We start from the raw sequence: 56775 nt of genomic DNA, 5'->3' as shown, positions 1-56775 counted from the left end.
CCGGTCTTGCCCGCGGCCGGGCTGTCGAGCGCCTCGGCCTGGGCGAAGCCGCCGGGCTCGATGACGCCGCGCAGGATGTCGCTGACGGCGTCGGCGGTCGAGGCCTTCAGCACCTGGCGGCACTTGGCGGGGTACTGCTTGAGCACGTTGCCGTTGGCGTCCTCGATGGAGGTGACCGGCCGCGAGGCGCAGTGCTGGCCACGCGCGGCGAAGGTCGCGTAGGCCTCGGCCATCTCGAGCGGGCTGACGCTGGCCACGCCGAGCGGGAAGGACGGCACCATCTCGCTGTTCTTGTCGGTCAGCCGCACGCCCATCTTCTTGGCCAGGCGGTAGGGCTGGCACAACCCGGTGCGCTGCGCCAGCTGGATGAAGAAGGTGTTCACCGACAGCTGGGTGCCCTGGTAGAGGTCGAAGGTGCCCGAGCTGGTCGAGTTGCCGACCTCGTAGGTGTCGGTGGACTGGTAGTTCTGCCCGCCGCACACCCCGAACGAGCTCTGGGCGACCTCGATCTGCTCGGGGCTGTTGATCTGGGTGTTGAGCGGGATGCCCTGCTCGATCGCGGCGGCCAGCACGAAGGCCTTGAACGTCGAGCCGGGCTGGAAGCCGCCCGAGTCGCCGTACTTCCGGGGCACCACGTAGTTGAGGTAGGTCTGGCCCGGGCCGTCGCCGACCGGGCGCGACTGGGCGATCGCGCGCACCTGCCCGGTGCCGGGCTCGACCATCGCGAGCCCGCCGATGGCCTGGTCGGTGGGGTTGACGCCCTCGCGGACCGCCGCGTCGGCGGCGTCCTGGTAGTCCTGGTCGAGGGTGGTGCGGATGGTCAGGCCGCCCGACTCGAGCAGCGCGCGCCGCTCCTTCTTGGTCCTGCCCAGCGCCGGGTCGGTGACCAGGTAGCGCAGCACGTAGTCGCAGAAGAACGGGGCGGCGGTGAAGACGCACCCGTCGGAGGTCTTCTGCACCTTCAGGCCCAGGGGCTTGTCCTGGAGCCGGTCGGCGCGCTTCTGCTTGACGACGCCCAGGTCGGCGAGCCGCTCGAGCACCACGTTGCGCCGCTCGGTGGCGCGCTCGGGGTTGTCGACCGGGTCGTAGCCCACGGGGTTGCGCACCAGGCCGGCCAGCAGGGCCGACTGCTGCATGTTGAGCTTGTTGGCGTTGACGCTGAAGAAGTGCTGGGCGGCGGCCTGGATGCCGTAGGCGCCGTCGCCGAAGTAGGCGATGTTGAGGTAGCGCTCGAGGATCCAGTCCTTGGAGTGGCGCTGCTCCATGGCCACGGCGTAGCGCAGCTCCTTGAGCTTGCGCGCGTACGTCGTCGCGGTCGCGGCCTCGCGCTCCTCGTCGGTCTTGGCCTGGATCACCAGCGTCTGCTTGACCAGCTGCTGGGTGATCGAGGACCCGCCCTGGACGTCGCCGCCCTCGGCCTGGTTGGTCACGAAGGCGCGCATCGTGCCCCGCACGTCGAGGGCGCCGTGCTCGTAGTAGCGGGCGTCCTCGATGCCGACGATCGCCTTGACCATCTTGCGCGAGACCTGCGAGAGCGGGACCTCGACGCGGTTCTGGTCGTAGAGGGTGGCCAGGGTGTTGCCGTCGACGTCGAGGATCGTGGTCTTCTGCGCCAGCGCCTCGGTCTCGAGCTCGGCCGGCAGCTGGTCCATGGTGTCGGCGAGGTTGCGCGCGCCGATGCCCACGACGCCCGCGAAGGGGATCGCGAGCCCGGCGACGACCACGCCCAGCACGGCGGAGATCGCGACCATCACGGCGAGGTGGGAGGCGACACGGCTGGCAGGACGAGACGCGGGCATGGCGCCCAGCGTACGGGAGCAGCGCACGGCCGACCCATCGTCGAGCCCGGCACGGTACCTCCCAGGAGCCGCGCCGGGGCGAGAACACGACATCCTTCGTCGTCGCACCCCAGTGAGCCTGACCACATCGGTCTAGTCATTTCGGGCCATGTCCTTTGGGTCGAAATGACCTGTCCCCCAGCGTGTCGTGGCCCTTTACTGAGAGGCAGGGACATGAGAGCGACGTCGGTGCCGGCCCCAGGGGACGCAACGGGGCCCGCCGACGCACGCTCTCGCGACAAGGATGTGGGGACTCGTCATGTGGGTTGAGGACTGGACACCGCGCGCTGCCTGCCGGGCGGCGCAGCCGGATCAGCTGTTCGTTCGCGGAGCGGAGCAGAACAAGGCCAAGCAGGTCTGCCAGGGCTGCCCGGTGCGCACCGAGTGCCTCGCCGAGGCGCTCGACAACCAGATCGAGTGGGGCGTGTGGGGCGGGATGACCGAGCGTGAGCGCCGGGCACTGCTGCGCCGCCGCCCGGCCGCCTCGTGGCGCTCGGTGCTCGAGAACGCACGCACCCGCGGCACGGTCGAGGCCGAGCCGCTGCGCGCTCGCTGATCCTGCCGGCGCCCAGCCGCCGGTCAGCCGCCGATCAGCCGCCGGTGGGGGCGCTGCCCAGCAGGTCGCCGACCCGGCGCAGCCCGTCGAGGTCGTGCACGTCGCCTGCCAGCGCCGGCACGGTCGTCGTCGGCACATCGGGGTGCGCGGCCGCGAAGCGTGCCCGCAGGCCCGCCTCGCGCTGCACCAGCCGCACCCGGTCGGCGTGCAGCCGCAGCAGTCCGGCGCCCAGGTCGTGGCCGCCGCGGGTGCGCAGCCGCTCGGCCGCGGCCATCGCCTCGTCGGCCCCGAGCTCGTCGTACGCCGCCGGGCTGACGCGGTTGACCACCAGCCCCGCCAGCGGCATCGCGTCGCCACGCAGCCGCTCGACGAAGTAGGCGGCCTCGCGCAGCGCGTCGGGCTCGGGGGCCGCGACCACCACGAACGCGGTGCCCTCGGCCTGCAGCAGCGCGTAGGTGCGCTGCGCCCGCTGGCGGAAGCCTCCGAAGACGGTGTCGAGGGCGGCGACGAACGTCTGCAGGTCGGTGAGGACCTGCGCGCCCAGGATCTTGGTCAGCGCGCCGGTCACCAGGCCCAGCCCCGCCGTGACCAGGCGCGCCGGGCCGCGCGCGGGCGCGAGCATCAGGCGGATGAACCTGCCGTCGAGGAAGCTGGAGAGCCGCTCGGGCGCGTCGAGGAAGTCCAGGGCCGAGCGCGAGGGCGGGGTGTCGACCACGATCAGGTCGTAGGTGCCCTCGCGCCGTGCGTCGGTATCGATCTGGCCCAGCTTCTCCATCGCCATGTACTCCTGGGTGCCGGCGAACGAGCTCGACAGGGCGATGTAGAAGGGGTTCTCGAGGATCTGGCGGGCCTTCTCGGGGGTGGCCTGGCTCTCCACCACCTCGTCGAAGGTGCGCTTCATGTCGAGCATCATCGCGTCGAGGCGGCCCGGGCCCTCGACGCCGGCCACGGGGCGAGGGGTGTTGTCGAGCTCCTCGATGCCCATCGACTGCGCGAGGCGGCGGGCCGGGTCGATGGTCAGCACGACCACGCAACGGCCCCGTTCGGCGGCGCGCAGCGCCAGCGCCGCCGACGTGGTGGTCTTGCCCACGCCTCCCGAGCCGGTGCAGACGACGATGCGGGTCGCCGGGTCGTCGATGAGCGCGTCGACGTCGAGGTCGGGCGCCGGCGAGGGGTGGGCGGCGAGCGGGCCGACGCGGGGCCGGGCGCGGTCGCCGCGGCGGGTGCTGGTGGCCTGGGTCATCGGAGCCCCTGTTCGTCGAGGGTGGCCGCGAGGTCGTAGAGGCCGCCGAGGTCGACGCCGCCTGCGAGCCGCGGCAGCTCCACCACCGGCACGTCGAAGTCGGCGACCAGCCGGCGCTGCGCGTCCTCGAGCGCCCGCCGCTCGGCGTGGTCGCGCGCCTCGGCGACCAGCCCGTCGAGCAGGGGGGCGGTGACCTCGACACCGGCGGACTCGAGGTCGCCGCGCAGCTGCGCGCGGTCGAGCCGGCCGGCGAGCGCGTCGGCGAGATCGCCCGTGGCCAGGTCGCGTGGGCGCACCTGGTTGACCACGACGGCCCCGACGGGCAGGCCCGCCTCGCGCAGCTGCGCGATGCCGTCTGCCGTCTCCTGCACCGGCATCTCCTCGAGCACCGTCACCAGGTGCACGGCGGTGCGCGGCGAGCGGAAGAGCGTCATCATCGTGTCCGACTGGGCGCGGATCGGGCCGACCTTGGCCAGCCCCGCCAGCTCGTCGCTGACGTTGAGGAACTGGGTGATCCGGCCGGTGGGCGGGGCGTCGAGCACCACGGCGTCGTACTGCACCGCGCCCTTGTTGCGGCTGTTGCGCTGCACGGCCTCGTAGACCTTGCCGGTGAGCAGGACGTCGCGCACGCCCGGGGCGATGGTGGTGGCGAACTCGATCACGCCGAAGCGGTCGAGCGCCCGCCCGGCCCGGCCGAGCTTGTAGTAGAGCGCGAGGTACTCCAGGAGCGCGGCCTCGGGGTCGATGTGCAGCGCGTGCACGGTGCCGGGCCTGCTGCCGGTGGTGCCGCTCCCGGGGTCGGCCAGGCCGGTGGCGATGCGGCGCTCGGCGTAGGGCAGCGGGTCCACGTCGAACATCCGGGCGATGCCCTGGCGCCCCTCGACCTCGCAGAGGAGCACCTGGCGGCCCTCGGCGGCCAGCGCCAGGGCCAGGGAGGCGGCGACGGTGGACTTGCCGGTGCCGCCCTTGCCCGTCACCACGTGCAGCTGCACCTCGGACCAGTCGGTACGTGTCACGGACGCGAGCCTAGTGCGCGCGCTCGCACCCCGCCGGGTGGTCGCGCACCACCCGCAGGTGTGACGAGCGGGGTGTCCGGGCGGTAACGTGATCGGTTGCTCCCGCGCCGGCCTCGGGGCCCGGCGGCCCCACGAGGGCCCTGCGGTGGGTACGCCCGACCGAGCACGACCGACTCAGCACGACCGACTCAGAGTGATCCCGACCGAGAGGCAGTCATGACGTCCAGCCCACCCACAGACCGACCCGCTCATCCGGACGAGCCGGCCTCCGACGCGCCCGACCGCGCCGAGGGTGCTGCGCGGCGCCGCTTCCCGATGGCCGCACCCCGCGTCTTCATCCCCGCCGCCGTGATCCTGGTGGTCTTCTCCGCGGCCGCCGCGATCTTCCCCACCGGCATGGGTGACCTGCTGCAGAAGGCCAACAACACCGTCGTCATCGACCTCGGCTGGTGGTACGTCCTCGTGGTGACGTCGTTCGTCGCCTTCTCCCTGTGGATGGCCCTCTCGCCGATGGGCTCGATCGTCCTGGGCAAGGACGACGAGGACCCCGAGTTCGGGCTCAAGTCCTGGTTCGCGATGCTCTTCGCGGCCGGCATGGGCATCGGCCTGGTGTTCTGGGGCGTCGCCGAGCCGCTCAACCACGTGGCCACCCCGCCCCCGGGCACCGACGTCGCCGGCGGGCCCGACCAGGTCGCCCGCACCGCGATGGACACCACCTTCCTGCACTGGGGCCTGCACGCCTGGGCCATCTACGTCGTGGTGGGCCTCGCGATCGCCTACGCCGTGCACCGCAAGGGCCGCCCGATCTCGATCCGCTGGGCGCTCGAGCCGCTGCTCGGCAAGCGCATCCTCGGCTTCTGGGGCGACGTCGTCGACGTCGTCGCGATCGTCGGCACCCTCTTCGGTGTCGCCACCTCGCTCGGCTTCGGCGTCAAGCAGGTCGGCGCCGGCCTGAGCTTCCTGGGCGTCGTCGACGAGGCCAGCACCCCGCTGCTGGTCCTGCTGATCGCCGTCATCACCGGCATCGCGCTCGTCTCCGTGGTCACCGGCGTCGACAAGGGCATCCGCTACCTGTCGAACATCAACATGGGCGTCGCGGCCGGCCTGCTGGCCGCCGTGCTGCTGCTCGGCCCGACCGTCTTCCTGCTGAGCGACTTCGTGACCCAGATCGGGTCCTACCTGCAGAACTTCCTCAAGCTCTCCTTCGACGTGCGCCCCTTCCAGGGCGAGGCCGGCCAGAGCTGGCTGTCGGGCTGGACCACCTACTACTGGGGCTGGTGGATGAGCTGGGCGCCGTTCGTCGGCGTCTTCATCGCGCGCATCTCGCGCGGGCGCACCGTGCGCGAGTTCGTGCTCGGCGTGCTGCTGGTGCCGACGATGGTCACCTTCCTGTGGTTCTCGGTGCTCGGTGGCACGGCCATCTGGACCGAGATGTTCGGCGGCGGCGGCCTGATCGGCGAGGAGGGCGTGAGCACCGACCTCGCGCTCTTCCAGATGCTCGACACCCTCCCCCTGGGCACCCTGCTCAGCGTGGTCGCGATCTTCCTGATCGTGGTCTTCTTCGTGACCAGCTCCGACTCGGGCTCCTTCGTGGTCGACATGCTCGCCGAGGGCGGCGACCCGAACCCGCCGGTGTGGAGCCGCGCGTTCTGGGCCGGCATGGAGGGCGTCGTGGCAGCGGTGCTGCTGATGGCCGGCGCCGGCGGACTGGCGGCGCTGCAGACCAGCGCCATCCTGGTCGCGGCCCCGTTCAGCATCATCATGGTGCTGCTGATGATCGCCACCGCCAAGGCGCTGCTCGCCGAGAACCGCGTCATCCAGCGCAAGAAGCGCAAGTGGCTGGCGACGCAGATCGCCGACGAGGTCACCGAGGGGCTGCAGGACAGCGGCACGATCCCGGTGGTCGAGGACTCCTCGACCAGCACCACGCACCGCCGCTGACCCCAGCACCACCCAGCACGACCCAGCACCACCCAGACACGGCCCCGGCCGCGCCCCGCGCGCGGTCGGGGCCGTGTCGTCGTACGACGCCTCCGCGGGGGGCGGTGGCGGCGCTGCCGCGGCGAGTAGGGTGCGGCCCATGACGACGTGGGAATACCAGGTGGCGCCGATTCCGCTCCACAACGAGGCCCTGATGCTCAACAACTTCGGCCAGGACGGCTGGGAGCTGGTGACCATCCAGACCAACGCCCAGGGCGGCCTCGTGGCCTTCCTCAAGCGCCCGGCCCAGGGCTAAGGAGCGGGCTGTGAGCACTCCCGAGGAGCGCCTGGCCGACCTCGGCCACGCGGTGCCCGAGGTGGCCGCCCCGGTGGCGGCGTACGTGCCGGCGGTCCGCTCGGGCGCGCACGTCTTCACCTCCGGCCAGCTGCCGATGCGCAGCGGCGAGCTGATGGCCACCGGCAAGGTCGGCGGCGAGGTCACCGCGGAGGAGGCCTACGAGTGCGCCGTGCAGTGCGCGCTCAACGCCATCGCCGCGGTGCGCGCCGAGGTCGGCGAGCTCTCCCGGGTCGCGCGCGTCGTGAAGGTCGTGTGCTTCGTGGCCTCCACCCCCGACTTCACCGGCCAGCCCGGGGTCGCCAACGGTGTCTCCGAGCTGCTCGGCAAGGTCTTCGGCGAGGCCGGGGTGCACGCCCGCTCGGCCGTCGGGGTGCCGGTCCTCCCGCTCGACTCGCCCGTCGAGGTCGAGCTGGTGGTCGAGGTGGCCGACGCCTGATGCGCATCCCGCTGCCGCCCGTGCCGCTGCCCGACAAGGTCGTGGCCCTGGCCGCGGAGTACGCCGACGGCACCCGCGAGCCGGTCGAGCCGCGCAACGCGGCGACCGTGATCGTGCTGCGCGGCGGCGAGACCGGGCCCGAGGCCTACTACCTGCGCCGCCAGGTCTCGATGGACTTCGCGGCCGGGATGGCGGTCTTCCCCGGCGGCGGCGTCGACCCGCGCGACTTCGACGCGCAGGTGGGCTGGGCCGGGCCCGACCCGGCGGCCTGGGGCGAGCGGCTGGGCTGTGACGAGGAGACCGCCCGGGCGCTGGTCTGCGCGGCGGTGCGCGAGACCTTCGAGGAGTCGGGGGTGCTGCTGGCCGGCGTCTCCGACGGCGACGTCGTGGCCGACACCACGGCCGACGACTGGGAGGCCGACCGGGTCGCCCTGGAGTCGCGCGAGCTGGCGATGACCGACTTCCTCAACCGCCGCGGGCTGGTGCTGCGCACCGACCTGCTGGGCGTCTGGGACGCCTGGCTGACCCCGGTCTTCGAGCCCAGGCGCTACCGCACCTGGTTCTTCGTCGCCGAGCTCCCCGCCGGTCAGGTGACCCGCGACGTCTCCAGCGAGTCGTCGTCGGTGACCTGGCTGCCCGCGCGGGTCGCGGCCGACCAGGCCGACGCCGGCGAGCTGGCGATGATGCCGCCGACCTACCTGACCTCGATGGAGGTCGGCACGTACGCCGACCCGGCCGCGGTGCTGGAGGCGGCCCGGGAGCGCTCGGTGCAGATGTTCACCCCGACCGTGGAGCCGCTGGGGGACGGCTGGACCCTGTCGCTGCCCGACCGGCTGCGCCCGCTCGTCAGCGAGCGGAGGCAGGCGTGAGCACGCCCGTCGTGGGTCCCTCCGGCTGGGCCGGCGGGTCGTTCGGCGAGCGGGCGCGCTGCGTGCTGGCGCCCAACGCCGACCACATGACCCTCGACGGCACCAACACCTGGGTGCTGCGCGAGCCGGGGGCCCGCCGCTCGGTCGTGGTCGACCCGGGTCCCTCGATCCTGGCCCATCTCGACGCGGTGGCCGAGGCGGCCGGCGAGGTGGGGGCGGTGCTGCTGACCCACCACCACCACGACCACTCCGAGGCAGCCAAGGAGTTCGCCGAGCGGATGGGCTGCGGCGTGAGGGCCCTCGACCCGCGCCACCAGCTGGGCTCCGAGGGGCTCGACGACGGTGACGTCGTCGAGGTCGACGGGCTCGAGGTGCGCGTCGTGGGCACCCCCGGCCACACCGCCGACTCGCTGTCCTTCGTGCTGCCCGCCGAGCGGGCGGTGCTGACCGGTGACACCGTGCTGGGCCGCGGCACCACCGTGGTCGCCCACCCCGACGGCGAGCTGGGCGCCTACCTGGGCTCCCTCGGCCGCCTGCGCGCCTTGGCCGAGGCCCAGGAGGTCGCCACCATCTGGCCCGGCCACGGCCCGGTGATCGACGACGCGTTGGGCGCGATCGGCTACTACCAGGACCACCGCCGCGAGCGGCTCGAGCAGGTGCAGGCCGCGGTCGACACGCTGCGCGCCGCCCCGCACCCCGAGGGCATCGCCGTCGACGAGGTGCCGCGGCGCGTCGTCGAGATCGTCTACGCCGACGTCGACCCGGTGCTCTGGGGCGCCGCCGAGCTGTCGGTGCGGGCCCAGCTGGCCTACCTGGCCGAGCGGCGCTGAGCGCGGCGGCGTACGACCGCACGGGCGAGCGCCAGCGCGCCCACGAGCGCCAGCCCGCCGCCGACCCACCACCAGGTGCGGGAGCGTCGCTCCTCGGCGAAGGCGGGCAGCGGGCGCTCCACCGCGGCGGCGCCGTCGGCGAGCAGGTCGGTGGCCACGGTGAGGGCGTGCGCGTCGGGGCCGCTGACGAGCACCGCTTCGAAGGTCGCGCCGCCGGCGGCCAGGGTGAGCACGCCGACCTGCGTCTCGAGGGTGGAGCCGTCCTCGGAGACGTCGACGGCCACGACGACGTGGTCGGGGTCGACCCACTCCAGCACCCGCCAGGTGGCGCCCAGGAGGGCATCGGCGAGGCCGAGGCGCCGTGGTGCGGCGTCGGGGTCCGCACGGCTGGCGGTGACCCAGCTGTACGCGGCCTCGCGGTCGTCCCCCGGCTGGTAGGTGTTGACCAGGTGGCTCACGGCGCTGTCGTCGACGGTGCCGCTGAGCACGACGCCCTCCACGCCCGGCAGGGCGCGGGGCGCCGAGTCGTCGTCGACGGGCAGCAGGCGCGTCGACGCGCCCACCCGCGCGACGGTGCCCTGGTCGTCGATGCCGACGGAGAGCCCGGTTCCTCGGTCGCGGCCGGGCAGCGGCACGGAGCGGGTCGACCCCGGGGCGACGCGGCCGGAGACGGCGGCGTCCCCGAAGGACCTGCCGCTGCCGCGCGGCAGCACCGGCTGCCCCGTCCAGAGCAGCCAGCCGCCGCCGGGTGAGAAGGAGACCGTGCGCACCAGGACGGGGCGCCCTGCGTCCTCCAGGGCCACCTGGCGCACCTCGCCGGTGGTCAGGTCGACGATGCCCAGGCCGGTGCGCAGCGTGGCCCCCACGGGGAGCCCCGAGACGGTGGGGTAGGCCAGCGTGGTGCCGTCGGGCGAGAGCGCCACGGGGTGCACGGTGCCGCTGAGGTCGCGGCCCGCGGCGGCGCCGAAGCGGGGCAGGTCGAGCCCCCGGTACTCGCCGGTGCGCGCGTCCACCGCGACGACCTGCCGGTTGCCCTGCGGGATGTCGGGCACCATCGCGGCCGCCTGGGCCCCCACGGCGAGGTCGTCGGTGGCGCGGACGGCCTGCCGGCCGCTCGGCACCGGCAGGTACGCCGGCAGCGCACCCGCGTCGCCCTCGGCCGGGGCGACCTCGGCCCGGTCGGGCAGCCACGCGAGCGCGCCGGCGACCAGGGCCACCACCGCGGCCACCGCGGCCACGACGGCGAGGGCGTCGCGCCGCACGCTGCGCCGCGCCCGCTCCCAGGTGTCGGCGGGCACCTCGGCCACCGGGGCGCGCTCGGCGATCCGCTCGAGCTCCTCGCGCAGCGGCCGGCTCATCGGGCCACCTCCTTGGCCGCGGGGTGCCCGACGAGCTCGGCGAGCTCGGGGGCCAGGGTGCGGAGGCGGGCCAGCGCCTGGCGGGTCAGCGACTTGGCGGTGCCGGGGCGGATGCCCAGCGCGGCCGCGGTCTGCACCTCGGTGAGGTCCTCGAAGTAGCGCAGCACCAGCACGGTGCGCTGGCGGCTGGTCAGGCGGGCGAGCGCTTCCTCGAGGCTCAGGCGCAGCGCCGGGTCGGAGCGCTCGGCCGCCGGGGCGTCGTACCCGCCGAGCGGCTGCTCGGTGAGGTGGCGCCTCGAGCGCCACCAGGAGATGTTCTGGGTGTAGAGGATGCGCCGCACGTAGGGCTCCGGGTCGCCGGAGAGGCGCGGCCACGCCCGGGCCGCCTTGAAGAGCGCTGTCTGCACGAGGTCCTCCGCCAGGTGGGCGTCCCCCGTCAGGAGGTACGCGGTGCGGGAGAGGGCCGGTGTGCGGGCGCGCACGAACGACTCGAAGTCCATGCCCGGTCCGGACGCCACTGCATCACCCTCTCTCACCCAGGCATACGCGCGAAGGGCCACCCGCGGGGGTCACTCCTCGGCGACGTCTCCGCGAGCCCTGCGCCGGCGGCGTACGACGACCCAGGCCAGGCCGGCGGCGAGGAGCAGGCCCAGCCCGCCCAGGGTGCCGGTGAGCACCCGGCGCTCGTCCGACCAGGGCCAGTCCGGGGCAGGGCGGGAGAGAGTGGGCCGCTGCTCGGTGACCAGGGCGGTGGCCACGCTCAGCGGCCCGATCCCCTCCCGGGCGCCGCCGGCGTAACCGTCGACGGTGCCGACGTCGCGTACCGGCCGGTCGCCGTCCACGGGCACCAGGCTGAGGCGGCCGTCGCCGCCGTCGGTCGGTGTGCGCTGCACCAGGACCGACTCGCCGACCCAGCCCAGGGGGCGCACCGACCAGGTGCCGGCGCCGGGCGCCTGGCCCGACCGGGTCGTCACCTCGTCACGGCCGATGCCCAGCGTCACGAGGTCGTGGCGCGCCTCGGTGCCGACGGCGAGGACGGAGCCGTCGGGCGAGAGCGCCGCAGCGTCAGTGGTCTCCGGGATGCCCGTGCTCCGGCGGGCCGAGCGCCCGCCGTCGGGTCCGTGCACCCGCACGGTGCCGTTCGTCAGCGCGACGGCGGTGCCGTCGTCACCGACGACGACGCTGCTTCCGGCCGGGTCGAGGCGTCGCTGGGTCCCGTCGGGGGCGATGGTCCCGGAGACCCCGCCGCTGCCTCGGAGCGCGGAGGTCGTCCAGTAGGACGTCTCGTACCCGCTCCAGGCCAACCAGGAGCCGTCCGGCGACCACGACACCTGGGTCACGGCCACCCCGGCGCCCCCCTCGAGCGGCAGGTCCCGGGTCACCTCCCCGGTCACCAGGTCCACCACCCGGACGCCCGACGGCACCGCCGTGCCGTCGTCGGTGGCGGGCCAGGCGTACGCGTAGGCCAGCTCGGTGCCGTCGGGGGAGAGCGCGAGGGGTGCTGCCTCGCCCGGCATCCAGGTGACGGTCAGCGGGCTCGCCGTCACCACGTCGGGGAGGTCCAGCAGGTGGTAGTCGCCGTCGGCTGCGTCGACGAGCACCGGCAGCCCGGCCCGGGTGACCCAGGCCGCGGCCGCGGGACCGACGGCCAGGTCGTCGCTGACCTCGTCGCGGGCCCAGGCGCCGCCGTTGCTGAGGTCCGACATCCGCTCCGGCACCGAGTGCAGGTGGTCCGGCAGGCCCGGCCCCGCTGCCCCGCCATCGGCGGGCTGGGGCGCGGAGCGGTCGGTGGCCCGGTCCAGCAGCCCGGGAGTGGCCGCGACCAGGGCGACGACCCCCACGACCGCGGCCGCCCGCAGCGCCAGCGACCGGCGGTGCCGCCGACGGCCGCGCTGCCAGGTGTCGCGCGGCACCTCGGCGGGCGGCACGGTCTCGGCGGCCTGCTCGAGCAGGTCCTTCAGCGGCGGGTGCGGGCTCATGCGGGGTCCTCCACGAGGTCGGCCAGGTCGGGGGCGAGGACCCGCAGGCGCGCGAGCGCGTGGTGGGTGGTCGACTTGACCGTGCCGCGGCTCACCCCGAGGAGGTCGGCCACCTGCGGCTCGGTCAGGTCCTCGAAGAAGCGCAGCACCAGCACGGTGCGCTGGCGGCTGGTCAGCCGACGCAGCGCCTCGACCAGGCTCAGCCGCAGGTCGGGGTCGTGCCCGGCCGCGGCAGCGGCGTCGTACGAGCCCAGGGACTGCTCGCGCACCCCGCGGCGGCGTCGCCAGATCGAGACCTGCTGGGTGTAGAGCGTGCGCCGCACGTAGGCCTCGGGCGAGGTCTCGATGCGGTGCCAGTGCTCGGCGGCCTGGAGCAGCGCGCTCTGGACCAGGTCCTCGGCCAGGTGCGCGTCGCCGGTCAGCAGGTACGCCGTGCGGGTCAGCGCCGGGGTGCGGGCGCGCACGAACGCCTCGAAGGCGTCGTGCTGCTCCTCGCGCCGCTCGCGGCGTGTCCCCATGGCTGCCTCCTCGTCCTCACCTGCTCAGACGCGGCAGAGGTCGGAAAAGGGGGCAGCCGTCGCGGACTTTCTCGAGAAGGTGCCCTCAGCGGGCGCGGCGAGACATCCGCTCGAGGTCCATGATGACCACCGAGCGGGGCTCGAGGCGCAGCCAGCCGCGCGAGGCGAAGTCGGCCAGCGCCTTGTTGACCGTCTCGCGGGAGGCGCCGACCAACTGGGCGAGCTCCTCCTGGGTGAGGTCGTGGTGCACGTGCACGCCGTCGTCGGCGGTGCGGCCGAAGCGGTCGGCGAGGTCGAGCAGCGCCTTGGCCACACGCCCGGGCACGTCGGAGAAGACCAGGTCGGCCACGACGTCGTTGGCCTTGCGCAGTCGCCCGGCGAGCTGGGTGAGCAGGCCGCGGGCCACGACCGGGCGCCCCTCGAGCCAGCGCAGCAGGTCCTCGTGGGACAGCGAGGCGAAGGAGGCGTCGGTGACGGCGGTGACGGTCGCCGAGCGCGGGCCCGGGTCGAAGAGCGAGAGCTCGCCGAACATCTGGCCGGGGCCCAGGATCGCCAGCAGGTTCTCGCGCCCGTCGGCGGAGGTGCGGCCGAGCTTCACCTTGCCCTCGAGCACGATGTAGAGCTTGTCGCCGGAGTCGCCCTCGCGGAACAGGACGTCACCACGGCGCAGCCGGCTCTCGGTCATGGACGTGCGCAGCGCGGAGGCCGCCTCGTCGTCCAGGGCGCTGAAGAGTGGTGCCTGACGCAGTACGTCGTTGTCCACCGGACCTCCTGTAGTGCGTGCGGGTGCTCGAGACTCGACCGCGCAGGGGCGCACGGATGTGGGCAATGCTATCCAGTGGACTTGGTCACAGGCACCATCGCCCCTGTCCGGCGCGGCGGCGACGCTCGCGCCGGGGGCGTCGGTGCCGTCTCGTAGGCTGGCCCGGTGCCCGCCGCCGAGACCCCCACCGCCCTCGTGCGTCGTGCCCGCAAGACCCACCGGGTGCTCGCCGAGACCTACCCCGAGGCCCGCTGCGAGCTCGACTTCGACGACGCCTTCCAGCTGCTCGTGGTGACCGTGCTGTCCGCGCAGACCACCGACCGGCGGGTCAACGCGGTGCGGCCCGCGCTCTTCGCCGCCTACCCCGACGCTCGGGCGATGGCGGGCGCCGACCGGGGCGTGCTCGAGGGGATCGTCGGCCCGCTCGGCTTCTTCCGCGCCAAGACCGAGTCGCTGCTCAAGCTCTCGGCCCACCTGGTCGAGCACCACGACGGCGAGGTCCCGCCCCGGCTGGTCGACCTGGTCAAGCTGCCGGGGGTCGGTCGCAAGACCGCCAACGTGGTGCTCGGCAACGCCTTCGACGTGCCCGGCATCACCGTCGACACCCACTTCGGCCGGCTGGCGCGCCGCCTGGGCTGGACCGAGGAGACCGACCCGGTCAAGGTCGAGCACGCCGTGGGGGCGCTGTTCCCCAAGAAGGACTGGACGATGCTGAGCCACCGGCTGATCTGGCACGGCCGCCGGCGCTGCCACGCCCAGCGCCCGGCCTGCGGTGCCTGCCCGGTGGCGCGCTGGTGCCCGTCGTACGGCGAGGGCCCGACCGACCCCGAGACCGCGGCCGCGCTGGTCAAGACCGAGGCGCGCCGGTGACCCGACGCCGCACCGCCCCCGTCCTGGCGGCGGTGGCCCTCGTGCTCAGCGCCTGCTCGGGCGAGGACGGCTCGTTCGTGGCCGCCCCCGGCCCGGCGCAGATCGACGTCGACACCCCCGCGCTGCGCGAGGCCAAGGCCGAGGCCGGCATCGAGGACTGCCGTCCCGGCGACGGTGCACCCGTCGAGGGCGGGCTGCCCGAGCTCGAGCTCGCCTGCTTCGGCGGCGGTCCCGCCGTCGACCTGGCGACGCTGCGGGGGCCGCTGGTCCTCAACGCGTGGTTCGCCACCTGCGCGCCGTGCAAGCGCGAGCTGCCGGTCCTGCAGGACTTCTATGCCCAGCACGGCGACCGGGTCGACGTGCTGGGCGTCGACTTCGCCGACCCGATCACCGAGGGCGCGATGGAGCTGCTCGTCGAGAGCGGCGTGACCTACCCCCAGGTCGCCGACACCGAGGGCGAGCTGGGGCTCGACCCGGTGGTGCGCGCGGTCGCCTTCCCCACCACGGTGCTGGTCGGGGCCGACGGCGCGGTCGAGGCGGTGCTGCCGATGGAGATCCGCAGCGTCGAGCAGCTCGAGGGCCTCGTCGCCGAGCACCTGGGGCTCGTGCTGTGAGCGGCTCCAGCGGTTCCATGGCGCCGCTGCCCGAGTGGCTGCTGCCCGTGCAGGCCGCCGCCCAGGCCATCACCGCCGGCCACCTCACCCGCTTCACCCCGCCGGCCGACGGCAGCGCCCGCCCCGGCGCCGTGCTGATGCTCTTCGCCGAGGGGCCGCAGGGCCCCGAGCTGCTGCTCACCGAGCGCGCCCACGACATGCGGTCGCACCCGGGCCAGGTCTCCTTCCCCGGAGGCGGCGTCGACCCCGGCGAGAGCGCGGTGCAGGCGGCGCTGCGCGAGGCGGAGGAGGAGGTGGGTCTCGAGCCCGCCGAGGTCCGGGTCTTCGCGACCCTGCCCGACCTGTGGCTGCCGCCGAGCAACTTCGCGGTCACGCCGGTGCTGGGCTGGTGGGCGCACCCGAGCGGCGTGCACATCGCCAGCCGCCACGAGGTGCACGCCATCCACCACGTGCCGATCAGCGAGCTGCTCGACCCCGAGCACCGGGTCACCGTGCGCCACCCGCGCGGCTACCAGAGCCCCGGCTTCATGATCGGGCCCGACAACGACGTGATCCTGTGGGGCTTCACCGGCGGCATCATCGCCAAGCTCTTCGACTTCCTGGGCTGGACCCAGCCGTGGGACGAGACCCGGGTGCGCGACCTGCCCGCGCACATGCTGGCCGCCGACCCCCGCCCGACGCCGGGCCTCCTCGACATCGAGGACGAGCCCGACCGACCCCACGAGGACATCTGACGACCATGAACCTCCTCGACTGGCTGCTGGTCCTCCTCGTCGTCGCCTACGCGCTGTCCGGCTACTGGCAGGGCTTCATCACCGGCGCCTTCGCCACCGCCGGCCTGCTGGCCGGGGGCCTCTTCGGCATCTGGCTGGCCCCGATCGCCCTGGGCGACGCCAACCCCTCGCTGCTGGTGACCCTGGGGGCGCTGTTCATCGTGATCCTGGCCGCCTCGCTGGGCCAGGCCACCTTGCAGTACGTCGGTGCGCGGCTGCGGTCGCGCATCACCTGGCAGCCCGTGCGCGCGCTCGACGCCGTGGGGGGCGCTGCCCTGAGCGCGGTCGCGGTGCTGCTGGTGGCCTGGGCGCTGGGCGTGGCCGTCTCGGGGTCGCGGATCGCCGGTGTGACCCCGATGGTGCGGGCCTCGACGGTGCTGGCCAAGGTCGACTCGGCGCTGCCGCAGTCGGCCGGGGGACTGCTGCAGACCTTCAACACCGTGGTCGGCACCAGCTTCTTCCCCCGCTACCTCGAGCCCTTCGCGCCCGAGCGGATCGTCGAGGTCGGGCCCGGCTCGGAGAAGATGCTGCAGCGTCCGGCGGTGCAGCGCGCCGCTCCGAGCGTGCTGAAGGTCCGGGGCGCCAACTCGTGCGGCAGCGGGGTCGAGGGCACCGGGTTCGTCTACGCCCCCGACCGGCTGATGACCAACGCCCACGTCGTCGCCGGCGTCGACACCCCCCAGGTGCAGACCGCCGACGGTCCGGTCGAGGGCCAGGTCGTCTACTACAACCCCGACGTCGACGTGGCGGTCGTCGCCTTCGACTCCGGCGCCCTGCCGGCCCTCGACTTCGCCGACGCGGCGCCCCGCGACGCCGTGGCCGTGCTCGGCTACCCGCTCGACGGCCCCTACGACGTGCGGGCCGCGCGCATCCGCGCCGAGCAGCGGCTGCGCTCGCCCAACATCTACGGCGACGGCACCGTGATCCGCGAGGTGTTCTCGCTGCGCGGGCTAGTGCGCCCGGGCAACTCCGGGGGGCCGATCGTCTCCACCTCGGGCGACGTCGTGGGCGTCATCTTCGCGGCGTCGGTGACCGACGGCGACACCGGCTACGCGCTGACCACCGACCAGGTGGAGCAGGCCGCCGAGCAGGGCCGCTCGGCCACCGGCGCGGTCTCCACCGGGGCGTGTGCTTAGCGCACAGCGGTGACCGAGGAACGAGGTCACGGCGTGGGTGCGCAAAGGTCGAGCAAGCCGCGCGTCCGAGGAACGAGGACGCGCAGGGCGGGTCGAGACCCAGCCGGTGATCAGGCGCTGTGCTTGCCCTTGAGTGCCGAGGGGATCTGCTTGCCCTGGGAGATGGCCTTCTCGGGCGCCCGCACCTGCTTGACCTTCTTCACGCCGATGAGCACCAGCAGCCCCGCGAGGGCGACGTACGCGCCGAAGACGATCAGGAACGCCCAGTGCAGGGAGAGCCCGGAGCCGTTCCAGTGGATGAAGTAGGCGATGGCCACCGAGAGCATGATGACGGCCAGCACGCCGAGGAAGCCGGCCGCGGCGAAGAGCCCCACGCCGATGCCACCGGCCTTGACGCTCACCTTCAGCTCCGACTTGGCGAGCTGGATCTCCTTCGAGATCAGGGTGGAGATGTCGCGGCTGGCGTCGGTGACAAGACGCCCGATGGTGAGATCGGTGTCCTTGACCGGCTCGATGGCCATGCGGTTGCTCCCCTGCGGTGAGTGCGGTGTGTCGGGCTCCGACCCTACAAGCCCGGCACCCCACCCGCGCCGCCAGTGGGGGTGAGGGGTCAGGCCGGCGGGGTGGCCGGGTCCTGGTCGCCGGTCTGGTAGACGTCGGGGATGTCGTCGCGGTCCTTGTCGACCTGCTCGGCGTCCCACATCGACTTGTAGACCCGGTTGCGCGCGCGCAGCACGATCGAGGCCAGCAGCACGGCGACCAGGGAGCCCACGAGCACCCCGACCTTGACGTGCTCGTCGCGCTCGGAGGAGCTGCCGAAGGCGAGCTCGCCGATGAGCAGCGAGACCGTGAAGCCGATGCCGGCCAGCAGCGAGAGCCCCACCACGTCGATCCACGACAGCTCGTCGTCGAGGTCGGCCTTGGTGAACTTCGACAACAGCCAGGTCGAGCCGGTGATGCCCACCGCCTTGCCGACGACCAGCCCGGTCACGATGCCGATGGCGACGGGGTCCTGCAGCGACTCCACGAGCCCGCTGAAGCCGCCCACCGTCACGCCGGCGGCGAAGAAGGCGAAGACCGGCACCGCGAAGCCGGCCGAGACCGGGCGCACGAGGTGCTCGAGGTGCTCGGCCAGGCCGGGCTTGTCGGTGGCGTCGTCACGGCGCAGCACCGGCACGGTGAAGCCGAGCAGCACGCCGGCGACGGTGGCGTGCACGCCGGACTCGTGCACCAGCACCCAGGCGACGAGCGCGAGCGGGATCAGCAGCACCCCGTTGAAGATGCGCTTCTGCACCAGCAGGGCGAAGAGCAGGATGGGCAGCAGGCCCAGGCCGAGGAAGGCCAGGTCGAGCTCCTCGGTGTAGAAGAGCGCGATGATCGTGATCGCGAGGAGGTCGTCGACCACGGCCAGGGTGAGCAGGAAGGTGCGCAGCCCCGTGGGCAGGTGGGTGCTGATGACGGCCAGGATCGCCACCGCGAACGCGATGTCGGTGGCGGTGGGGATCGCCCACCCGCTGGGCCCGCCGTTGTCGGCGCCGAGGTTCCAGGCCAGGTAGATCAGGGCGGGCGCGATCATGCCGCCGACGGCCGCGGCCATCGGCAGCGCCGCCCGCTTGGGGTCGCGCAGGTCGCCGGCCACGAACTCGCGCTTGAGCTCGAGGCCGACCACGAAGAAGAAGATCGCGAGCAGGCCGTCGGCGGCCCAGGTGCCGATGCTCAGGTCGAGGTGGAGGGTGAAGAGACCGAGGTCGAGCGGCTCGGAGAGCGGCTTGAAGTCGCGGATCGCCTCGTAGGTGCCCGACCACGGGGTGTTGGCCCACACGATCGCGACCAGCGCGCCGGCGATCAGCAGGAGACCGCCGGTGGTCTCGGCCCGCAGCACCCCCGCGATGCGGGAGTCCTCGAGGAAGCTGCCGCGCGAGAAGAGCCGCGACGAGCCGGAGGTGGAGGGCGGGGTGGGGCTGCTGGAGTTCACGAGGGCTCCTCGGATCGGTCAGCGGTCATGGGCGATGCCGTCGACAGGGGTCGACGGACGCGTTGCCGACCAGACTTCCCGGCGCACCAGCCACTCATCGTAGCGGCGTACCGACCCACCCCTCACCGCCGACCCGGCGCCAGTTCCGCGGATGAAGTGGCGCCGGGTCGGTGCTGCTCGGTGCTACTCGTCGCCCTTGCCGGTGGAGATGCCCGAGGAGATCAGGTCCATCACCGAGGAGTCGGCCAGGGTCGTGACGTCGCCGACCTCGCGGTTCTCGGCCACGTCGCGCAGCAGGCGGCGCATGATCTTGCCCGAGCGGGTCTTGGGCAGCTCGGCGACGATCATCACCTGGCGCGGCTTGGCGATCGGGCCGATCTCCTTGCGCACGTGGGCGCGCAGCTCCTCGACGATGTCCTCGCCGCCGTCACCCGCCTCGTCGCGCAGGATGACGAAGGCGCAGACGGCCTGGCCGGTGTCCTCGTCCTGGGCGCCGACGACCGCGGCCTCGGCGACCTTGGGGTGCGAGACCAGGGCCGACTCGATCTCGGTGGTCGAGAGGCGGTGGCCCGAGACGTTCATGACGTCGTCGACGCGACCCAGCACCCACAGGTCGCCGTCGTCGTCGAGCTTGGCGCCGTCACCGGCGAAGTAGTAGCCCAGCTTCTCGAAGCGCGACCAGTAGGTCTCCTTGAACCGCTCGTCGTCGCCCCAGATGGTGCGCAGCATCGCCGGCCACGGCTTGGTCAGCACCAGGTAGCCGCCCGCGCCGTTGCCGACCGGCCGGCCCTCCTCGTCGACGACGTCGGCGCTGATGCCGGGGATCGGGATCATCGCCGATCCGGGCTTGCCGTGGGTGACGCCGGGCAGCGGGCTGATCATGATCTGGCCGGTCTCGGTCTGCCACCAGGTGTCGACCACCGGCGTGCGGTCGCCGCCGATGACGTGGCGGTACCAGACGTAGGCCTCGGGGTTGATCGGCTCGCCGACCGAGCCCAGGACCCGCAGGCTCGACAGGTCGCGCGCGTCGGGGATCTCGCGGCCCTGCTTCATGAAGGAGCGGATCGCGGTGGGGGCGGTGTAGAAGATCGAGACCTTCTTCTCCTCGATGATCTGCCACCAGCGGCCCTTCTCGGGCGAGTCGGGGGTGCCCTCGTAGAGCACCTGGGTCGCGCCGTTGGCCAGCGGTCCGTAGACGATGTAGGAGTGCCCGGTGACCCAGCCGATGTCGGCGGTGCACCAGTAGACGTCGTCGGGCTTGAGGTCGAAGACCGCCCAGTGCGTGTACGCCGCTCCCGTCAGGTAGCCGCCCGTCGTGTGCAGGATGCCCTTGGGCTTGCCGGTCGTGCCGGAGGTGTACATGACGTAGAGCGGGTGCTCGGCGTCGAAGGCCTCGGGGGTGTGCTCCGTCGACGCGGTGTCGACGCTCTCGTGCCACCACACGTCGACGCCGTCGTCCCAGCCGTCGGCGCCGAGGTCCTGCCCGGTGCGGCGCACCACGAGCACCTTCTCGACCGTGTGGCCCAGGTCGGCGGCCTTGGCGCGGGCCTCGTCGACGGCCGGCTTGAGCGCCGAGGGCGCGCCGCGGCGGTAGCCGCCGTCGGCGGTGACGACGACCCTGGCCTGGCAGTCCTCGAGGCGCGAGGCCAGCGCGTCGGAGGAGAAGCCGCCGAAGACGACGGTGTGCGGGGCGCCGATGCGGGCGCAGGCCAGCATCGCGACGACGGCCTCGGGGATCATCGGCATGTAGATCGCGACCCGGTCGCCGGTCTGCACGCCCAGGTCGGTCAGCGTGTTGGCGGCCTGGCTGACCAGGTCCTTCAGCTCGGCGTAGGTGATGTCGCGGCCGTCTGCGTGTCCGTCAGCGTCGACCGGCTCGCCGACGAAGTGGAAGGCCACCTTGTCGCCGCGCCCGGCCTCGACGTGGCGGTCCACGCAGTTGTACGCCGCGTTGAGGCGCCCGCCCTCGAACCACTTCGCGAACGGCGGGTCGTCCCAGTTGAGCACCCGCTCCCACGGGGTGGCCCAGTCGAGGCGCCCGGCCTGCTCGGCCCAGAACCCCTCCGGGTCGCGCTCCGCGGCGGCGTACGCCTCGGCGGTGACGTTCGCGTTGGCCGCCAGCTCGGCGGGCGGCTCGAAGCGGCGGTCCTCCTTGAGCAGGTTCGACAGGGTCTCGTCGCTCACGTCTCTTCGTCTCCTCGGTCGTCGGCGTGGGGTGCGGCCGTCGTCACACTAGGACGCCGGCGGCCGGCGTGGGAACGCCCCCGAGGGCGAACCTCCCGGCGCCGGCGAGGCGGCCGGGCGGGTGCGGGTGCACCGGCCCGGCCGCGGGTCCTGCTCAGAGCTCGATCTCGCCCGCCTGGTGCTGGGCGACGAGCTTGGTCTTGCCGGGGTAGCGGATCTCCTCGACGAGCTCCTGCATGATCGGCGAGGGCTTCGTGGTGAACTGCGAGACCACGATGGTGACGGTGAAGTTGATCAGCATGCCGACGGTGCCGAACCCGGTCTCGGGGATGCCGAACAGGCCGTCGGAGTTCCCGTAGATGTCGATGGTCCAGATCATGTAGGCCAACGTCACCGTGAGGCCGGTGAGCATGCCCGCCACGGCACCCTTGGCCGTGCAGTTCTTCCAGAAGATGCCGAGCACCAGGATCGGGAAGAAGCTGGCCGCGGCGAGGCCGAAGGCGAGCGCGACCACCTGGGCCACGAAGCCGGGTGGGTTGATGCCGAAGTAGCCGGCCACCACGATCGCGCCGGCCATGGCGAAGCGGCCGACGAGCAGCTGCTTGGCCTCGGTCGCGGCGGGGTTGATCTTCTTGTAGTAGACGTCGTTGGCCACCGACGAGGAGATCACCAGCAGCAGCCCCGAGGCCGTCGAGAGGGCCGCGGCGAGCGCGCCCGCCGCGACCAGGCCGACGATCGGCGCCGGCAGGCCACCGATCTCGGGGCTGGCCAGCACGATGATGTCGTTGTTGATGACGGTCTCGGTGGCGAAGTCGATGACCCCGTTGCCGTTGGCGTCGGTGGCCGAGACCAGCCCGACCTCCGACCAGGTGCTGAACCAGCCCGGCTCCGAGCCGATCGCGGTGCCGTCGAGGTCCTGGAGGATCTGCAGCTTGGTGAAGGCCGCGACCGACGGGGCGGTCGTGTAGAGCAGCGCGATGAAGAAGATCGCCCACAGGGCGCTGTAGCGGGCCGCGCGCACGCTCTTGGCGGTGTAGAAGCGCACGATCACGTGCGGCAGCCCGGCGGTGCCGAACATCAGCGCCGCGGTGATCAGCACCATGTTGGGCATCGAGGTCTGCGTGAAGGCCTCGGTGTACGCCGCCAGGCCCAGGTCCTGCTGCAGCCCGTCGAGCTCGGCGAGGATGTCGCCGAAGCCGATCTGCGGCACGGGGATGCCGGTGACCTTCGCGGAGACCGCGAACGCCGGGATCATGTAGGCCACGATCAGCACGGAGTACTGCGCGACCTGGGTCCAGGTGATGCCCTTCATGCCGCCCAGGACGGCGTAGAAGAAGACCACCGTCATGCCGATGACGACGCCGGTGGTGGTGCCCACCCCGAGGAACCGGGTGAAGACCAGGCCCGCGCCGGCCATCTGGCCCGCGACGTAGACGAACGAGACGACGACCGCGGCGACGACCGCGACCAGCCGGGCGGTCTCGGAGTACCGGTCGCCGACGAAGTCGGGCAGCGTGTACTTGCCGAACTTGCGCAGGTACGGCGCCAGCAGCAGGGCGAGCAGCACGTAGCCACCGGTCCAGCCGAGCAGGAAGACGCCGCCGGCGTAGCCGTTGTAGGCGAAGGCCACGATGCCGGCCAGGGAGATGAACGACGCGGCGCTCATCCAGTCGGCCGCGATCGCGGCGCCGTTGGCCACGGCCGGGATGCCGCCGCCGGCGACGTAGAAGCCGGAGGTGGTGCTGACCCGGCTGGCGTAGGCGATGTAGATGTAGACGCTGAAGGTGATGACCGTGAAGATCAGGGTCCAGAGCTGGATGTCGCTCACGAGTGGTGCACCTCCTGCTCGTACTCCTCCACGCCGAACTCCGCGTCGAGCTTGTCCATGCGCCACACGTAGACCGCGATGATCACGACGAACGTGATGATCGCGCCCTGCTGGGAGAACCAGAAGCCGAGCGGGAACCCGGCGACCACGATCTCGTTGAGCGGCTCCACGAACAGGATCCCGGCGCCGAACGACACCAGGGCCCAGATCGTCAGCAGCACGGCCATCAGCCGTACGTTGCGGCGCCAGTACTCCCGGCGCTGTGCGTCATCCATCGCTTCCTCCTCGTCTCGACGACGCGTGAGGTGGACCACACGTCAGGTCGTCGGAACGGGATGCAATCGCCGTCGCCGGGGTCGCCGCAAGAGTAAAAGGTGACTCCGGTCACACTTTGCGACGAGCGGGTCGGCGGCTGCGACGAGCGGCCTTGGGGCGGCATCCGAGTGCCGACGAGCGGCTCCTGAGGGGGGTCGTCGACCGCTCGTCGCGCCGCAGCGACCGTTCGTCGCGCGGCGTACGACGCTCGGCCGGCACGCGGGGTCGTGCCCCTGCCGTGACGTGGGTCACTCGTCGTAGCCTCCCGGCATGGCCACCACCAGCAGCGCTGCCGCCACGACCACCAGCAGCACCGACGCCACCCGCTCGCGCACGCGGGGCCGCCGCGGCGGCGAGCCGGGGCGTCGCAGCCTGCTCGGTGCCAGCCTCCTGGTGCTCTTCGGCTCGTTCATGCCCTGGGTCGACACGCCGCTCGGCACGGTGCTGGGCGGCCAGGGCGCCGGGCTGTGGACGTTCTACGCCTGCATGCTCGGCTTCGCCGGGGTGATGGTGCCGTGGCGCACGCTGGCGGTGGCGCAGGCGGCGCTGCTCGGTGTGGTGGCGCTCGCCCTGCCGCTGTGGCAGGTCGGGCACCTGCTGAACCTGGTCGGCACCGCCGGCTGGATGCCCGGCCCCGGTCTGGTGCTGGTGCTCGGCGGCGGCGTGCTGGCCTGCGTGAGCGCGGTGCGCCTGCGCCGCGGCCCAGTGGGCGCCTGAGGGCCCGACACCCGGGCGCTCCGCCGCCTCTCCCTGACGCCACCCGGTCCTCGAGGACCGGGTGGCGTCGTGCATGAGGGGTCCTCCGGCACACCCGAGGCCGCAGATACGTAGATCCACGGACGCCACCCCCGTGCGGGTGTTCCTACGGTCCTGGGACACGCCGGTCGACGACCGGGAGGACCGGCCGAAGGAGCAGCTCACATGTTTGACCTCACCGGGCGCGTCGCGCTGGTGACGGGTGCCGCGCAGGGAATCGGGCACGCGGTCGCCACGGCACTCGCCGATGCGGGAGCGACGGTGGTCGCCACCGACATCAGGGACCAGTCCGACCTGGGCGACGAGATCCGCACGCGGTCCCACGACGTCACCGACCCTCGCCGTTGGGCCGAGATCGTGGACGAGGTCGCCGACTCCGAGGGCCGCCTCGACATCCTGGTCAACAACGCCGGCGTCTCGGGCTACGACCAGCTGCACGAGCTGTCGCTGCAGGAGTGGAACCGCATCGTGGCCATCAACCAGACCGGTGTCCTGCTGGGGATGAAGCACGCGCTGCGACTGATGCGTCCCCGGCGTTCCGGAGCCATCGTCAACATCTCCTCGATCTGCGGCGCCACCTCGGTCGCCGGCGTCGCGGCCTACCACGCCTCCAAGCACGCCGTGCTGACCATGACGAAGAACGCTGCCGTCTCCTACGCCGCGGAAGGCATCCGGGCCAACGCGGTCCTGCCCGGTTGGATCCGCACTCCGCTGACGCTGGGGCAGACCGACGAGCTCAACGACGCCTTCCTGGACGCCACCCCGATGGGCGTGGGTGGCGAGAGCGCCGACGTGGCAGCAGCTGTGTGCTTCCTCGTCTCCGACCACGCCCGCTTCATCACCGGCGTCGACCGGGAGGTCGACGGCGGCTACCTCGCCCGCTGAGCAGGAGGAGATCCACATGAACCCGCAGAGCGGACGACTCGACGGCAAGGTCGCGCTGGTCACCGGCGCAGCGGTCGGCATCGGCCTGGCCACGGCCCGCCTCTTCGCCGCCGAGGGCGCCACCGTGCTGGCCGCCGACGTGGACAAGCCCGAGCCCGGGGCCCTCCTGGTCGAGGGAGCCGAGGAGATCGAGTACGTCCACCTCGACGTCACCGACGAGCACGAGTGGGAGCGGGTGGTCGTCGACGTCGTCGCCGAGCACGGCAGGCTCGACGTGCTCGTCAACAACGCCGGTGTCATCGACTACGCCGGCATCAGCGAGGTCACGCTGGAGGACTGGAACCGGGTGCTGGGCGTCGACCAGACCGGGGTCTTCCTGGGCACCCGCACGGCGCTGGCGCCGATGCGTCGGCAGCGCTCGGGGTCGATCGTCAACCTCTCGTCGGCGTGGGGCGTGGTCGGCTCCGAGGGGGTGGCTGCCTACCAGGCGGCCAAGGGGGCCGTGCGCGGCCTGACCCGCAACACCGCCATCACCTACGCCCGTGACGGCATCAGGGCCAACACCGTCATCCCGGGCTGGATCACCACTCCGTTGACCGACCGCCAGCCCGACCAGAAGAACGCCGAGGTCATCGGGCTGACCCCGCTCGGCTTCGGCGGTGCCCCCGAGGACATCGCCTGGGGCTGCGTCTACCTCGCCAGCGACGAGTCCCGCTACGTGACCGGCAGCGAGCTGGTCATCGACGGCGGCCTGCTCGCCCGATGACCACCACCGACCCGTCCTCCACTGCCTTCCCCGAGGAGACCTCCATGACCCGCACCCTCCGCGTCGCCGCCGCCCAGTTCGAGATGCGCGCGGTCGACTCCTTCGACGCCTTCGCCGAGCAGGTCCGTGCCCTGCTCGACCGTGCCGGCGACGCCCGGCTCGTCGTGCTGCCCGAGCTGTTCACCGAGGCGCTGTTCACCCTCGACCCCGACTGGCAGCAGCACCGGATCGACCAGCTGACCCGGATCGCGGACCACACCGAGGCCTACCGCGACCTGTTCCGCGCCGAGGCGGCGGGCCGCGACCAGTGGATCCTCGCCGGCAGCCACCTGGTGGCCACCGAGCGCGGCCACGAGAACGTCGCCTTCGTGTTCGGCCCCGACGGCCAGGAGCACCGGCACTCCAAGACCCACATCTTCCCTGCGGAGGCCGAGTGGGGCACCGCCGAGGGTGACGAGCTGGCGGTCTTCGACGTCGACGGAGTCAGCGTGGGCATCGCCATCTGCTACGAGGCGGAGATCCCCGAGGTCAGCACCACCCTGACGGCCATGGGTGCCGAGGTGCTCCTGGTGCCGTCGTACACGTTCACCGAGGCCGGCTTCTGGCGGGTGCGGCACTGCGCGGCCGCCCGGGCCATCGAGGACCAGGTGTACGTCGTGCACAGCCCGACCGTCTCCCACCTCGAGTCGCCGCTCTCTCCTGGCTGGGCCCGTGCCTCGGTGCTCTCACCCTGCGACCTGGTCTTCCCCGCCGACGGGGTGCTGGTGGAGGCCCGCACCAACGTCGAGGACGTCGTGGTCCACGAGCTCGACCTCGACCTGCTGCACGAGAACCGCCGCTCCGGCGCCGCGACCACCTACACGGACCGCGGTCGCCGCAAGGACCTGTACGCCAAGTACGACCACGTCTCGCTCTGACCCGGCTCCACGCCCTCGAAAGGACTCCTGATGCCGCTCACCCTGCCTCCAGGCAAGAAGATCGCCGTCAACATCGGCTGTGACTTCGACGCCCACTCCGTGTGGATGGGCACCTTCGGCAAGACCAGCCCCAGCTACCTCTCCCGGGGAGAGTTCGGCGCCGAGGTCGGTGTCCCGCGGGTGCTCGACCTCTTCGACCGCTTCGGTGTCACAGGAACGTGGTGCACGCCGGTGCACTCGATGGAGACGTTCCCCGAGGCGTTCGCGACCATCGTGGAGGCCGACCAGGAGATCGCCGCGCACGGCTGCTACCACGAGTCCGTGCCCTCGCTGGACGAGGAGACCGAGGTCCGCCTGATGGAGCAGACCATCGAGGGTCACCTCAAGCACGTGGGCAAGCGCCCACGGGGCTACCGCTCCCCGGCCTGGGACTTCACCGAGCACACTCTCGCGCTGCTGGAGAAGACCGGCTTCGAGTGGGACTCCTCGCTCATGGGTCGTGACTTCCAGCCCTACCGTCCGCGCCCGGTGGAGGTGCGCTGGGAGGAGGGCTCCGTCCGGGGGCCCGCGAGCCCGATCCTGGAGCTGCCGGTCTCCTGGTACCTCGACGACTTCCCGGTCGGCGAGTACATCCCCGGCGTCAACCAGGGCCTCGGTTCGGCCGAGGTGATGTTCCAGCGGTTCCAGGACCACTTCGACTTCGCCTACGAGCGTGAGACGAACCCCGTGCTGGCCATCACGGTGCACCCGCAGACCATCGGCCGCGCCCACCACCTGCTCGGCATGGAGCGGCTGCTGACCCACATGGCGGGCCACGACGGTGTCTGGTTCGCCTCCCTGAGCGAGATCTACGACTGCTGGAGCGACTGAGCGCCGTCTCTCCACCACGGCAACGACGCCGTTCCTCTCGGATCCGCAACAACCATCCGCCGGCGCAGGTCGGCTCCCCAGTGAGGACACCCATGAGAATCCACCGCACCCCCTACGTCGCTGCCCTGGCCGTCGCCACCTGCCTCTCGGTCGCTGCGTGCTCCAGCGGCGTCAGCGAGACCGCTGCCAGCGGCAGCGGCGACGTCGAGATCATCGACGCGCCCGTCGACGACCCGTCCGACCTCAAGATCGCCTACTTCTCCGCCGGCAGCAGCAACTCCTACCTGCAGGCCTCCATCGACGAGGCCAACACCGTCGCCGACGAGATCGGCGCCGAGCTGGACGTCTTCGACGGCGAGTTCAACGCGCAGACCCAGTACGACCAGATGCAGCAGGCGTTGACCAGCGGCAAGTACAACGCCTTCGTGGTCGAGCCCAACGACGGCAACCTGGTCTGCGACATCCTCACCCAGGAGGCTCCCGAGAAGGACGTCCTGGTCTCCGTCTTCAACCTGCCGATCTGTGGTCGGGCGACCAATCTCGGCGAGGAGACCTACCAGCCGGGCACCGTGACCTACGTCGGTGGCCAGACCCTCGACGTCTACCAGGCCTGGGTGCAGGACGTCATCGACTCCCACCCCGAGGGCGCCAAGATCGGCCTGATCTCGGGTCCCGACCTCAACGCCAACACGATCTGCTTCTTCGATGCCGCCCAGGCGTTCGAGGACGCGGAGGGATTCGAGGTGGTGGCACAGCAGACCACCGACTACACGACCCCCAAGGCGTTCGACGCGGCCCAGACCATCGTGCAGGCCAACCCCGACATCGACATCGTGATGTCGAACTTCTCGGGCATGACCCGCGGCGTGGTGGAGGCCGTGGGCGGCAAGGACGTGGAGATCTACGACTTCGGTGGCGACGAGTGGGCGCTGTCGCAGCTGCGGTCCGGGGGGCTGGAGAGCTCGGTGATGATGCTGCCCCGCCAGGAGACGCGTGAGGCCATCGAGGCGGTCGCCGACTACGTCTCGGGCGAGGACGTGGCTGCCTTCGTCAACCTCGCCGAGTCCGACTCGCTGCCCGGTACGCCGTTCGCGACGCCCGACAACGTCGACGAGTTCACCGCGGAGTACTGAGCCCGCCCGCTGCTCGACCACCCACCGCCAGGAGAACCACATGCCACTCGCGACACGTCCCGCCCCCGAGGCGGACACGGTCCCGGCCATCGCGTGCCGAGGCGCTCGCAAGGTGTTCAGCGGCGCCGTCGCCGTGCAGGGTGCCGACCTCACCGTCCGCTCCGGGGAGGTGCACGCCCTCGTGGGCGAGAACGGAGCCGGCAAGTCCACCCTGCTCGGCATGATCAGCGGTCGGCTCGGAGTCGACGGCGGCACCGTGGAGGTGTTCGGCCGACGCCTGCGTGGCGCCGACCCGCGGGAGAGCCGCGAGCACGGCTTGGTGACCGTCTACCAGGAGCTGACCATGGTGCCGGGGCTGTCCGCGGAGGCGAACGTCTTCCTCGGGCAGACCCGCACCCGGCGCGGTCTGCTGGACCGACGCTGGATGCGTCGCCGCTACCTCGAGCTGTGCGAGGAGCTCGACGTGCACGTGCCGCCAGACGCGACGGTGCGCGCGCTCTCGGTCTCCCAGCAGCAGATGCTGGAGATCATGCGCGGTGTGCAGAGCGACGCGAGGATCGTGGTCCTCGACGAGCCGACCGCCGCCCTGGCCGAGCACGAGCGCGAGACGCTCTACCGGGTGCTGCGCACGCTGACGGCGCGGGGCACGACCATCGTGTTCGTCAGCCACAACCTCGACGAGGTGCTCGACCTCAGCGACACGATCACGGTGCTGCGCGACGGGGCCGTGGTGCGCAGCGCCGCACGCTCGGAGTGGACCCGGCCCACGCTCATCGAGCACATGGTGGGTCGGGCCGTCGACAAGCTCGCCGACCGGGGCAGCCACCCGCTGGGAGCGGAGGTCCTCCACGTCGAGGACGTGAACCTGCCGGGCGTCCTCAGCGACATCGCCATGACCGCGCGCGCCGGAGAGATCGTGGGTCTGTGGGGCTTGGTCGGTTCGGGGCGCACGACCTTCCTGCGCTCCCTGGCCGGGGCCGAGCCGGCGTCGCGCGGGGTCCTGCGCCTGCGCGGCGAGGAGCGCAGCTGGCCCGGGCGGGTCCGGCACAGCGTCGACGCGGGCGTCGTGATGGTCCCGGAGTCGCGCAAGCAGGCTCTCGTGCTGGGGATGGACGGTGCCAGCAACTACTGGCTGGGCCGCCCCGGTGGCGGACGTCCCTTCCTCGACCGAGGTGCCGAGCGCGCCGAGGCGGGCCGGACCGGCGAGTTCTTCGCCTTCGACCGCCGCCGCCTCGGCGAGCCGGTGCGCAACCTGTCCGGGGGCAACCAGCAGAAGGTGCTCCTGGCCAAGTGGGCGGGCCACCGACCTGACGTCTTCCTCATCGACGAACCCACCCGAGGCATCGACATCGGCGCCAAGGCCGAGGTGTTGACCTCGCTCGTCCGACTGGCCGAGGAGGGCGCCGCCGTGGTGGTGACGTCCTCGGAGCTCGAGGAGGTCCTCGCCATCGCGAACCGGCTCCTCGTCTTCGCCCATGGACGTGTCGTGCGCGAGATATCCGCCGACGACCCCGAGTTCACCGTCGACGCCGTGGTCCACCACGGCTTCAGCCCAGGAGAGAAGCATGAACCAGCCCACTGACCTCGCCTCGCCGCCGACCCGGGTCGCGGCACCGAGCACGGGGTCGCGCGAGCGTCCCGGGCCCGCGGCCCTCCTGCAGCGCTACGCCATGATCCTGGTCCTGGCCGGCCTGGTGGTGCTCGCCACCGTCCTCTACCCGGGGTTCGTGTCGCCGGAGAACCTGCGCGACCTGCTCCTGCAGAACACCGCGGTCGGGATCGTCGCCCTCGGCATGACCTTCGTCATCATCTCCGGCGGCTTCGACCTCTCCGTCGGAGCGACGTACGCCCTGGGAGCCACGGTGGCGGCCGGCGTCGCGATCTCGACGGGCTCACCGAGCCTGGGGCTCGCCGCCGCGCTGGGGGCCGGCCTGGTCTGTGGCGTGCTCAACGGACTGCTCGTCGCCCGGATCGGGATCAACCCGTTCGTGGCCACCCTGGGCAGTGCCTCCGTGATCTCGGGAGTGGCCTACCTCTACTCCGGCTCGGCGCCCTTCATCGTCTCCGACCCGCAGTTCAAGGTGCTCGCCCGGTCGAGCGTGGCCGGGGTTCCCACACCGATCCTGGTCCTCGCCCTCACCTTCGTCGCCGGTGGGGTGCTGCTCGCGCTGACCCGCTACGGCCGCAACATCTACGCGATCGGCGGCAACCACGAGGCGGGCTGGCTGTCGGGGCTGCGGGTCAACGACCTCACGGCCAGCGTGTACGTGCTCACCGGCGCCCTAGCGGCCTTCGCAGGCACGATCGATGCGTCACGGCTGGGCGTGGGACAGGCCGATGTCGGCGCCAACGTCGCGCTGGACGCGATCGCCATCGTGATCGTGGGAGGCACCTCGCTGCGAGGTGGCGAGGGCGCGGTGTGGCGCACCGTCGTGGGGCTGCTGATCTTCGCGACCCTGACGAACCTGTTCTACAGCCTCAACCTCTCGCAGAACTGGCAGCTGATCGCGAAGGGCACCATCGTGCTCCTCGCCGTCGGGCTGGACTCGTGGTCGCGCCGGCGCTCGTGACCCGCGCCGATCACGGCCTCCTCACGGTTCGGACTCGGGACGCACGACGCCACTGGCCATCCGGCGCCCGGCCCTAGAGTCTGGGACGGGCTCGGGCCCAGGTTCGCAGAGATCGGAGAAGACGTGCCCGCCAACGCCCGCCCGCCCGTGCCCGGAGCCGCCGTCCACGAGGTGGTGCTCGACAGGCACGGAGAGCCGGCCTCCGCCCGCGGCGTGAGCCTGGCCCAGGGCCCCGGCGCCTGGCAGGAGCTGCTGGAGCTGGCCCGCAGGGCCGGTCGGCTGCAGGGCGCGCACGAGCTGTCCTTCTACTGGCGCGACGAGTCCCGCCGGCTGGTCTTCGCCACGGTGCGCAGTGCGGGGGTCGGTGGGCGCACGTCGTTGTCCTGGGTGGAGGACAGCGAGCCTCCCTACTCCCTGACCCAACGGGAGCTGGAGGTGCTCACGCTGCTCTCCGGCGGTCTGGGCAACGCCGAGATCGCCGAGCGGCTGTGGGCCAGCGTGCGCACCGTCACCACGCACGTCGAACGGGTCCTCGGCAAGCTCCAGGTGCGCTCCCGGGCCGCCGCTGCGGTGACCGCGCTCGAGGAGAGCCTCATCCTCCTGCCGGTCACCGGCGGGCCCCACGGTTTCGACCGCCTGCTGCACGGCATCCTGAGCGACCCGGACGCGACCAGGGCCCCGGCGTCCTCCGGAGGGTTGTCGAGACGAGGGGACAGTGCATCGGCGCCCACCACGCGCAGGCGCTCGGTGCGCCGCCCGATCCTGCTCGGCAGCGCCTTCCCCGTGACCGGGGAGATCGCCGAGGACGGGGAGGAGATGATCCGAGCCAGCCAGCTGGCCATCGACCAGGTCAACCTCCGCGGCGGGATCGGTGGGCGTCCGGTCGAGCTCGTCAACGTCGACCTCGACATCAAGGACGGCGAGTCCATCCGGTCAGCCTTCTCCGAGCTCGCCGGACGCGACGTGGACGCCCTGGTGTCGGGGTACCTGGGCGACCAGGAGGTCGCGCACGAGATCGCCGCCGAGCACGGTGCGCCGTACCTGCACGCCGCGACGCTCGAGTCCATGGTGCGGCTCGTGGAGCACAACCCCGGCCGGTACGGACACATCTTCCAGATCTGCCCCAGCGACATCAACTACGGCCCGGGCTTCGTGCACGCGCTCACCGAGCTGCGGGACAGTGGCCAGCTGCCGCGTCGTTCACGCTCGCTGGCCATCGTGCGGGGGCGGTGGAAGCTCGGCGACCTCGGTATCGAGCGTGCCGTGGCGATGGCCGAGGCAGCGGGGTGGGAACTCGACTACATCGCCGACGACATCGCGTCGGCCGAGCAGTGGGCCGAGGAGGGCCGACGCGTGGCCGCCCGGGCGCCGGCGGCGGTCATGATCGGCAGCTTCTTCACCCACGAGACCATCTCGTTCGTGCGCGCCTTCCAGGCCGACCCCGCACCCACCCTGCTCTACGCCCTCTACGCCCCCTCGATCCCCAGGTTCCGGGTCGAGATGGGCCCGGCGGCGGAGGGTCTGCTGTGGGCCACCACCACCGGCACCTACTCCGACCAGGTCGCTCGACGGTTCATCGACTCCTACCGGCGCGCCTGGGCCGTGCCGCCCGGTCGTTCACACGCGGGGATCGCCTACGACCGGGTCCGGATCCTCGCCGACGCCTGGGGGGCGGCGGACTCGGCGCGGGACTTCGGCTCGGTCTCGGAGGCGCTGCGCCAGGGCGTGCACCGCGGGGTCAACGGCGCCTACAGCTTCGCCGGAGCGGGGCAGGCCGCCCTCGCCTACCCCTTGGCCACGCCGGATCCGTCCATCTCGATGGCCCACCTGGTGTTCCAGATACAGGACAACAGGCAGCGGATCGTGCATCCCGCGCCCTACACCGAGTCGGGGCTGCGGCTGCCACCCTGGTGGCCCAGCTGATCGGTGGTGCCCCCGGGTGCGACGGCGCCGGACCGGTCCTTGAGGTGGACCCCGGTGGCGCCGAGCCGGCGCGCCCCCGCCACCAGCATCGACAGGACCCGCGCGGCCGCGGGGTAGTCGAGCCCGTGCGGCGGGCGGATGTTGCTGACGCAGTTGCGCGCGGCGTCGCCGAGGCCGGGGCGGGGCTCCCAGGTCAGGTAGGCGCCGAGGCTGTCGGTGCTGGACAGGCCGGGCCGTTCACCGATCAGCACGAGCACCAGTGCGGCACCCAGGTGCGCGCCGACGTGGTCGCCGAGCGCGACCCTGGCCTGGGTCGCCACCACGGGGCTCGCGAGCACCAGGCCCGGCAGGAGGGTGACGAGCTCGCCGAGCAACGGCGTCGCGTGCCGTTCCACGGCCTCCGAGGACAACCCGTCGGCCACCACCACCGCCAGGTCGACGGCACGACCGCGCGCAGGGGCGAGGTCGCCGGACGGACGGCGGCCGAGGTCGGGACGGGCGAGGTAGGTGCGCCGGTCGGGCGCGGCGCTCCGGACGACGACCGGCTCGCCCAGGCCGAGGCCGCGCAGCTGCTCGGTGACGGACTCGACGTCCAGGGGACGGTGCACGGCGTCCCGGGCCAGGGCGTGGGCGGCGCCGAGGGACAGCAGCGCCGGGGTGTCCAGCGCGTCGCCGGTGCGGTGCAGTCCGATGCGGGCCGGCGTCGACCCGCGCAGACCGGCCCAGAAGTCGCCGCTCATCGGGCCAGCGTCCGCAGGATCGTGCCGGCCGGGTCCACGTTGCGCACGCCACCGTCCGGCGCGAGCAGCCCGACCCGGTCCAGCCACGCCTCGAACTCGGGGGCCGGGCGCTTGCCCAGGACACGGCGCACGTACAACGCGTCGTGGTGGGAGGTCGACTGGTAGCCCAGCATCACGTCGTCGGACCCGGGGACCGCGATGACGAACGAGCACCCCGCCACCCCGAGCACGGTCAGCAGGGTGTCCATGTCGTCGGCGTCGGCCTCGGCATGGTTGGTGTAGCAGACGTCCACGCCCATCGGGACCCCCAACAGCTTGCCGCAGAGGTGGTCCTCCAACCCGGCACGCAGGATCTGCTTGCCGTCGTAGAGGTACTCCGGCCCGATGAAGCCCACCACGGAGTTGACGATGAACGGGTCGAACGCGCGGGCCACGCCGTACGCGCGGCACTCCAGGCTCTGCTGGTCCACCGGGTGCCCGTCCGTCCCGAGGTGGGCGTCGGCCGACAACGCCGATCCCTGGCCGGTCTCGAAGTACATGGCCTGCTGCCCGACCGTGCCCCGTGCCGTGGAGCGCACCGCGTCGCTGGCCTGCGCCAGCAGTCCGAGGTCGACGCCGAAGCCCCTGTTCGCCCCCTCCGTGCCCGCGATCGACTGGAACACCAGGTCGACGGGCTCACCGGCCTCCAGCAGGTCGAGGGTCGTCGTCACGTGGGTGAGCACGCAGGACTGGGTCGGGATCTCGTAGCGCTGGCGCAGCTCGTCCAGCATCCGCAGCAGGCGGGTGACGGTGGCCGGGTTGTCGGAGGCGGGATTGATCCCGATGACCGCGTCGCCGGCGCCCAGCAGCAGGCCGTCCAGCACGGCGGCAGCGATCCCGGCAGCGTCGTCGGTCGGGTGGTTGGGCTGCAGGCGCGTCGACAGCCTCCCGGGGAGCCCGACGGTCGTGCGGAAGCCGGTCACCACCCTGGTCGCGGCGCCGACCGCCACCAGGTCCTGGTTGCGCATCAGCTTGGAGGTGGCCGACACCATCTCGGGGGTCAGGCCGGGGGCCAGGCGGGTGAGCCGCTGCGCACCGTCCGCCTCGACGGCCACGGCGAGCAGCCACTCGCGCAGGCCCCCCACCGTCAGGTGCGAGACGGCGGAGAACGCGGACTCGTCGTGCGACGCGAGGATCAACCGGGTCACGTCGTCGTCCTCGGGCGGGACCAGGTGCTCCTCGAGGAAACGGGTCAGCGGCACGTCTGCCAGGGCCCACCTCGCGGCGGCGCGCTCGGCGTCGCTCGCGGCGGCGCATCCTGCCAGCTCGTCGCCCGAGCGCGCCGGCGACGCCCTGCCCATCAGCTGCACCAGCCCGTCGAACTCGTAGGTGCGACCGCCGAGGCGGTGTCGGTATCGCATGAGGCCTCCTCGTTCCCGCGAGGCTAGTCGGGCTCGGGGCCCTGCCGCGTCCGTCGAACGACGTACACCGGCCGGAACGGCTCCTGCCCCCTCCTCAGGGTCTGCGCGGCGGGAGCCGGTGCAGCACCACGGCGTGCAGCGACCCGTCGGTGATGCTCGCCGTCAGGTAGGTGCAGTGCGGCTGGCGGCGCCGGTCGGTCGGTGAGCCCGGGTTGAGCAGCCGCAGGCCCCCCGGGGTCGTGGTGTCCCACGGGATGTGGCTGTGGCCGAAGACCAGCACGTCGAGGTGCGGGTAGGCCGCGTCGCAGCGCTTCTCGCGGCCCTGCTTGTCGCCGGTCTCGTGCACCACGCCCAGCCGCAGTCCCTCGATCTCGGCCTCGGCCACCAGTGGCAGCCGCTCACGCAGCACCCCGTGGTCGTTGTTGCCGTGCACGGCGACCAGGCGGCGGCTGCGCTGCTCGAGCTCGTCGAGGAGGGACACCTCGACCCAGTCGCCGGCGTGCACCACGACGTCGGCCTCCTCGACCGCTGCCCACACCTCCTCGGGGAGCGCCTTGGCGCGCCGGGGGAGGTGGGTGTCGGCGGTGATGAGCAGTCGGGTCGGCACCGCCCCAGTGTGCGCCGTGCCGGGATCGACGGTGAGGTCGTGAGGGGTGTGAGGCCGTGAGCGGAAGTTGACGGGAGCGACGCGTCAGGCGCACGCGGGCTGAAACCTGGGCTCGGGAGGCTGGCGGCACGCCGGTCACCGACTGGTCGGCGCGCACCCGTCCCGTGCTCCTCCGAGGAGAACCGCCATGACCACCCTGCAGCCCACACCCGCCGCCGCTGCACCGGCAGCCAGCCCGCCCTGCGCCCCGCCGCCACGCCGCACCCGGCGCTGGATCGACGACTGGCGCCCGGAGGAGCAGGACTTCTGGGAGGGCGGCGGCAAGCAGGTCGCCCGTCGCAACCTCGGCTGGTCGATCTTCGCCGAGCACCTGGGCTTCTCGGTGTGGCTGATCTGGAGCGTGTCCGCGGCCATGCTCGGCAGCCGCTTCGGCTACAGCCCCCAGCAGCTGTTCTTCCTGGTCGCCGCCCCCAACCTGGTCGGCGCGCTGATCCGGATCCCCTACACCTTCGCCGTCCCCCGCTTCGGCGGACGCAACTGGACCGTGGCCAGCGCGCTGCTGCTGCTGGTGCCCACCGTCCTGTTCGTGGTGGCCGTCCAGCGCACCGGCACGCCGTACTGGGTGATGGTGCTGATCGCGGCCACCGCGGGCCTGGGTGGTGGCAACTTCGCGTCCTCGATGGCCAACATCAACGCCTTCTACCCCTCCGACAAGAAGGGGGCCGCGCTCGGTCTCAACGCCGCAGGCGGCAACATCGGCGTGGCCGTCATCCAGTTCGCGCTGCCCGTCATCGTGGGGGCGGCCGGTGTGTTCGGGCTGGTGAAGGCCGCCGAGGGGGGCATCCACCTCGAGCGGGCCGGCTGGGTCTACGTCGCCCTGGCTGTGGCGGCCGCACTGGGCGCGTACTTCTACAGGGACAACCTCGGCACCGCCACCGGCTCGAGCAGGGAGAGCGCGGCGGTGCTCCGGCGCCCCCAGACGTGGGTGATGAGCTTCCTCTACATCGGCACCTTCGGCTCCTTCATCGGCTACTCCGCGGCGATGCCGCTGCTGATCAAGGTGAACTTCTCGGTGGTCGACCCGTCCACCGGTGCCGTCACCGGCGGCATCAACTTCGTGTTCTACGCCTTCCTCGGCGCACTCGTCGGCTCGTTCACCCGCCCCTTCGGCGGTTGGCTCGCCGACCGCTTCGGCGGGGCCCGGGTGACCCTGGCCGCCTTCGTGGCGATGATCGCCTCCACGTGTGCGGTGCTGTGGACGTTGAGCCAGGTGGTGGCCAACCCGGCCGGCGACCTGGCGGTGGCCGACGCGAACTCGTCGTGGTTCCCGCTCTTCCTGGCCTTCTTCCTGTGCGTCTTCGCCGCCACCGGCGTCGGCAACGGGTCTGCCTACCGGATGATCCCCACCATCTGGCGCCACCAGCACGCCGCGGGCACCGAGACGGGCACGCCCGAGCACCGCAGCGCACTGCTGCGCGCCACCAAGGAGTCCTCGGCGGCGGTCGGCATCATCGGCGCGGCCGGTGCGATCGGGGGCTTCCTGATCCCGATGATGTTCGGCGCCCCCTGGATCGCCGACCCGCTCGCGGCGGTCAAGACCGCCTTCGTGCTGTTCATCACCTACTACGTGCTCTGCGCGCTGGTGACCTGGTCGGTCTACATCCGTCCCACCGCACCGCTCGCGGCCGCCCGCGCCTGATGACCGGCACCGCGCCCCCGCCACCAGGCCCGCAGGGCACAAGGACCCACTGCCCCTACTGCTCGCTGCAGTGCGGCATGACCCTGACCGGCTCCGGCCGGGGCGGGGCGCGCCTGGAGGTGCAGCCGTGGGCGGAGTTCCCGGTCAACGAGGGGGCGCTGTGCCGCAAGGGGTGGACGGCCGGCGGGCTGAGCGGCAGCCGCGAGCGGCTGACCACCCCGCTGCTGCGGGACCGGGCCACCGGCGAGCTGCGCGCGGCCTCCTGGGACGAGGCGCTCGACCTGGTCGCCGCCCGGCTCTCGGTCCTGCGCGAGGACCACGGCGCCGACGCGATCGGGGTCTTCGGCGGTGGCGGTCTGACCAACGAGAAGGCCTACCAGCTGGGCAAGCTGGCCCGGGTCGCGATCGGGACCAGCCAGATCGACTACAACGGGCGCTGGTGCATGAGCTCGGCGGCCTCGGCCGCCACCCGCACCTTCGGCATCGACCGAGGACTGCCCTTCCCGCTCGCCGACGTCGAGCAGGCCGACGTCGTGGTCCTGGTCGGCTCGAACCTCGCCGAGACCATGCCGCCTGCCGCACGCCACCTCGACCGGCTGCGCGAGCGGGGCGGGCAGGTCGTGGTGGTCGACCCGCGGCGCACCCCGACCGCTGCGCACGCCGACGTGCTGGTGCAGCCGGTTCCCGGGGGTGACCTGGCGCTGGCGCTGGGGGTGCTGCACCTGCTGGTGGCCGGCGGCCCCGTCGACGCGGCGTACGTCGAGGAGCGCACACGGGGGTGGGACGCGGTCGCCGAGTCGGTCGCCGGCTGGTGGCCCGAGCGCGTCGAGCGGGTCAGCGGCGTCGCGGTCGCCGAGCAGCAGGCCCTGGTCGAGCTGCTCGCGGGCTCCGGTCGCGTCGTGGTGCTCACCGCCCGCGGCGCCGAGCAGCACGCCCAGGGGTCCGACACCGTGCTGGCCTGGATCAACGTCGCCCTGGCGCTGGGCATGCCGGGTCGCCCGCACGCCGGCTACGGCTGCCTGACCGGCCAGGGCAACGGGCAGGGCGGGCGCGAGCACGGCCAGAAGGCCGACCAGCTGCCCGGCTACCGGATGATCGACGACCCCGAGGCGCGCGCCCACGTGGCGCGGGTCTGGGGAGTGGACCCCGGCGCCATCCCGGGGCGCGGCCGCTCGGCGTACGAGATGCTCGACGCGCTGGGGACCCCGACCGGTCCCCGGGCGCTGCTGGTGATGGGTTCCAACATCGTGGTCTCGGCCCCCCGGGCCACCCGGGTGACCGAGCGGCTCGAGGCCCTCGACCTGCTGGTGGTCTGCGACCTGGTGCTCTCGGAGACCGCGGCGCTGGCAGACGTGGTGCTGCCGGTGACGCAGTGGGCCGAGGAGACGGGCACGATGACGAACCTCGAGGGACGGGTGGTGCTGCGCCGCCAGGCGGTGCCGGTGCCCGAGGGCGTGCGCTCCGACCTCGACGTGATGGCCGGGCTCGCTCAGCGGCTGGGCTCGCCGGTGCCGCTGTCGACCGACCCCGAGGAGGTCTTCGCCGAGCTCGGGCGGGCCTCGGCGGGTGGCGTCGCCGACTACAGCGGCATCACCTACGCCCGCATCGAGGCCGAGCACGGCGTCTTCTGGCCGTGCCCGGCGACCGAGGGCGCAGCGCACCCCGGCACACCCCGGCTCTTCTCCGAGCGCTTCGAGACGCCGGACGGCCGCGCCCGCTTCCACGCCGTCGACCACCGGGGGCCGGCCGAGCCGCCCGACGCGGACTACCCGCTGCACCTGACCACGGGGCGGGTGCTGGCCCAGTACCAGTCCGGCGCGCAGACCCGGCGGATCGCCGCGCTGCCCGACCCGGGCCCGTTCGTCGAGATGCACCCGCAGCTCGCGGCCCGGCTCGGGGTCGCCGACCGGATGCTCGTCGAGGTCGGGACCCGCCGTGGCACCCTGCGCGCCCCCGCCCGGGTCGTCGACACGATCCGGCCCGACACCGTCTTCGTGCCGTTCCACTGGCTCGGGGTCAACCGGCTGACCAACGACGCGCTCGACCCGGCCAGCCGGATGCCGGAGTTCAAGGTCTGCGCGGCCCGGGTGGGTGCCGCGTGAGCCGCGAGCGTCTCGTGGTGGTGGGCCACGGGATGGCCTGCACCCGGCTGGTCGAGCAGCTGGTCGCCGGCGCGTACGCCGGACGGGTCACCGTCCTGGGTGACGAGCCGGTGCCGGCGTACAACCGCATCCTGCTCTCGGCGGTGCTCGAGGGCACCCACGCCGCCGGGGCGATCGGGCTGCGCAGAGCGGAGTGGTACGCCGAGCACGGCATCGACCTGCGCCTGGGGACCAAGGTGCTCGCCGTCGACCGTGAGCACCGCGACGTGATGCTCGTCGACGGCACCGTGGTGCCCTTCGACCGGCTGGTGCTGGCCACCGGGTCGCTGCCCACGTTGCCCCCCGTGCGCGGGCTGGTCACGCCCGAGGGGCGGCTGCACCCGTCGGTGCACGCCTTCCGCTCGCTCGCCGACTGCGACGGGCTGGTCGACGCCGTGCCTGGCGCCCGTCGGGCGGTGGTCGTGGGCGGTGGACTGCTGGGGCTGCAGGTGGCCCGGGCGCTCTCGGTGCGCGGGGTGTCCACCGAGGTCGTCGAGGGCGCCGAGCACCTGCTCTCCCGACAGGTCGGCGCCGGAGCCGGACAGGTGCTGGCACGCAGCCTGCGCCGGCTCGGCACCACGGTCTACACCGGGGCGCGCGCCGTCCGGCTGGTCGAGCCGGCCTCGGGCGAGGGCGTCACCGGCGTGCGCCTCGACAACGGCGCCGTGCTCGACACCGACCTGGTCGTGCTCACCGCTGGCGGGCGCCCGTCGACCTCGCTGGCGCGGGCCGCGGGGCTGGCCGTGCGTCGCGGCGTCGTGGTCGACGACCACCTCACCTCCCCGACGGACCCTGCCGTGCACGCGATCGGCGACTGCGCCGAGCACCGCGGCACCACCACCGGCTTCGTCCCCCCGGCCTGGGACCAGGCCGCGGTGCTGGCACGCCGGTTGTGCGGCGAGGACGTCGCCCACGCAGGGTCGCGGGGGGTCGCCAGGCTGCGGGCCACCGGTCTCGACGTGGCGGTGCTCGGCGACCCCGTCGGGGCCGCAGGAGAGGTCGTCGAGGTCACCAACCCCGTGGTCGGCAAGCACTCGCGGCTGGTGGTGCGCGGCGGCGTCGTGGTGGCCGCCGCCCTGGTCGGCGACCTGTCGCGCGTCGGCCTGATCACCCAGCACTACGACCGCGGCACGGTGCTCGGCCCCCACGAGCCGGGCCAGCTGCTGCTGCCCGAGCGGGGTGCCGCGGCGCCCACCGCGACCGCCCTGCCCGACGACGTCGAGGTCTGCGCCTGCGCCGGTGTGAGCGCCGGCCGGCTGCGGGGCTGCGCCGACCTCCAGGAGGCGCGCGAGCAGACCCGGGCCACCACCGGCTGCGGGTCGTGCACCGCGACCTGCGCGCAGCTGGTCGGCACCACCGCGGCCGAACCGGCCTGTGAGGTCGTGCGGACAAAGTGACACGACGTCATCGACGAGGTCACCGCGGGGCAACCTCGCCGGCCCAGCCTGGTCAGGCAGTCCCGCACCACCCGAGCCCCGGTCCGAGCCCCGGTCCGAGCTCCGTTCCGAGCACTGCACCAAGTGAGGGAGAACCGATGACGAGCACCACCCTCCGCCCGCGCCTGGTCGTGGTCGGCCACGGCATGGTCGGCCACCGCCTCGTGCAGGCCGCGGTCGAGCGCGGCCTGACCGCCACCCACGACGTGGTCGTGGTGGGCCAGGAGCCGCGCCCGGCCTACGACCGGGTGGCGCTCACGTCGTACTTCGCGGCGTCGGGCCCCGAAGAGCTCTCCCTGCTGCCCTCCGGGTGCTACGACGACCCGGCGGTCGAGCTGCTGCTCGGCACCGAGGTCACCGCCCTCGACCGGGCCGCCCGCACGGTCCGGCTCTCCGACGGGCGGGTGCTTGCCTACGACCAGCTGGTCCTGGCCACCGGGGCGGCGCCGTTCGTGCCGCCGGTGCCGGGGCGCGACCTCGACGGCTGCTTCGTCTACCGCACCATCGAGGACCTCGACGCGATCAGGGAGGCCTCCCGGTCGGCGACGGCCGGGGTCGTGGTCGGCGGCGGGCTGCTGGGGCTGGAGGCGGCCAACGCGCTGGTCCAGCTCGGCCTGGAGACCCACGTCGTCGAGATGGCGCCGCGGCTGATGCCGGTGCAGCTCGACGAGACCGCCGGCGCCACGCTGGTGCGCCACGTCGAGGGGCTGGGGGTGCGCGTGCACACCGGTGTCGCCACCGAGTCGGTGACCGGCGCCGGCCGTGTCGACGGTCTCGCGCTGGCGGGGGGCGAGCGTGTCGATGCCCAGGTCGTGGTGTTCTCGGCCGGTGTCCGGCCCCGCGACTCGTTGGCCCGCGCCGCCGGCCTCGAGGTGGCCGAGCGTGGTGGCGTGCTGGTCGACGAGCAGTGCCGCAGCAGCGACGAACGGGTCTGGGCGGTCGGCGAGTGCGCCGCGCCCGGCGGCCGGATGTACGGGCTGGTCGCCCCGGGCTACGACATGGCCGAGGTGGTCGTCGACGCCCTGCTCGGCGGGCCGGGGCGCTTCGCGGGCGCCGACATGTCCACCAAGCTCAAGCTGCTGGGGGTCGACGTCGCCTCCTTCGGCGACGCCTTCGCCACCACCGAGGGCGCCCTCGAGCTTGTCTTCGCCGACGCGGTCGCGGGGCTCTACAAGAAGCTCGTCGTCAGCGACGACGGGCGGCGGCTGCTCGGCGGGATCCTCGTCGGCGACGCGTCGGCGTACGGCGTGCTGCGGCCGATGGTCGCCAGCGGCATCGACCTGCCCGACAACCCCGAGGAGCTGATCCTGCCCCCCGGGCGCGGCGGGGGCGCCACCGGCGTGGCCGCGCTGCCGCCCGAGGCCCAGGTCTGCTCCTGCAACAACGTCACCAAGGCCACGCTCCTCGAGCGGCTCGACGTGGCACACCCGGGTCCCGACGGCGTCGAGCACCACTGCGAGGACGTCGCGGGGCTGAAGGCGTGCACCGGTGCGGGCAGCACCTGCGGCTCCTGCGTCGGCACCGTCAAGGCGCTCGTCGAGGACCACTTCGCCGCCCAGGGGCGCGAGGTCAGCCGGGCCCTGTGCGAGCACTTCGCGCTCTCGCGCGCCGAGCTCTTCGACGTCATCGCCATCCACGGCTACCGCGGGTTCGACGAGGTCGTGCAGGCCCACGGCACCGGCCGCGGCTGCGACGTGTGCAAGCCGACCGTCGCCTCCGTGCTGGCCAGCCTGGTGAACGAGCACGTGCTCGGCGGGCAGCGCGCGGTGCTGCAGGACACCAATGACGCGTTCCTGGCCAACATCCAGCGCAACGGCAGCTACTCGGTGGTGCCGCGGATCCCGGGCGGCGAGATCACCCCCGACAAGCTCATCGTGATCGGCGAGGTCGCCCGCGACCACGGGCTCTACACCAAGATCACGGGTGGCCAGCGCATCGACCTCTTCGGTGCCCGCGTCGAGGAGCTGCCGGTGATCTGGCGCCGGCTCGTCGACGCCGGCTTCGAGTCGGGGCACGCCTACGGCAAGTCGCTGCGCACGGTGAAGTCGTGCGTCGGCTCGACGTGGTGCCGCTTCGGGGTGCAGGACTCCGTGCAGATGGCCATCGACCTCGAGCTGCGCTACCGGGGCCTGCGGTCGCCGCACAAGCTCAAGGGCGGCGTCTCGGGGTGCGCCCGCGAGTGCGCGGAGGCCCGGTCGAAGGACTTCGGCGTGATCGCCACCGAGAAGGGCTGGAACCTCTACGTCGGCGGCAACGGCGGTGCCTCGCCGGCCCACGCCCGGCTGCTGGCCGGCGACCTCGACGACGAGACGCTGGTGCGCTACCTCGACCGCTACCTCATGTACTACGTGCGCACCGCCGACCGTCTCCAGCGCACGGCGCCCTGGCTCGACTCGCTGGAGGGCGGGCTCGACCGGCTGCGCGAGGTCGTCGTCGACGACGTGCTCGGCCTCGGCAGCGAGCTCGAGGCGGCGATGGCGCGCCACGTCGCGACGTACGTCGACGAGTGGTCGGCGGTGCTCGACGACCCCGACAAGCTGGCCCGCTTCGTGTCGTTCGTCAACGCGCCCGAGACCCCCGACCCGGCCGTGTCGTTCGGCACGGCACGCGACCAGATCGTGCCCTCGGGGCCGGTCGACCTGGGGGCCACGATCCCGGTGGGGGCGCCGGCATGAGCGCCGCGGTTCCCCACGAGGAGCGCCCGCCCGAGGCGGTGGACTGGGTGCCGGTCTGTGCCCTCGCCTCCCTGGCCCGTGAGGCCGGTGTGCCGGCCCTGGTGCGCGGCGAGGCGGTCGCGATCTTCCGCACGCACGACGACCAGGTGCACGCGCTGTCCAACATCGACCCGGTGACCGGGGCCTCCGTGCTCTCGCGTGGGATCATCGGCACACGCGGTGACGAGGTGTTCGTGGCCTCGCCGCTGCACAAGGAGCACTACGCGCTGCGCGACGGCCGGTGCCTCGACGACCCCACCCTGGGGGCCGCCGCCTACGACGTCCGTCTCGTCGGCGGAGAGGTCCAGGTGGGCGGGCGGCGGCCCGAGTGCACGCTGTGACCCCCGGGAAGGCCCTGGCACCAGGCGTCGGACCGGACGCCGACGGGAGGGCCGAGGAGATGGACGAGTCCGGTGGCGGGAGCCTCGACGGCTTCCGGATCGGAGTCACGGCCTCGCGCAAGGTCGAGGAGCAGATCGCCCTCATCGAGCGTCGCGGCGCCGAGGTCGTCTGGGCCCCGGCGCTCTCGAACGACCCCACCCGCGTCGACGACGCGGCGCTGCGCCGGGCGACCGAGGCGGTGGTCGCCCAGCCGCCCGACCTGTTCCTGGCCACGACCGGGGTCGGCATGAAGGCCTGGCTGCGCGCGGCAGAGTCCTGGGGGCTGCGCGAGGAGCTCCTCGACGCCCTGCGCCCGGCCGAGATCCTGGCCCGCGGGCCCAAGAGCGTGGGCGCGCTGCGCGGCGCCGGCCTGCGCGAGCTGTGGGCGCCGGAGTCGGAACTCTTCGAGGACGTGCTCGACCACCTGCGCGGGCGGGACCTGGCGGGCCGGCGGATCGTGGTGCAGGAGCACGGCCAGTCGCTCTCCATGGTCGCGCACGCCCTGCGCCGCCAGGGCGCCGTCGTCGACGTGGTGACCGTCTACCGCGTGGTGGGCGCCGAGGACCCCACGCCCATGTTCCGGCTGGTCGACGAGATCGCCGACGGCGACGTACAGGCCGTCACCTTCACCGCCGCGCCCGCGGTCGCGGCGCTGCTCGACGCCGCCGCCTCGGTGGGGCGGCGCGACGACGTGGTCAGCGCCTTCCAGGCCGACGTGCTCGCTGTGTGCGTCGGCCCGGTCACCGCAGCGGCCTTCGAGCTGTGGGGCGTGCCCACCGTCTACCCCGAGCGCTCCCGGCTGGTCGCGATGGTCAAGCTGCTGGCCAGCGAGCTGCCCTCGCGCCGCTCCGGCCTGGCCGTCGAGCTGGTCGGTGGGCACCAGCTGCTGCTGCACGGGGACAACGTGCTCCTCGACGGCGCCGAGGTGCGGCTCTCGCCCGCACCCGCCTCGGTGCTGCAGGCCCTCGTGGCCAACCCGGGCAACGTCGTCTCGCGCCGCGCCCTCCTGGCCATGCTGCCCAGTGGCACGGCCGGGTCGGAGCACGCGGTCGAGATGGCCGTGGCGCGCCTTCGGGCCGCTCTCGGCACCCGCGCCGTCCAGACGGTGGTCAAGCGCGGCTACCGCCTGGCGGTGGATGCGTGAGTCGTGCGCCCCGCCTCGTCACGGTCGCGCACGGCACCCGCCGCGCCGGCGGCAACGAGACCGCGCGACGCCTGACGGCCGCGGCGGCCGAGCGGCTCGGCGTGCCCGCGACGGCGGCGTACGTCGAGCTGAGCGAGCCGCTGCTCGCCGACGTCGTGGCGAGCCTGCACGGGCCGGCCGCGGTGGTGCCGCTGCTGCTCTCGACCGGCTTCCACGTGCGGCAGGACCTGCCGCAGGCCTGTGCGGGCGCGCCGGCCGGGGTGCCGGTCGCGCTCGGGCGCCCGCTCGGTCCCGACCCGCTGCTGGCCCGTGCCCAGGTCGACCGGCTGGTCGAGGCCGGCGCCGAACCCGGGGCGCCGCTGGTGATGGTCGCGGCCGGCTCCACCGACCTGCGCGCCTGGCGCGACCTGCGCGGCGCCACCCGGCTGCTGGGCCAGCAGTGGGGCGGGCGGGTGCGGCTGACCACGCTCTCGGGCTACGGACGACGGCCCGAGGAGGTCGTCCGGCCGGGGGACGCGGTCTCGGCGTACCTGCTCTCGCCGGGGTTGTTCTCGCGGAAGGTGCGCGAGATGGCCGAGACCGCCGGTGCGGGCTCCTGCGCCGACGTGCTGGGGGAGCACCCGCTGGTGGTCGACCTCGTCGTGGAGCGCGCTCGCGCCCTGCTGGGGGAGGCGGGGTCTCAGCCGGGGCGGTGCAGGTAGACGCGGAGCCGCGTCGCGCGGCCCTCCCCGACGCCGTTCGTCGCGCGGATCCGGAACGTGTGCCAGCCCGGCTCCAGGCCGAACCACGCCAGGCGGGTGTCCGGGGTCGACGGGACGCCACCCACCGTCCACCTGTCCTCCCGGCCGTGCTGCACGCGGTAGCGGTGCACGTACGAGCCGTTCTGCTCGGCGTCGGCCCAGCGCAGGACGAAGCCGCCGCGGCGCGGCCGCTCGGGGGCGCGCAGCTCGCCGGGGCGCCCCGGGGGCTCGGCACCGACCACCGTCGTGGTGCGCGAGGTCTCGTTGCCGGCCAGGTCGCGCGCGTAGAAGGTCACCTGGTGCTCGCCCTGCGGCACACCGACCACCATCGCGTAGTCCACCTCGTAGACCACGTCCTGGCCGGGCGCGTGGAACCAGCCGTGCGGCTCGAACCCCGACCCGTCGTCGTAGACCCGCTCGGCCACCGGCTCGCCGTCGAGGAGCGCGCCCAGCACGGCCAGGTCGTCGCCCTCGTCGAGCCACCCCGCGACGTACGCCGCCTGGCGCTGGCACGGCTCCGACCCGAAGCACGGGTCGAGGTCGATCTGCGGGGGAGTGGTGTCGGCGGGTGGTTCCTCCTGCGCCGCGACGGCGGGGCTGGCGGCGACGGGGCTGGCCGCGACGAGGCCGAGCAGGGTGAGCGCGGGCGCGGTGACGCACAGCAGCAGGGCGGCGGGGAGGGTCCGGGAGGGCACGGCGTCATCCTCGCACCAAGGTCGTGTCCTGGGTCGTGGTTCCGGTCGTGGTTCCGGTCGTGGTTTCGGTCGTGGTCTGGGTCGTGTGTCCCCGGACGCGCCAGACCGCGTCCACGGGCCACGACCCGAGCCACGACCCGAGCCACGACCCGGACCACGACTCAGCCGTAGTGGACCGCCACCCGGTGCCCGCGCACCGTCTCGACGTGCACGTCGACGCCGTAGAGACCGTGCAGCACCTCGGGGGTGATGACCTCGGCGGGCGGGCCCTGGGCCACCACCCGTCCGCCGGCCATGGCGACGATCTCGTCGGCCCAGCGCGAGGCGAAGTTGATGTCGTGCAGCACCACGACCACGCGGGTGCCGAGGGTGTCGGCGGCGGTGCGCAGCATCCGCATGATCGCCACCGCGTGCGCGAGGTCGAGGTTGTTGAGCGGCTCGTCGAGCAGGAGGTACTCGGTCTGCTGGGCCAGGGCCATCGCGATGAACGCCCGCTGGCGCTGCCCGCCGGAGAGCTGGTCGAGGAAGCGGTGCGAGAGCCCACCGAGCTCGAGGCGCGACAGCACCTCCTCGACCACCGCGACGTCGTGGCTGGTGGGTCGGCCCCGCGAGTGCGGGAACCGGCCGAACATGACCAGGTCGCGCACGGTCAGCCGGGCCGCCAGGTCGTGCTCCTGGCGCAGCACCGCCAGCACCGTGGCCAGCTCGCGCGAGCCGGTGCGGTGCACGTCGCGCCCGCCCACGTGCACGGTGCCGCGCTCGGCGGAGAGCAGCCGGGCGACCACCGAGAGCAGCGTCGACTTGCCGGCCCCGTTGGGTCCGATCAGCGCCGTGACGCCGGGCCCCGCGAGGTCGAGGGTGACGTCGTCGACGACCGCGGTGTCGTCGTACTGCTTGGTCAGCGAGCGGACGGTGATCACCGGCGGGACCTCCTGAGGACCAGGGCGAGGAAGAGCACGCCGCCGGCGAAGTCGATGATGATCGACAGCCCGGTGGCGTAGGAGAAGACGCGTTCGAGGAGCAGCTGGCCCAGCACCAGCGTGACCACGGCGAGGGCTGCGGCGGTGGGCAGGCTGTGGCGGTGCCGGTGGCCCACGACCCGGTAGGCCAGGTGGGCCACGAGCAGCCCGAAGAACGTGATCGGCCCGACCAGGGCGGTGGAGACCGAGACGAGCACGGCGACGGCCACCAGCACGCCCATCACCGTGCGGCGGTGGTCGACGCCCAGGCTGGTCGCGACCTCGCGGCCCAGCGCCAGCACGTCAAGGGTCGCCCGCAGGCGGAAGACGGCCGCCAGGGTGAGCCCGACCGCGATGGCGGAGAGCCCGAGCAGGGTCTCGTCGACGGTGTTGAAGGAGGCGAAGAAGGAGTCCTGCAGCACCGCGAACTGCGTGGGGTCGAGCATCCGCTGCAGCAGGCTGGTGACGGAGCGGAAGAGGGTGCCCACGACGATGCCCACGAGCACCAGCACGTGCAGGTCGCGCCGCGCCCCGACGAACAGCCACTGGCTCAGCAGCGCCACCACGACGACCATCAGCGTGGTCTCGAGCGCCCACAGGGCCCGGGCGCCGTCGGCGCTGGTGACGGCGTTGGCGCCGGAGCCGACCGTGAAGACCACCAGGGTGGCGATGAGCAGGTGCAGCGCGTCGAAGCCCATGATCCCCGGCGTCAGGATCGTGTTGGCCGTGACGGTCTGGAAGAGCACCGTCGAGACCGCCACGGCGACCGCGACCAGTGCCAGCGCCGCGACCTTGCGGGCGCGCAGCTCGAGCACGTACTCCCACGCGCTCGGCAGGTCCCAGAGCACGAACACCGCGCAGACGACGAGCGCGGCCAGCACGCTGAACCCGGTGAGCAGCCGGGCGCGGCGCTCCGAGTCGTCGCGCGGGGCAGCGGCGTACGCCGCCGCGGGCGCGGTCTCAACCGACACGGGACGATCCCTTCAGCAGCAGCACGAGGAACACGACGCTGCCCACGACGCCGACGACGACGCCCAGCGGGATCTCGTAGGGGTGGCGCAGGGTCCGGCCCAGCACATCGCAGACCAGCACGAAGCCGGCGCCGACCAGCGCGACCCACGGGATGCTGCGCCGCACGTGGTCGCCCAGGAAGAGCCGCACCACGTTGGGCACGACCAGGCCCAGGAACGGGATGACGCCGGCCGTGGTCACGACCACTGCGCTGACCAGCGCCACCACCACCAGCCCGGTCATCAGTACCCGGCGGTGGTCGACGCCCAGGCCGGTGGCGACCTCGGCGCCCAGCCCGGCGATGGTGAACCGGTCGGCCACCACCCATGCGACCACGGCCAGCACCCCGGCCACCCAGAGCAGCTCGTAGCGACCGCGGAGGATGCCGGAGAAGTCGGCGGTGGTCCAGGCGAGCAGCGACTGCACCAGGTCGAAGCGGTAGGCCACGAACGAGGAGGCCGCGCCGACCACGCCGCCGAACATCAGGCCGACCAGCGGCACCATGACGGGCGAGCGCAGCGGCATCCGGCTCAGCAGCGCCAGGAAGACGCCGGTGCCGGCGAGAGCGAAGACGCTGGCCACCCCGGCCTTGGCGATCAACGGCAGCCCCGGCGCGTAGAGCATCACCACGACCAGCCCGAGCGTGGCGGAGTCGACGGTGCCGGCGGTGCTCGGGTCGACGAAGCGGTTGCGCACCAGCACCTGCATGATCAGGCCCGCGATCGACAGCGAGACCCCGGCCAGGACCAGCGCGGTGGTGCGCGGGCCGCGGCTGACCGCGACCAGCTCCCACGCGTCGGAGTCACCGCGCAGCAGCGCGGCGGGGGAGACGTCGCTGACGCCTACGAAGAGGCTGAGCAGGGCCAGGGCCGCGACCACCGAGGCGCCGAGCAGCAGCGGCGCCGCGGCACCCCACCGGCCCCGGCGCGCGCGGCGTACGGCGGGGCTCGGGGCCGGTGGGGGCGAGGGGGTCGTGGCGGTCACCACCGAGCCGGGTGCTGCGTTCAGGACGCGAGCCCGTCGGCCACGTCGGAGACCATCGTGGCGGTGGCGGTCAGACCGCCGCTGACGATGTACCAGGCCATCGGGTCGAGCTGGACGACCTGGTCCTGCGACCAAGCGGTGGTGCGCGCGACCAGGTCGTTGTCGAGCACCTGCTCGGCCGACTCGCCGGAGGTCTCGCCGATGGCGACGTCGCGGTCGACGACGAACAGCCAGTCGGGGTCGGCCTCGGCGACGAACTCGAACGACACCGGCTCGCCGTGGGTGGCCGAGTCGATGTCGACGGCCGGCTCGACGCCGAGCACGTCGTGCACCAGGCCGAAGCGCGAGCCGGCGCCGTACGCCGACACCTCGCCGGCGGAGGTCATCACGATCAGCCCGGTGCCGGCCTCGGAGCCTGCGGCGCGGGTCTCCTCGACGTCGGCCTGGAGGTCGGCCAGGGCGTCCTCGGCGGCGTCCTCCTCGCCGATGATGGTGGCCAGGGAGCGCACGTTGCGCTCGACCGAGCCCAGGTAGTCGGCCTCGTCGGTCGACAGGTCGATGGTCGGGGCGATCTCCTCGAGGTCGGGCATCGCCTCGAGGCTGCGGCCGGTCACGATGATCAGGTCGGGGTCGATCTCGGCGACCGCCTCGAAGTCGGGCTCGAAGAGGCTGCCGACGACCGGGGCGTCGGAGTAGGCCGAGAGGTAGTCGGGCATCGCGAACTCGGGCACGCCGGCGACCTCGCCGCCCAGGGTGTCGATGGTGTCGAGCACGCCGATGTCGTAGGTGATGACCGTCTCGGGCTCGCGCGGCACCTCGACGGGCCCCTGCGCGGTCTCGACGGTGACAGTGGCGGCGCCCGTGTCGGTCGCGGTCGTGTCGTCGCTGCCGCAGGCGGTCAGGACGAGGGCGCTGGGCAGGGCGAGGGCGACGAGGGCGACCGAGGTCGGTCGGGGGCGGCGCAGGGTCATCGAGTACTCCGTCTAAGAGGTGAGGCTTACCTTAGTAAGGCTAGCCTTAACGACGCCGGTCGTGCTCGCGGGTCCCGGTTGCCGGACGAATCGGGTCGTGGCCTGGGTCGTGGCTCGGGTCGTGTGCCTGCGGACGCGGTATGGCGCGGCCAGGGAGCACGACCCGGACCACGACCCGGACCACGACCCGGGAAGGGCTGGCGGGCGGGAGTCAGCCCCGGTCGAGGTCGAGCGCCTCGGGGGTGTGCAGGCGCACCATGAAGCGGCGCACGTGCAGGGGGGCTCGGCCGCGGGTGGCGCGGCTGACGGCCACCATCACCAGGAACGACAGCGGCACGCTCCACGCCGCCGGACGCCGCAGCAGCACCTCGACCCACCCGTCGGCCCACCCGGGGAAGAGCGTGAGCACCGCGGCCAGGCCCGAGCCGAGGCCGCCGGCGGCCAGGCCGGCCAGCGCGCCGGCGGCGGTGAGCCCGCGCCACCAGATGCCCAGCAGCAGCAGCGGGCAGAAGGTCGAGGCCGAGACCGCGAAGGCCAGCCCCACGGTCGTGGCCACCCCCACCTGCGACTCCGTGAGCGAGACCGTCGCCGGCACCACCACCGCCAGCACCGCACCGACCCGGAAGGCCGCGACCCCGCCCAGGCGCCGGCCGGCGTAGGTGCGCCCGGTGACGTCCTGGCTCAGCACCCCGGCCACCGCGATGGCCAGCCCCGACGACGTCGACAGGAACGCCGCGAAGGCGCCGCCCACGACCAGCCCGGTCAGCACGTCGCCGCCGAGGCCGGGCAGCATCAGCCGCGGCAGCTCGAGCACCAGCACGTCGGAGCGGCCGCTGGCGGCCAGCTCGGCGGCGTACACGCGCCCGAGCGCGCCGTAGACCGGCGGCACCATGTAGAAGACGCCGATCAGCACCAGCACCACCAGCGTCGTACGCCGCGCGGCGCGGCCGTCGGGGTTGGTGTAGAAGCGCACCACCACGTGCGGCAGGCCCATGGTGCCCAGGAACGTGGCCACGATCAGCGAGTAGGTCAGGTAGAGCCCCATCGACCCCGACTCGGCCAGGGGGCTCGACCACGACAGCGACCCGCCGGGCTCCGACGAGCCGGCGGCGGGGCCGGGGCGTCCGTCGCCGGCCCACACCACGAGGAGCACGGCGGCCGGGACCAGCAGCGCGGTCAGCTTGAGCCAGTACTGGAAGGCCTGGACCAGCGTGATCGAGCGCATCCCGCCGCTGATGACGTTGATCAGCACCACCGATCCCACGACCAGCGAGCCCAGCCAGGTGGGGCCGCCGACGGCGCTGGCCAGGGTGATGCCGGCGCCGTGGAACTGCGGCAGCAGGTAGAGCCAGCCGATCGCCACGACCAGCAGCGAGCAGGCCCGGCGCACCGCCTGCGAGTCGAGGCGGGCCTCGGCGAAGTCCGGCAGCGTGTAGGCGCCCGAGCGGCGCAGCGGGGCCGCCACAAGCGTCAGGAGCACCAGGTAGCCGGCGGTCCAGCCCACGGGGTACCAGAGCATGTCGGCGCCGAAGGTCAGCAGCAGCCCGGCGACGCCGAGGAACGAGGCCGCCGAGAGGTACTCCCCGCTGATCGCCGAGGCGTTCATCCGCGGGCGCACCGTGCGCGAGGCGACCATGAAGTCGCTGGTGGTGCGCGAGAACCGCAGGCCGTAGGTGCCGATCGCGAGGGTGGCCACGCTGACCAGGACCAGCGCGACGATGCCCGGGGCGGCGCCGAGGCCGGGGCTCACCGCCGCCGCCTGCGCTCGGGGGTCGGGCCGGGGGTCGGTCCGGGGGCGCGCCCGGCCTCCATCAGCTCCACGAAGGCGTCCTCGTTGCCCTCGGCGCGCCGCAGGTAGCGCCAGCCCAGCAGCACCAGGAACGGGTAGGCCAGCACCCCGAGCAGCAGCCAGGCCAGGGGCAGCCCCAGCACCTGCACGTCGGTCAGCCCCGGCACCAGCAGGAAGAGCACCGGCACCAGGCCCAGCCCCAGGCCCAGCGCCACCAGGGTGCGCACCGCCAGCCACAGCTGCTCGCGCAGCAGCGATCCCAGGTAGACCGCGCCCAGCGGGGTCTCGGCGTCGACCTCGCGGGTGCGCGCCAGCGGCGTACGCCGCCTCGGCGGGCCGGTGACCCGCACCCGGGCCGGCGGCTCGTTCACCTGCGCCCCCCGACGGGACCCGCGCCCACGACCGGCTGCGTGCTCACGACTGGCCCCGGCGCAGCAGCAGGTCGCGCAGCTGGCGGGTGTGGCGCCGGCTGACGCCCAGCTCGACCCCCGGCCCGCCGCCAGGACCTCCGGGGCCGCTGACCACGACCGAGCAGCGTCCGGCGTCCATCCGCACCTCCTGGACGTGGGCCAGCGCCACCAGCAGCGAGCGGTGGATGCGCACGAACCCGGCGGGCGCCCACTCCTCCTCCAGGGTCGACAGGGCGGCGCGCACCAGGTGGGAGCCGCCGGCGGTGTGCAGGCGCACGTAGTCGCCGTGGGCCTCGACGTGGGTCAGCTCGGAGCGGTGCACGAAGCGGGTCACCCCGCCGAGCTCGACGGGGATCTGGAGGTCCTGCTCGCCCACGGGTCGCACGTCGCCGCCGCCCACGCGGCGTACGGCCTCGGCGAGCCGCTCGGCCCGCACCGGCTTGAGCACGTAGTCGACGGCCTGCAGGTCGAAGGCGTCGACGGCATGGCCCTCGTGGGCGGTGACGAAGACGATCGCCGGCGGCTGCCGGAAGCGGGTGAGCACCTGGGCGAGCTCGAGGCCGTTCAGCCCGGGCATCTGGATGTCGAGGAAGAGGGCGTCGACCTCCTGCTCCTGCAGCACCCGCAGGGCGTCCGTGGCCGAGTCGCAGGTCAGCACCTCCCCGACCCGCTCGTCGCGCTGCAGCAGGTAGGCCAGCTCGTCGAGGGCGGGGCGCTCGTCGTCGACGACCAGCACCCGCATCCGCGACCCGCTGCTCACGCGTGGACCCCCGGGGCGAACTTCGGCAGCCGCACCACGACCTTGGTGCCGGCGCCGGGCGCGGTCTCGACGACCAACCCGTGGTCGTCGCCGTAGACCGCGCGCAGCCGGCCGTCGACGTTGCCCAGGCCCACCGAGTCGAGCGACTGGTCGCCCGCGAGCACCCGCCGGATGTGCTCGGGGTCCTCCCCGGCGCCGTCGTCCTCCACCTCGATCACGCACTCCTGCCCCTGGTCGATGGCCACGATCCTGATGTGCCCGCCGCCCTCGGCGGACTCCAGGCCGTGCCGCACCGCATTCTCGACCAACGGCTGGATGCAGAGGAAGGGAACGGCGACGCTGAGCACCTCGGGGGCCACCGAGAGGGTCACGCGCAGCCGGTCGCCGAAGCGGGCCTGCTCGAGCAGCAGGTAGCGCTCCACGGAGCGCAGCTCCTCGGCCAGGGTGGTGAACTCGCCGTGGCGGCGGAAGGAGTAGCGGGTGAAGTCGGCGAACTCCAGCAGCAGCTCGCGCGCCCGGTCGGGGTCGGTGCGCACGAAGCTGGCGATCGCCCCGAGGGAGTTGTAGACGAAGTGCGGGCTGATCTGGGCCCGCAGCGCCCGCACCTCCGCCTCCATCAACCGGGTGCGCGAGGTGTCGAGCTCGGCGAGCTCGAGCTGGCCCGAGACCCAGCGGGCCACCTCGTCGGCCGCGCGCACCAGCCCGGCGGAGGCGAAGGGGCCGAAGACCTGCAGGGTGCCGATCACCCGGTCCTCGACCACCAGCGGGCTGATCACCGCTGCCCGCACCGGGCAGGAGCCCTGCTGGCCCTCGGCGCACGGCAGCTCGCGGCGCGCCACCACCTGGGTGCCGCTGCGCGCCAGCGCCTCGGTGGCCAGGCCCGGCACCTGCCCGGCGTGGTGCTGCCCGGCGCCGTCCCAGGCCAGCAGGTCGGCGGTGTCGCTCAACGCGATGGCGGGCGAGCCCAGCAGCGCGTGCAGGTGCTTGACGGAGCGCTCGGCGCTGTCGCGGGTCAGCCCGGCGCGCAGGGCCGGGGCCGCCAGCGAGGCGGTGTGCAGGGTGCGGAACGTGGCGCGGTCGGCGTCGGAGCCCAGGTGCGTACGCCGCCACGGGCGCGGCAGGCGTGCCACCGCGGGACCTCGCCGCTCAGCCCCTGCTCATCGGAAGTCGATGAGCAGCATCGAGGTGTCGTCGTCGCCGACCGAGGGCCAGGGTGCCTTGGTGACCTCGTCCTCCACCCGGGGGATGCTGCCGGTGGTGACCGTCCACGGCGGGTCCGACTGCTGGGTGTCGTCGAGGGTGCGCCCGGGGTGCCGACCGGGCTCGTGCGCCGGGGCCGGGGCGGCCAGGGGGCGGACCCGGGCCCGGAAACAGGAGGTCAGGTAGGGCAGCTGCATGCCGTCCATGCCGCGGCCGTAGTCGTCGTAGAGCGCCAGCACGTCGGTGAGCAGCCGCTCGCGCTCGGGCGCCTCGAGGGTCGAGACGCTCGACAGCGAGCAGACGTAGTCGAGGATCGACTCGCGGTCGAGGACCTGCCAGTGCTTGGCGGTGTGCTCCTCGGCGTCGTCGAAGAGGTCGCTGTCGGCCAGCGGGCGGGTCAGCTCCTCGAGCGGGTGCTCGGGGCCCAGGATGCGGCCGAGCTTGCGCACCCACGGGATCCGCACGTCGCGCTGGTGCCAGACCAGGGAGAGGTGCCCGCCGGGCTTGAGGACACGGGCGATCTCGGGCAGCGCCCGGTCGTGGTCGAACCAGTGGAAGGACTGCGCCGCGACCACGACGTCGTACCCGCGGTCGGCCGCCGGCAGCTCCTCGGCGCCCGCGAGGCTGGTGCGCACCCCGGGCAGCCGCTCGCGCAGCACGGCCAGCATCTGCTCGTCGGGATCGGTGGCGTGCACGACGTGGCCCAGACCCACGAGCTGCTCGGTGAGCCGGCCGGTGCCGGCGCCCAGCTCGAGCACCGTCAGGGCGCCGCGCTGCTCCCCGCCGCCCAGCCAGGCCGCGACGTCTCGCGGGTAGGTCGGCCGGCCCCGGTCGTAGGCCGACGCCACCTGCCCGAAGGAGCGCGCGTGCGGGAGGAGGTCACTCATCGGGTCGAGCGTATCGGCTGGATACCCTCGACGCCGTGACCACCGATCCGTTGTCCTGGCTGGTGTCGCTCGAGGGTGTGCCCAGCGGCCTGGCCGCCGCCCGCGACGGCATCGACGTCGTGCTGCGCGACCGCGGGCTGCGGCGCACCAGCCCCGAGACCACGGGGGAGTCGCTGCTGCGCGGTGCGCACGCCAGCGCCACGCTCGAGGGCTCGACCTCGACGCTGGCCCAGGTGCGCGCCGGCGAGGGCGACGCCGTCGCCCAGGACGCGCTGCGCCTGTCGACCGAGCTGCTCTCGCTGGTGCCCACGCTGGGCCGCTCGCCCCTGCAGGCGCTGGCCCGGCTGCACGCCCTCGCGTCCGCCTCGAGCCTGCCCGCCGAGCAGCGGGGCCGGCCCCGCGACGCCGAGTCGGCCGGCCGGCTGCGCGACCTCGCCGACCTGATCACCTCCGGCGCCGGCTCGCCCGGGCTCCTGGTGGCCGCGGTGGTGCACGCCGACCTGGCCACCGCCGCCCCGTTCGCCTCCCACAACGGCCTGGTCGCCCGCGCCGCCGAGCGTCTCGTGCTGGTCGCGCGCGGCGTCGACGAGAAGTCGCTGGTGGTGCCCGAGGCCGGCCACCTGGCGCTGCGCGAGGCCTACGAGTCGAACCTGCGCGGCTACGCCACCGGTGGCGACGCCGGCGTGCACTCCTGGCTGCTCTACGCCACCGAGGCGTACGCCGCCGCCGCCGAGGCGTCGCCGTTGCGGCGGCCCGCGGAGGGCTGAGGCCTCTCTTGCTGGAGGCCGGGGGCCGGTGTGACCCACCGGCGACCGGTGTCTCGACACGCGCGTCGCGGCCTCGTTCCTCGGCCGCGGCGCTTGCTCGACCCTTGCCAGGTCCGGCGCCCCGCCGGCGAATGCCGGCGG

General features: G+C 73.3%; 53 protein-coding genes (1 of these 53 only partly in view). 27 read left to right on the top strand and 26 right to left on the bottom strand.

The features are described from left to right. Positions 1–1799, bottom strand: the 5' portion of a protein-coding gene (locus tag ABKW28_RS07515) for a transglycosylase domain-containing protein (protein WP_348607840.1). Its footprint begins 610 nt before the window's first position; the window shows 1799 of its 2409 coding nt (coding positions 1–1799); it begins with the start codon at positions 1797–1799; its stop codon lies off the left edge, out of view. Positions 1800–2097: 298 nt separating this feature from the next. Between ABKW28_RS07515 and ABKW28_RS07510 the strand changes: the two genes are divergently transcribed. Next, a complete protein-coding gene (locus ABKW28_RS07510; protein WP_193669693.1) occupies positions 2098–2394 on the top strand; it encodes a WhiB family transcriptional regulator in 297 nt (98 codons plus the stop codon). 34 nt (positions 2395–2428) lie between these two features. Here ABKW28_RS07510 and ABKW28_RS07505 read toward each other — a convergent pair whose 3' ends face one another. Beyond that, positions 2429–3637, bottom strand: coding sequence for an ArsA-related P-loop ATPase (locus tag ABKW28_RS07505; RefSeq protein WP_348607837.1), 1209 nt, complete (start codon positions 3635–3637; stop codon positions 2429–2431). Continuing rightward, complete coding sequence (locus tag ABKW28_RS07500; protein WP_348607834.1) at positions 3634–4653, bottom strand: ArsA-related P-loop ATPase; 1020 nt, start codon at positions 4651–4653, stop codon at positions 3634–3636. The genes ABKW28_RS07505 and ABKW28_RS07500 overlap by 4 nt, the downstream gene beginning before the upstream one ends. 216 nt (positions 4654–4869) lie before the next feature. On the opposite strand from ABKW28_RS07500, the gene ABKW28_RS07495 reads away from it, so the two are divergent. From ABKW28_RS07495 to ABKW28_RS07475, 5 genes are all read left to right on the top strand, one after another. Then, a complete protein-coding gene (locus ABKW28_RS07495; RefSeq protein WP_227491949.1) occupies positions 4870–6594 on the top strand; it encodes a BCCT family transporter in 1725 nt (574 codons plus the stop codon). A 139-nt stretch (positions 6595–6733) separates the two neighbouring features. Beyond that, entirely contained in the window at positions 6734–6889 is a 156-nt protein-coding gene (locus tag ABKW28_RS07490; RefSeq protein ID WP_193669691.1) for a hypothetical protein, read from the top strand. Positions 6890–6899: 10 nt separating this feature from the next. Next, entirely contained in the window at positions 6900–7367 is a 468-nt protein-coding gene (locus ABKW28_RS07485; RefSeq protein ID WP_193669690.1) for a RidA family protein, read from the top strand. After that, on the top strand, positions 7367–8236 hold the full coding sequence (locus ABKW28_RS07480; protein WP_193669689.1) for an NUDIX hydrolase: 870 nt from the start codon (positions 7367–7369) through the stop codon (positions 8234–8236). Before ABKW28_RS07485 ends, ABKW28_RS07480 begins: the two co-directional genes overlap by 1 nt. Beyond that, the gene (locus ABKW28_RS07475) at positions 8233–9066 is read left to right on the top strand and encodes an MBL fold metallo-hydrolase (RefSeq protein ID WP_307822890.1); all 834 of its coding nucleotides are present in this window, start codon (positions 8233–8235) and stop codon (positions 9064–9066) included. Before ABKW28_RS07480 ends, ABKW28_RS07475 begins: the two co-directional genes overlap by 4 nt. On the opposite strand, the gene ABKW28_RS07470 is transcribed toward ABKW28_RS07475, so the two are convergent. From ABKW28_RS07470 to ABKW28_RS07450, 5 genes are all read right to left on the bottom strand, one after another. Continuing rightward, the gene (locus ABKW28_RS07470; protein WP_348607832.1) at positions 9045–10424 is read right to left on the bottom strand and encodes a hypothetical protein; all 1380 of its coding nucleotides are present in this window, start codon (positions 10422–10424) and stop codon (positions 9045–9047) included. The two genes, ABKW28_RS07475 and ABKW28_RS07470, sit on opposite strands and share 22 nt — an antisense overlap. Continuing rightward, positions 10421–10942 (bottom strand): SigE family RNA polymerase sigma factor, encoded by a 522-nt coding sequence (locus ABKW28_RS07465; protein WP_348607829.1) that lies wholly within the window; start codon positions 10940–10942, stop codon positions 10421–10423. The genes ABKW28_RS07470 and ABKW28_RS07465 overlap by 4 nt, the downstream gene beginning before the upstream one ends. Positions 10943–10993: 51 nt before the next feature. Further along, positions 10994–12403, bottom strand: coding sequence for a hypothetical protein (locus ABKW28_RS07460; protein ID WP_348607823.1), 1410 nt, complete (start codon positions 12401–12403; stop codon positions 10994–10996). Continuing rightward, on the bottom strand, positions 12400–12921 hold the full coding sequence (locus ABKW28_RS07455; protein WP_348607821.1) for a SigE family RNA polymerase sigma factor: 522 nt from the start codon (positions 12919–12921) through the stop codon (positions 12400–12402). Before ABKW28_RS07455 ends, ABKW28_RS07460 begins: the two co-directional genes overlap by 4 nt. An 85-nt stretch (positions 12922–13006) precedes the next feature. Next, positions 13007–13642 (bottom strand): Crp/Fnr family transcriptional regulator, encoded by a 636-nt coding sequence (locus ABKW28_RS07450; RefSeq protein ID WP_307823155.1) that lies wholly within the window; start codon positions 13640–13642, stop codon positions 13007–13009. A 207-nt stretch (positions 13643–13849) separates the two neighbouring features. Here ABKW28_RS07450 and nth point away from each other — a divergent pair, with 207 nt between their 5' ends. From nth to ABKW28_RS07430, 4 genes are read left to right on the top strand one after another with little or no spacing between them, the layout of a single operon-like run. After that, positions 13850–14554, top strand: coding sequence for an endonuclease III (nth, locus tag ABKW28_RS07445; RefSeq protein WP_348607818.1), 705 nt, complete (start codon positions 13850–13852; stop codon positions 14552–14554). Then, positions 14551–15168, top strand: a complete 618-nt coding sequence (locus ABKW28_RS07440; RefSeq protein ID WP_348607815.1) for a TlpA disulfide reductase family protein — start codon at positions 14551–14553, stop codon at positions 15166–15168. The genes nth and ABKW28_RS07440 overlap by 4 nt, the downstream gene beginning before the upstream one ends. Then, positions 15165–15902, top strand: a complete 738-nt coding sequence (locus ABKW28_RS07435) for a CoA pyrophosphatase (protein WP_307822888.1) — start codon at positions 15165–15167, stop codon at positions 15900–15902. The genes ABKW28_RS07440 and ABKW28_RS07435 overlap by 4 nt, the downstream gene beginning before the upstream one ends. Positions 15903–15907: 5 nt before the next feature. Beyond that, a complete protein-coding gene (locus ABKW28_RS07430; protein ID WP_348607812.1) occupies positions 15908–17077 on the top strand; it encodes a MarP family serine protease in 1170 nt (389 codons plus the stop codon). A gap of 110 nt (positions 17078–17187) precedes the next feature. On the opposite strand, the gene ABKW28_RS07425 is transcribed toward ABKW28_RS07430, so the two are convergent. The 5 genes from ABKW28_RS07425 to ABKW28_RS07405 form a co-directional block, all read right to left on the bottom strand. Next, positions 17188–17598, bottom strand: coding sequence for a phage holin family protein (locus ABKW28_RS07425; RefSeq protein WP_348607809.1), 411 nt, complete (start codon positions 17596–17598; stop codon positions 17188–17190). 89 nt (positions 17599–17687) lie between these two features. Continuing rightward, positions 17688–19052, bottom strand: coding sequence for a Na+/H+ antiporter NhaA (gene nhaA / locus ABKW28_RS07420; RefSeq protein ID WP_348607802.1), 1365 nt, complete (start codon positions 19050–19052; stop codon positions 17688–17690). 183 nt (positions 19053–19235) lie between these two features. Then, complete coding sequence (acs, locus tag ABKW28_RS07415) at positions 19236–21236, bottom strand: acetate--CoA ligase (protein ID WP_193669680.1); 2001 nt, start codon at positions 21234–21236, stop codon at positions 19236–19238. Positions 21237–21390: 154 nt separating this feature from the next. Beyond that, complete coding sequence (locus tag ABKW28_RS07410) at positions 21391–23064, bottom strand: sodium:solute symporter family protein (protein WP_193669679.1); 1674 nt, start codon at positions 23062–23064, stop codon at positions 21391–21393. Continuing rightward, a complete protein-coding gene (locus ABKW28_RS07405; protein ID WP_348607799.1) occupies positions 23061–23339 on the bottom strand; it encodes a DUF4212 domain-containing protein in 279 nt (92 codons plus the stop codon). The genes ABKW28_RS07410 and ABKW28_RS07405 overlap by 4 nt, the downstream gene beginning before the upstream one ends. Before the next feature lie 310 nt (positions 23340–23649). On the opposite strand from ABKW28_RS07405, the gene ABKW28_RS07400 reads away from it, so the two are divergent. The 9 genes from ABKW28_RS07400 (at position 23650) to ABKW28_RS07360 (ending at position 33199) form a co-directional block, all read left to right on the top strand. Then, positions 23650–24096, top strand: coding sequence for a hypothetical protein (locus tag ABKW28_RS07400; RefSeq protein WP_348607796.1), 447 nt, complete (start codon positions 23650–23652; stop codon positions 24094–24096). A gap of 204 nt (positions 24097–24300) precedes the next feature. Beyond that, positions 24301–25020 carry an SDR family NAD(P)-dependent oxidoreductase gene (locus ABKW28_RS07395; RefSeq protein WP_348607793.1) on the top strand — a complete coding sequence of 240 codons (720 nt, stop codon included), beginning with the start codon at positions 24301–24303 and terminating at the stop codon, positions 25018–25020. Between the two features lie 16 nt (positions 25021–25036). Continuing rightward, on the top strand, positions 25037–25786 hold the full coding sequence (locus ABKW28_RS07390; RefSeq protein ID WP_348607790.1) for an SDR family oxidoreductase: 750 nt from the start codon (positions 25037–25039) through the stop codon (positions 25784–25786). Between the two features lie 44 nt (positions 25787–25830). Further along, positions 25831–26703, top strand: a complete 873-nt coding sequence (locus ABKW28_RS07385; RefSeq protein ID WP_348607787.1) for a carbon-nitrogen hydrolase family protein — start codon at positions 25831–25833, stop codon at positions 26701–26703. A gap of 30 nt (positions 26704–26733) precedes the next feature. Continuing rightward, positions 26734–27573 carry a polysaccharide deacetylase gene (locus ABKW28_RS07380; protein WP_193669675.1) on the top strand — a complete coding sequence of 280 codons (840 nt, stop codon included), beginning with the start codon at positions 26734–26736 and terminating at the stop codon, positions 27571–27573. 92 nt (positions 27574–27665) lie between these two features. Beyond that, positions 27666–28706 (top strand): sugar ABC transporter substrate-binding protein, encoded by a 1041-nt coding sequence (locus tag ABKW28_RS07375; protein WP_193669674.1) that lies wholly within the window; start codon positions 27666–27668, stop codon positions 28704–28706. Between the two features lie 40 nt (positions 28707–28746). Next, complete coding sequence (locus ABKW28_RS07370) at positions 28747–30288, top strand: sugar ABC transporter ATP-binding protein (RefSeq protein WP_227491948.1); 1542 nt, start codon at positions 28747–28749, stop codon at positions 30286–30288. Then, positions 30272–31276, top strand: coding sequence for an ABC transporter permease (locus tag ABKW28_RS07365; RefSeq protein WP_348607784.1), 1005 nt, complete (start codon positions 30272–30274; stop codon positions 31274–31276). The genes ABKW28_RS07370 and ABKW28_RS07365 overlap by 17 nt, the downstream gene beginning before the upstream one ends. A gap of 123 nt (positions 31277–31399) precedes the next feature. Continuing rightward, positions 31400–33199, top strand: a complete 1800-nt coding sequence (locus ABKW28_RS07360; RefSeq protein ID WP_307822887.1) for an ABC transporter substrate-binding protein — start codon at positions 31400–31402, stop codon at positions 33197–33199. Here ABKW28_RS07360 and eutC read toward each other — a convergent pair. The 3 genes from eutC to ABKW28_RS07345 all read right to left on the bottom strand — a co-directional run bounded on the left by eutC (position 33154) and on the right by ABKW28_RS07345 (position 35946). After that, positions 33154–33939 (bottom strand): ethanolamine ammonia-lyase subunit EutC, encoded by a 786-nt coding sequence (gene eutC / locus ABKW28_RS07355; protein WP_193669671.1) that lies wholly within the window; start codon positions 33937–33939, stop codon positions 33154–33156. The genes ABKW28_RS07360 and eutC overlap by 46 nt on opposite strands. Continuing rightward, the gene (locus ABKW28_RS07350; RefSeq protein WP_348607781.1) at positions 33936–35339 is read right to left on the bottom strand and encodes an ethanolamine ammonia-lyase subunit EutB; all 1404 of its coding nucleotides are present in this window, start codon (positions 35337–35339) and stop codon (positions 33936–33938) included. Before ABKW28_RS07350 ends, eutC begins: the two co-directional genes overlap by 4 nt. A gap of 94 nt (positions 35340–35433) precedes the next feature. Continuing rightward, positions 35434–35946: a metallophosphoesterase gene (locus tag ABKW28_RS07345; protein WP_348607778.1), complete on the bottom strand. Its 513-nt coding sequence runs from the start codon at positions 35944–35946 to the stop codon at positions 35434–35436. 187 nt (positions 35947–36133) lie between these two features. On the opposite strand from ABKW28_RS07345, the gene ABKW28_RS07340 reads away from it, so the two are divergent. The 7 genes from ABKW28_RS07340 (at position 36134) to ABKW28_RS07310 (ending at position 46162) form a co-directional block, all read left to right on the top strand. Then, entirely contained in the window at positions 36134–37645 is a 1512-nt protein-coding gene (locus ABKW28_RS07340) for a nitrate/nitrite transporter (RefSeq protein ID WP_348607775.1), read from the top strand. Next, complete coding sequence (locus tag ABKW28_RS07335) at positions 37645–39747, top strand: molybdopterin oxidoreductase family protein (protein ID WP_348607772.1); 2103 nt, start codon at positions 37645–37647, stop codon at positions 39745–39747. Before ABKW28_RS07340 ends, ABKW28_RS07335 begins: the two co-directional genes overlap by 1 nt. Beyond that, a complete protein-coding gene (locus ABKW28_RS07330; protein ID WP_348607769.1) occupies positions 39744–41183 on the top strand; it encodes an FAD-dependent oxidoreductase in 1440 nt (479 codons plus the stop codon). The genes ABKW28_RS07335 and ABKW28_RS07330 overlap by 4 nt, the downstream gene beginning before the upstream one ends. A 137-nt stretch (positions 41184–41320) precedes the next feature. After that, positions 41321–43897 (top strand): nitrite reductase large subunit NirB, encoded by a 2577-nt coding sequence (nirB, locus tag ABKW28_RS07325; RefSeq protein WP_348607766.1) that lies wholly within the window; start codon positions 41321–41323, stop codon positions 43895–43897. Beyond that, entirely contained in the window at positions 43894–44277 is a 384-nt protein-coding gene (nirD, locus tag ABKW28_RS07320) for a nitrite reductase small subunit NirD (protein ID WP_348607763.1), read from the top strand. Before nirB ends, nirD begins: the two co-directional genes overlap by 4 nt. 59 nt (positions 44278–44336) lie before the next feature. Beyond that, on the top strand, positions 44337–45461 hold the full coding sequence (locus tag ABKW28_RS07315) for a uroporphyrinogen-III synthase (protein ID WP_193669664.1): 1125 nt from the start codon (positions 44337–44339) through the stop codon (positions 45459–45461). Next, positions 45458–46162 (top strand): CbiX/SirB N-terminal domain-containing protein, encoded by a 705-nt coding sequence (locus tag ABKW28_RS07310; RefSeq protein ID WP_348607760.1) that lies wholly within the window; start codon positions 45458–45460, stop codon positions 46160–46162. Before ABKW28_RS07315 ends, ABKW28_RS07310 begins: the two co-directional genes overlap by 4 nt. On the opposite strand, the gene ABKW28_RS07305 is transcribed toward ABKW28_RS07310, so the two are convergent. The 10 genes from ABKW28_RS07305 to ABKW28_RS07260 form a co-directional block, all read right to left on the bottom strand. Beyond that, positions 46141–46896 carry a fibronectin type III domain-containing protein gene (locus ABKW28_RS07305; protein ID WP_348607757.1) on the bottom strand — a complete coding sequence of 252 codons (756 nt, stop codon included), beginning with the start codon at positions 46894–46896 and terminating at the stop codon, positions 46141–46143. The two genes, ABKW28_RS07310 and ABKW28_RS07305, sit on opposite strands and share 22 nt — an antisense overlap. Positions 46897–47057: 161 nt before the next feature. Beyond that, positions 47058–47816 carry an ATP-binding cassette domain-containing protein gene (locus ABKW28_RS07300; RefSeq protein WP_193669661.1) on the bottom strand — a complete coding sequence of 253 codons (759 nt, stop codon included), beginning with the start codon at positions 47814–47816 and terminating at the stop codon, positions 47058–47060. Then, positions 47813–48826 carry an iron chelate uptake ABC transporter family permease subunit gene (locus tag ABKW28_RS07295; protein WP_204797186.1) on the bottom strand — a complete coding sequence of 338 codons (1014 nt, stop codon included), beginning with the start codon at positions 48824–48826 and terminating at the stop codon, positions 47813–47815. Before ABKW28_RS07295 ends, ABKW28_RS07300 begins: the two co-directional genes overlap by 4 nt. Further along, complete coding sequence (locus ABKW28_RS07290; RefSeq protein ID WP_204797185.1) at positions 48816–49850, bottom strand: iron chelate uptake ABC transporter family permease subunit; 1035 nt, start codon at positions 49848–49850, stop codon at positions 48816–48818. The genes ABKW28_RS07295 and ABKW28_RS07290 overlap by 11 nt, the downstream gene beginning before the upstream one ends. A gap of 20 nt (positions 49851–49870) precedes the next feature. Next, positions 49871–50821, bottom strand: a complete 951-nt coding sequence (locus ABKW28_RS07285) for a siderophore ABC transporter substrate-binding protein (protein WP_193669660.1) — start codon at positions 50819–50821, stop codon at positions 49871–49873. A 211-nt stretch (positions 50822–51032) separates the two neighbouring features. After that, on the bottom strand, positions 51033–52571 hold the full coding sequence (locus tag ABKW28_RS07280) for a cation acetate symporter (RefSeq protein WP_204797184.1): 1539 nt from the start codon (positions 52569–52571) through the stop codon (positions 51033–51035). Next, complete coding sequence (locus ABKW28_RS07275; RefSeq protein ID WP_348607754.1) at positions 52568–52981, bottom strand: hypothetical protein; 414 nt, start codon at positions 52979–52981, stop codon at positions 52568–52570. The genes ABKW28_RS07280 and ABKW28_RS07275 overlap by 4 nt, the downstream gene beginning before the upstream one ends. 43 nt (positions 52982–53024) lie before the next feature. Further along, positions 53025–53780, bottom strand: a complete 756-nt coding sequence (locus tag ABKW28_RS07270) for a LytTR family DNA-binding domain-containing protein (RefSeq protein WP_348607751.1) — start codon at positions 53778–53780, stop codon at positions 53025–53027. Continuing rightward, complete coding sequence (locus ABKW28_RS07265) at positions 53777–54910, bottom strand: histidine kinase (protein ID WP_193669658.1); 1134 nt, start codon at positions 54908–54910, stop codon at positions 53777–53779. The genes ABKW28_RS07270 and ABKW28_RS07265 overlap by 4 nt, the downstream gene beginning before the upstream one ends. Positions 54911–54937: 27 nt before the next feature. After that, positions 54938–55867: a class I SAM-dependent methyltransferase gene (locus ABKW28_RS07260; RefSeq protein WP_348607748.1), complete on the bottom strand. Its 930-nt coding sequence runs from the start codon at positions 55865–55867 to the stop codon at positions 54938–54940. Between the two features lie 35 nt (positions 55868–55902). Here ABKW28_RS07260 and ABKW28_RS07255 point away from each other — a divergent pair, with 35 nt between their 5' ends. Continuing rightward, positions 55903–56634: an oxidoreductase gene (locus ABKW28_RS07255; RefSeq protein WP_348607745.1), complete on the top strand. Its 732-nt coding sequence runs from the start codon at positions 55903–55905 to the stop codon at positions 56632–56634. Positions 56635–56775: the final 141 nt, after the last annotated feature.

Source organism: Nocardioides sp. 31GB23, assembly GCF_040012395.1.
Classification (GTDB): Bacteria; Actinomycetota; Actinomycetes; order Propionibacteriales; family Nocardioidaceae; genus Nocardioides; species Nocardioides salarius.
Note: the sequence above shows the minus strand (reverse complement) of the source record. Positions and strands in the feature narration are given on the sequence as shown.

Coding starts and splice junctions, on each gene's coding strand:
- ABKW28_RS07430 (WP_348607812.1), top strand. CDS start 15,908: ATGAACCTCCTCGACTGGCTGCTGGTCCTCCTCGTCGTCGCCTACGCG.
- ABKW28_RS07385 (WP_348607787.1), top strand. CDS start 25,831: ATGACCCGCACCCTCCGCGTCGCCGCCGCCCAGTTCGAGATGCGCGCG.
- ABKW28_RS07315 (WP_193669664.1), top strand. CDS start 44,337: ATGGACGAGTCCGGTGGCGGGAGCCTCGACGGCTTCCGGATCGGAGTC.
- ABKW28_RS07340 (WP_348607775.1), top strand. CDS start 36,134: ATGACCACCCTGCAGCCCACACCCGCCGCCGCTGCACCGGCAGCCAGC.
- ABKW28_RS07370 (WP_227491948.1), top strand. CDS start 28,747: ATGCCACTCGCGACACGTCCCGCCCCCGAGGCGGACACGGTCCCGGCC.
- ABKW28_RS07285 (WP_193669660.1), bottom strand. CDS start 50,821: ATGACCCTGCGCCGCCCCCGACCGACCTCGGTCGCCCTCGTCGCCCTC.
- ABKW28_RS07460 (WP_348607823.1), bottom strand. CDS start 12,403: ATGAGCCCGCACCCGCCGCTGAAGGACCTGCTCGAGCAGGCCGCCGAG.
- ABKW28_RS07400 (WP_348607796.1), top strand. CDS start 23,650: ATGGCCACCACCAGCAGCGCTGCCGCCACGACCACCAGCAGCACCGAC.
- ABKW28_RS07425 (WP_348607809.1), bottom strand. CDS start 17,598: ATGGCCATCGAGCCGGTCAAGGACACCGATCTCACCATCGGGCGTCTT.
- ABKW28_RS07470 (WP_348607832.1), bottom strand. CDS start 10,424: ATGAGCCGGCCGCTGCGCGAGGAGCTCGAGCGGATCGCCGAGCGCGCC.
- ABKW28_RS07365 (WP_348607784.1), top strand. CDS start 30,272: ATGAACCAGCCCACTGACCTCGCCTCGCCGCCGACCCGGGTCGCGGCA.
- ABKW28_RS07510 (WP_193669693.1), top strand. CDS start 2,098: ATGTGGGTTGAGGACTGGACACCGCGCGCTGCCTGCCGGGCGGCGCAG.
- ABKW28_RS07405 (WP_348607799.1), bottom strand. CDS start 23,339: ATGGATGACGCACAGCGCCGGGAGTACTGGCGCCGCAACGTACGGCTG.
- nirD (WP_348607763.1), top strand. CDS start 43,894: ATGAGCGCCGCGGTTCCCCACGAGGAGCGCCCGCCCGAGGCGGTGGAC.
- ABKW28_RS07480 (WP_193669689.1), top strand. CDS start 7,367: ATGCGCATCCCGCTGCCGCCCGTGCCGCTGCCCGACAAGGTCGTGGCC.
- ABKW28_RS07335 (WP_348607772.1), top strand. CDS start 37,645: ATGACCGGCACCGCGCCCCCGCCACCAGGCCCGCAGGGCACAAGGACC.
- nirB (WP_348607766.1), top strand. CDS start 41,321: ATGACGAGCACCACCCTCCGCCCGCGCCTGGTCGTGGTCGGCCACGGC.
- ABKW28_RS07495 (WP_227491949.1), top strand. CDS start 4,870: ATGACGTCCAGCCCACCCACAGACCGACCCGCTCATCCGGACGAGCCG.
- ABKW28_RS07505 (WP_348607837.1), bottom strand. CDS start 3,637: ATGACCCAGGCCACCAGCACCCGCCGCGGCGACCGCGCCCGGCCCCGC.
- ABKW28_RS07395 (WP_348607793.1), top strand. CDS start 24,301: ATGTTTGACCTCACCGGGCGCGTCGCGCTGGTGACGGGTGCCGCGCAG.
- ABKW28_RS07390 (WP_348607790.1), top strand. CDS start 25,037: ATGAACCCGCAGAGCGGACGACTCGACGGCAAGGTCGCGCTGGTCACC.
- ABKW28_RS07490 (WP_193669691.1), top strand. CDS start 6,734: ATGACGACGTGGGAATACCAGGTGGCGCCGATTCCGCTCCACAACGAG.
- eutC (WP_193669671.1), bottom strand. CDS start 33,939: ATGAGCGGCGACTTCTGGGCCGGTCTGCGCGGGTCGACGCCGGCCCGC.
- ABKW28_RS07455 (WP_348607821.1), bottom strand. CDS start 12,921: ATGGGGACACGCCGCGAGCGGCGCGAGGAGCAGCACGACGCCTTCGAG.
- ABKW28_RS07350 (WP_348607781.1), bottom strand. CDS start 35,339: ATGCGATACCGACACCGCCTCGGCGGTCGCACCTACGAGTTCGACGGG.
- ABKW28_RS07260 (WP_348607748.1), bottom strand. CDS start 55,867: ATGAGTGACCTCCTCCCGCACGCGCGCTCCTTCGGGCAGGTGGCGTCG.
- ABKW28_RS07375 (WP_193669674.1), top strand. CDS start 27,666: ATGAGAATCCACCGCACCCCCTACGTCGCTGCCCTGGCCGTCGCCACC.
- ABKW28_RS07380 (WP_193669675.1), top strand. CDS start 26,734: ATGCCGCTCACCCTGCCTCCAGGCAAGAAGATCGCCGTCAACATCGGC.